The following is a 57,671-nucleotide window of genomic DNA, read 5'->3' as shown; positions in this document are numbered from 1 at the left end:
GCCCTATGGCCAGCTGTTCGACATGCCGCTGTACCCGGAGATCGACGCGACCTACACCGCCCTGATCCAGGCCATCGGGCAGCGCGGCCTGGCGTATGTGCACCTGATGGACCAGTCCGGTTTCAAGGTCGGCCAGAAGTCGGTCGATGGCGCGGGCGATTCGGGCTTCAGTGGCCTGCTGCGCACGCTCAAGCCGCATCTGCCCGGGACCGCACTCATCCTCGCCGGCGGGATGACCCGCGAGCGCGCCGAGCAGTTGATCGCGGCAGGCATGATCGACCTGGCCGCGTTCGGCGCCGCCTTCATCAGCAATCCGGATCTGGTGGCGCGCCTGCAGCATGGCTGGCCGCTGGCGCCTGCCGATCGCGCCACCTTCTACGGTGGCGGCGCGACCGGCTACATCGACTACCCGGCGTACGTTCCCGCGCGCGGGCACGCGACATCGCAGGCCGCTTGATCGAACGGGGCCGGCAATGCCGGCCCTTTTCCTTATCCTTCCCAGCTCACGCCCTTGGGCGCACTGGAAAAACCCGCGGCACGCAGGGCATCCATCAAGGCGTCGCGCTTCACCACCGCGTCGTTGATCAGCTCCAGGGTGAAGGAACTGCGCCGGCCACGCCTGAGCGCACTGGCCAGTGCCTGCGAGGCCGCGCCAAGCGACGGATCATCCGCCTCGACATACACCTGCAGGTTGCGCCCCCCCTGGGCCAGATACATCAGCAGGCGCCCACCGCCGATCACCACGAACGCGCCAGCCCGCCGCATCGGACGCTGCCCCGTGCGATGCGCTGGCCACGGCAGCACCGTACCGAACGGATTGGCCGGGTCCACCGCGGACAGGCCGACCGCGATGTCGGCAGCCCCCGGCCGCAGCGCTTCGGCAATCCCGCGCAGGCGGTCCACCAGCAGGCGGTCAGCGAACTGCGCCCCGCCCAGCCCCTCCACGAAACGCCCGCGCAGCACGCGGCCGGTGTCCTCCATCCCACGATAGACCTGCTGCAACGCCGGGAAGCCGCCGGCAATCCCTTCCGCGACGGCCGCGCCACGGGTCACGATGCCGTGGCGATCCAGCAGGCCCTCGGCCAGGGCCACCGCACGCACGGTGTCACTCACCGCCTCCCGTTGCAGCAGCGACCAGCGACCGGCCAGCGTCGGCGCCGCGAAGCTGGCGGTGCCCGGCGGCGAACCTTCACTGACGGGGGGTATATCGTGCATCGGAATGCCGCGGAAACCGCGGCTGCGCCGCGACGTTCTGGCCACGCGGGGGCGCGGCGGGCGCGTGCCGGACAGCGCGCGCAGCGGCGCCCACAGGTCGGTGGTCACCTGGCCTGACCAGGCCAGGTCCCACAGGGCGCTCTGCAGCTGGTCCGGGGTGATCTCCGGGCTGGCCGTGCCGGCCTGCTCCCACTGGCTGCGCACGGCCGCGGCCAGTTGCCGTGCGAAGTACGCACCACCGTCGGCCAGCACCTGCAGGATGCCGGTCTGCAACGCGGAGAGCTCCGCGTTGGGCGGGAGTGCCGGCAGGGTCTCGGCGGCCAGTTCCTGCAGGTGCAGCGCGACCAGGCCGTCGTCCTCGCCGATGCGGCCATGGCCCGACCACAGCACCGTGCCGGTCGCGAGCAGTTCGTCCAGCAGTCCGGGCGCGTAGTCCACCACCCGCGCGGGCAATACCTGCTGCTCCCATACCGAGGCGGGCAGCGGCACGCCGGCCAGCAGTTCCACGACCCGTGCCACGCCGTCGATGCCCTCCAGCGCACTGCGGGCCGGGGTCTGCATGCCACGGGCGGCCTGGGCGGCATCGGCGATCAGGCCATGCCGTTCCAGCACCAGCAACGCGTAAGCCTCGCGGGGCACCGGCCGGGTAGCCTCGCGCGCGGCCTGCAGCGAGCGCACCCGCAACCGCCGGAACACGTCCTCGCTCACCCATTCGTGACGGGCCAATGGCACCGGTGACGGCATCGCGCCGGCACCCTCCGACTGCCACCGGACCACGCCGAACGTGCCCTTCAGCAGCTTGCCCTGCATCTCCAGCCGGGTCAGCGCGGCATCGGCCACGGCCACGCCCAGCCCGAACGCCGCTGCTGCGTCGGCGGTGGTGAACGGCGGATGGCTGCGGGCATAGCGCGCCAGCAACTCGCCCAACGGATCGGCAGCCGGCTGCAGGAATGCGTCGGGCAGGTCCGCCGCCACAGCGACACCGAGTGCGTCGCGCAGGCGTGCGGCATCTTCGATGGCGGCCCAGTGTTCGACACCGGCGATCGGAATCCGGATCGCGCGGCGCTCCTGCTCCAATGCCTGGAGCAGCGGCAGCGGCTCGGCGTCGATGAGGCGCGCGGCCAGCGCAGCCGCCGTGAGCGGGCCCAGCTCGCGCAGCAGATCGGCAACGCCCTCCTTGCCCTTGGCGCGGCGATCCGGCGCGCGCCGCTGCAGCGCCTCGCCCATCGCGTCGACCACGGTGGGATCGAGCAGTTCGCCCAGATCGACCTGGCCGAGCAGATCCCCCAGCAGGCTGCTGTCGAGCGAGAGCACCGACGCGCGGCGCTCGGCCAGCGGCACGTCGGTGCCGTACATGAACTCGGCGACATAGCCGAACAGCAGGTTCGCCGCGAACGGTGACGGCACCTCGGTGGTGACCTCGGCCATCGCCACGCGCCCATCGGCCAGCCGCTGCATCAACCCATCCAGTGCGTCCAGATCGTAGACGTCCTGCAGGCATTCGCGCGCGGTTTCGATCAGGATCGGAAATTCGGGGTAGCCCTGCGCGATCCCGAGCAGCTCGCCCGCGCGCAGGCGCTGCTGCCACAGCGGGGAGCGGCGGCCCGGCGTGCGCCGCGGCAACAACAGCGCGCGCGCCGCGCATTCGCGGAAGCGGGCGGCGAACAAGGCCGAGCCGCCCACCGCACGGGTCACCTCGCTGCGCAGCCGCTCCGGCTCGAACAGGAACAGCTCCGCCCCGGGCAGGCGGCCGGCTGCGTCGGGCAGCCGCGCGATGATGCCGTCATCACTGGCCACCACCGCGGGATCGATGCCCCAGCGCTCGCGGATGCGCGCGGCCATCGCCAGCGCCCACGGGTCATGCACGCGCCGGCCATACGGAGAATGCAGCATCAACCGCCAGTCGCCGGATTCGTCGCGGCAACGTTCCACCACCAGCGTGCGATCAGTGGGTAGCAGGCCGGTGGCCTCACGTTGTTCGCCCAGCAGGCCGACGATGTTGGCGACCGCGTTGTCGGCCAACCCATCGGCCTGCAGCCGCGCCCGCAGCGCGGGGGAAACGTCGCCCTCGCCGACCGCGCCTTCCAGCGCCCCGATGAAGGCACCGACCGCTTCGCCCAGCTCGGCGGGGCGCCCCACGCCTTCGCCCCGCCAGAACGGCAGCCGCGCCGAGCGGCCCGGTGCCGGGGTCACCACCACCTGGTCATGGGTGATCTGTTCGATGCGCCACGACGTCGCGCCGAGCGTGATCACGTCATTGACGCGCGACTCATGGACCATTTCCTCGTCCAGCTCGCCGACCCGGCGCGAGCCCGCGCGTTCCTCGCCCTCCGGCAGCATCACGCTGAACATGCCGCGGTCGGGAATGGTGCCGCCGCTGGTGACGGCCAACTGCTTCGATCCGGGCCGGGCGCTCAGCTCACCGGTGTCACGGTTCCAGACCAGCCGTGGGCGGAACCCGGCGAAATCATCGGACGGGTAGCGCCCGGCCAGCATGTCCAGCGTGGCATCGAAGGCGCTGCGCGGCAGCGACCGGTACGGCGCCGCGCGACGCACACAGGTAAACCACGCCTCCACCTGCAGCGTATCCATCGCCGCGGCGGCCACGGTCTGCTGGGCCAGCACGTCCAGCGGATTGCGCGGAGGGTCGATCGCCTCGATATCGCCGGCGAGCATGCGCTCCACCGCGACCGTCGCATCGATCAGATCGCGGCGGGTGCGTGGGTAGACCAGGCCGGTGGAGATGCCGCCCACCTGGTGGCTGGCGCGCCCGACCCGCTGCAGTGCACTGGCCACCGAAGGCGGCGCTGCGACCTGGATGACCAGATCGACCAGGCCCATGTCGATCCCCAGCTCCAGGCTGGAGGTGGCGACCACGCAGCGCAGCTCACCGGATTTGAGCGCCTGTTCGATCTCGCGGCGCTGCTCTTTGGACACCGAGCCATGGTGTGAACGTGCGATCAGCGGCTCTGCCCCGGCCGAGCGCGCGGCGGTGCCGCCAGTGAAGGAACCATGGTGCTCTGCCGCCGGAGCCTGCGTTGGCCGCTGCGCGAGGCGCTCGGCGTACAGCTCGTTGAGCCGCGCCGTCAGCTTCTCGGCCACCCCGCGCGCGTTGGCGAACACGATGGTGGAGCGCCGGGCCAGCACCTGGTCGAGAATGCTGGCCTCCACGTGCGGCCAGATCGACCCCAGCCGCCCGGAGGATGCAGCGCTGTCGGACGCGCCCGGATGTGGCGGCAGGTCGGCCATGTCCTCCACCGGCACGACGATGCGCACGTCCAGCGCCCGTTGCGACGGTGGATGGATTACGCTGACGGGGCGGTCGCCCCCGAGGAACCGCGCGACTTCTTCGACCGGCCGCACCGTGGCCGACAGCCCGATGCGCTGCGCGGGCACCGCCAGCAGGGACTCCAGCCGCTCCAGGCTCAGCGCCAGATGGGTGCCGCGCTTGCTGCCGGCCACCGCATGGATTTCATCGATGATCACGGTATGCACGTCGCGCAGCGTCTCGCGCGCCTGCGAGGTCAACATCAGGAACAACGATTCGGGCGTGGTGATCAGGATGTCGGGCGGGCGCCGGACCAGCCGCGCCCGCTCCGCGGCCGTGGTATCCCCGGTGCGGATCGCCACGGACAGGTTGACCGCCGGATCGCCGCGCCGCTCACGCTCGGCGCTGACCCCCTGCAAGGGAATCTGCAGGTTGCGCTGCACGTCGGCGCCGAGCGCCTTGATCGGCGAGAGGTACAGTACGCGGGTGCCGCGCTTCTTCGGCGGCGCTGGATCGGAGGGCGGAACGCTGGATGGCTCGCCGCTGCGGAACAACTGGTCGATCGCGTGCAGGAACGCCGCCAGCGTCTTGCCCGAACCGGTCGGCGCGATCACCAGCGTGTGCTCGCCGGCGCCGATCGCAGCCCAGGCATGCGCCTGCGCCGGCGTGGGCGCGGTGAACGCCGCGATGAACCAGGCGCGCGTGGCCGGGGTGAAGGTGGCCAGCGAACCGGTGGGGGAAGCGTTCGGGGTGGGCATGCAACAACGAGACCAGGCGAGCGCTCGTGGCGCATCCGCTCAAGAGGTTAACCGATCTCGAACACCACCTCTTTCACCGTGCCGGTAAACGGGAATGGTCCCTTGTACTGCGTCGACACGGCTTCGCCGAGATCACGACCGATGTCCATGGTCTCGGTGGCGCTGTAGCGGGCCGGCGGCACATGGGCGAATGGCAGGCTCGCCACCTCGTTGCCGTTGATCGCCAGGCGGCCGGTTCCGCCGCCGCCGTAGGCCTGGCTTTCATGGGTGTAATGGAAGGATACGGTCACTTCTCCAGCAGGAAGCCGGGTTCCGGCACGGATGAGGTCGCGCTCGCGGCCGAAGAAGTTGTTCTCGTACATCAGTTCGCCGTCCTTGACGAAGAACGCGTAGCCCGCGCTGCCGCCCGCCGCGACAATCACGCCTTCCGCGCCGCCCTGCGGAATGACCAGGGTGGCGGTGATGCTGTGGCTGCGCGCCTTCACGTCGGGGGCGGTGCCCTCGCTGATGCGCGTGGTGCCGCCGTAATATTTGAACCGCGCCCGGCCACGGGTCACGCTGGGGCGGTCGGGCACGTGCGCGCGCTCGGAGAAGCGATCATCCAGCGGGAACACGAAATTGGCGTCGGCCTCCTGGCGGAAGATCTCCAGCAGCTGCGCCAGCTTCTCCGGATGCGTGGCCGCAAGGTCATTGGCCTGGCTGAAGTCCTGGCTCAGGTCGTACAACTCCCAATGGTCGCGTTCGAAATGACCGTCGCGTCCCAGCAGCACCCACGGCACGCCATGGTGCGCCGAGGCGATCCAGCCGTCATGGTAGATCGCCCGGTTGCCTGCATTTTCGAAGTACTGGGTGAGATGGGTGGACGGCGCATCGGCATCGGCGAAGGTATGCAGGAAGCTGGCACCGTCGAGCTTCTGCTGCCGGACCCCATTGACCGCTTCGGGGAAGGCGATTCCGGCCGCTTCGTAGATGGTCGGCGCGATGTCGACCACGTGCTGGAACTGCGCGCGCAGTTCGCCACCGTTCTTGATCCTGGCCGGCCAGGTGATCGACACCCCGGTGCGGTTGCCACCGAAGTGACTGGCCACCTGTTTGGTCCACTGGAACGGGCAGTCCACCGCCCAGGCCCAGCCCACGGCGAAGTGGTTCTCGTGATGGGACTGTCCGATCTCATCGATGGCCGCCAGCATGGTCGGAACGTCATCGGGGAGCCCGTTCTGGGTCGCCATGTTGTTCAACGTCCCGAGCAGACCGCCCTCCGGGCTGCACCCGTTATCGCCCAGCACCGCGATGATCAGCGTGTTGTCGGCGTTGGGCAGCGCGTTGACCGCCTCGAGCAGGCGGCCGATGTGTTCATCCAGGTGGGTCAGGAAGCCGGCGAAGCACTCCATCTGCCGGGCGAACAGCCGCTTTTCGTCTGCACTGTAGGTGTCCCAGCCGGGTAACTCGGCCGGCCGCGGGGTGAGCTGCGCATCGGCGGGAATCGCACCGACGGCTTTCTGGTTCTCGAACAACTTGGCCCGGTAAGCGTCCCAGCCGAGATCGAACTGCCCCTTGAAGCGTTCGATGTACGGCTCGGGCACATGGTGGGGCGCATGCATCGCCCCGGGCGCCCAGTACAGGAACCACGGGCGGTCCGGGGTGATGGACTGGCGGGTGTGCAGCCACTGGATGGCCTGGGTCGTCAGGTCGTCGGTGAGGTGGTAGCCCTGCTCGGGGGTGGTCTCCGGCTCGACCGGCGTGGTGTTCCTGAACAATTGCGGGGTGAACTGGTTGGTCTCCCCGCCCATGAACCCGTAGAAGGTCTGGAAGCCCTTGCCGGTGGGCCAGCGATCGAAGGGCCCGACCGGGCTGGTTTCCCAATCAGGCGTGTTGTGCCACTTGCCGAACGCGGCCGTGCTGTAGCCGTTGTAGGCCAGCACCTGCGGAATGGCCGCATTGTCGTCGGCCCACATGCTGTTGTAGCCGGGGAAGCCCGTGGACGCCTCGGTGATCGAACCGTTGCCGGTGCGGTGGTGGTTGCGGCCGGACAACAGCGCCGCCCGGGTCGGCGAGCACAGCGCGCAATTATGGAAGTGGCTGTAGCGCAGGCCGTTGTGCGCCAGCGCATCGATGTTGGGGGTGGGGATCAGCCCGCCGAACATCGAGGTGCCCCCGTAGCCGAGATCATCGATCAGGATGACCAGCACATCCGGTGCGCCGGCCGGCGGCGCCACCGGCTGCGGAAAGTCGGCCGTGGCCTCCTTGTAGTTCTCGGTGATCGTCCCGGAGAACGCCGGCACCGGCAGGGGCAGATTGCTGACCTTTGTGTTCATGGGGCGTCCTGTGAATGAGGGGCAGTTGGAAGTCCGTCACTGAAGTCTGCGTTGCAGCCAGCCGCTCGGCGACCGCAGAACTACTGGCGGGCCCGGGTGAAAACTACTGGCCGCTGCCCCACGCCAGGCAGCTCGTCGGGCCGGACTACCGGCCGCCCCACACCGGCCGCCATTCGTCCCTTCACCCCCGGAATCCAGCCCCAGGCCAGTGCGGCTGGGCCTTGCCGGCATCACACTCATCGGCATCACGCACAGCGCCAACCGAAGGAACGACTTCCATGAAACGACGCGATTGCCTCAAAGCCGGGCTGACCCTGCCCCTGCTGCCCACGCTGCTCAAGGCCGGCCCCGCCTTCGCGGCGACCGGTGCGAGGGTGCGGCCGGGGAGCGCGGCCTGGCCGGCGGCGGCCGAGTGGGACCGGCTGTCGCGTGCGGTAGGCGGCCGGCTGTCGGTCCCCCAGTCGCCGTTCCTGGCCGACCCTGCCACCCGCGCGGCCGCCCTGGAGCAGTTGCAGAACCCCTTCTTCCTCGGTGACCAGCCCGCCCTGACCCAGACCAGTGGCTACTTCGGGGCGTGGCGCTCCGTACCGAGTGCCAAGGTGGTCTCGGCCGCCAACAGCGCCGACGTTGCCGCCGCGGTGAACTTCGCCCGTACCCACCGGCTGCGGCTGGTGGTCAAAGGCGGTGGGCACAGCTACCACGGCACGTCCTGCGCGCCGGATTCGCTGCTGGTCTGGACCCGCGCGATGAACCAGGTCGAGCTGCATGACGCCTTTGTGGCCCACAACGCGCGCCCGGGCACGGCGCCACAGCCAGCGGTGAGCGTTGGCGCCGGGGCCATGTGGATCGATGCCTACGATGCGGTCACCACCCGCGGTGGGCGCTATGTCCAGGGCGGCGGCTGCACCTCGGTGGGGGTGACCGGCCTGGTCACCGGCGGCGGCTTCGGCAGCTTCTCCAAGGCGCATGGCACGGCGGCGGCCAGCCTGCTCGAGGCCGAGATCGTCACCGCCGACGGCCAGATCCGCATCGTCAACGCCGACAACGACCCGGAACTGTTCTGGGCCCTCAAGGGCGGCTGTGCGGCGAGCTTCGGGATCGTGACCCGGATGACGCTGCGCACCCATGCCCTGCCCGACACGTTCGGCGGCGTCTCCTGCCAGATCCAGGCCAGCGACGACGCCAGCTGGCAGGCGCTGGCGGCGGAGATGCTGCGCTTCTACCGCGACACGCTGTGCAACGCGCACTGGGGCGAGCAGATCACCTTCACCGACACGCGCCGGCTCTCGGTCTCGATGGTGTTCCAGGGGCTGTCGCGCGACGCGGCCGAAGCCACCTGGTCGCCGTTCCTGGCATGGGTGCGTGCACGGCCGGCCTACACGATCACCGACCCCCTGCAGGCCCTGGCGATGCCGGCCCGCGATTTCTGGGATGCCGATTTCTTCCGACAGCATGCCCCCGGGTTCATCGCCGAGGACACCCGCGCGGGTGCCTCGCCGCGGCACATGCTGTGGAAGGGCGATCAGGGCCAGGTCGGCTGGTTCCTGCACGGCTACGCCTCGGCCTGGCTGCCGTCGGGCTTGCTGGATGATGCGCGGCGTGAGCAGGCGGCGGCCGCGATCTGCGCTGCGGCCGAGCACATGGATGTCGGCCTGCACTGCAACAAGGGCCTGTTCGGTGCCCCGGCCGCTGCGCTGGCGGCCAGCCGTGACACCGCCACCCATCCTGCGGTGCTGGATGCCTTCGCGCTGGCCATCATCGGCAATGCCGGCGGACCGATCTTCCCGGGCCTGGGCCTGAAGGTGGACGAGCCCCGTGCACGCCGGGGGGCCTTGAACGTAGCGCGCGCCTACCAGGCGCTGAGCGCGGTGGCCCCGTCCGCACCGGCGTACGTCTCCGAGAGCGACTACTTCCAGACAGACTGGCAGCAGGCATTCTGGGGACCGAACTACCCTCGCCTTCAGGCCGCCAAGCGCCGCTACGATCCGCAGGGGCTGTTCGTCATCCACCACGGGGTGGGCAGCGAGGACTGGAGCGCGGACGGCTTCGAGCGCATCCGCGGCTAGGCCAGCACGTGACCCAAGGCCTGCTGCGCGCGCCGGTTCTCCGCCGGCGTGCCGATGGTGATCCGCACCCAGGTGTCATACGGGGCGAACACCCGCGCGATGCGCACGCCCTGCTGCAGCAACCCGGCTGCGACGGCTGCATGCGGGCGCCCGGTGTCGACGAACACGAAATTGCCGGCGGCCTCGGTAGAACGCAGGCCCAGCCCGGTCAGCACCTGCTGCCAGCGCTGCCGCTCCAGCGCAACGCTGCGCCGGACCTGGGCCACGTGGACGGTATCGGCCAGCGCAGCCGCTGCCGCGGCGAGAGAGAGCTGGTTCTGCGCGTGCGCGCCCCCTACCCCGCGCTGACGCAGCGCTCCGGCCAGCCCGGTCGGGGCCAGCGCATAGCCGACCTGCAGACCCGCCAGCGCGTGGATCTTGCCCAGCGTGCGGAACACCACCACGTTCTGGCCCTGCCGCAGCAGGCGCACCGCGCTCAACGCGGCCGCATCCTCACGGTAGTCCAGGTAGGCCTCATCGACGATCACCAGCGTGCGCGCCTGCGCGGCGCTCACGAAACGATCGAAGTCCGCGCCTGGGCTGAGCGTGCCCGAGGGATTGTGCGGATTGACCACGAACAGCGCGCGGGTGTCCGGCGCGATCGTGGCCAGCAATGCGGGCAGGTCATTCTCCAGCCGCGCGTTCAACGGCACTTCCACCGCCCGCCCGCCAAAGGGCCTGGCCGCATCCACCAGCGCGCCATAGCCGGGCACCGAGTAGATGAAGCCACCGGCACCTTCGCTCAGCGCCAGGTGCTGGCCAAGTGCTTCCAGCACTTCACCGACGATGACCTGCTCCGGCGCGACCCCTTCCAGCGTGGCGATCTGCACCTGCAGGGCCTGCAACTGGGCGGCGCTCACGTAGCGCGGCGCTTCCACCAGCGCACGCTGCACGGCCGGCCCCACCTTCGGCGAGGGACCGTAGCTGCTTTCGTTGAGGTCCAGCCGCAGCACATCGATAGCGGTGTCGGCGGCGGCGGACGGTGCGGCCGCAGCGGCCGATCCGGCCACCGGCGCCAGCGCGGCTACCGCCGCCGTGGTCAGGCCGGCACGCAGCCAGTGCCGGCGCTGCGGGTCGGCAGGTAGCGTGCCTGTCATCGTGGGACGGGTCATTGGAAACGGGCCTCCAGGCGGGCGTAGTAATACGTGCCACTCCAGCCGAACGGCGACAGTTCGCTGTACGGGAACACGCCAAAGGTATCCGCACCGGAGACCTGCGGGGTGGTGGCGATGTTGCGGGTGGGATAGGTATTGAACAGATTGTTCGCGCCCACCACCAGCGTGACCGTGTCGGTGGCGCGGAACGCGATGTCCAGATCAGTGACCCAGCGCGCCTCCAGCGTCTGGATCACGTCGACATTGCCCGCCGTACCGGCTTCGGTCGGCAGCGTGCGGAAGCGGGTCGAGCCCTGCGCGAAGGCAGCGACGTTGGCCGCACTTTGGTTGGTCGCCGCCACCCCTTCGATCTCACCGTAGCGGTGCGTGCCCAGGTGCAGGCCCCAGCGGCCCACGTCCCAGCCCAGCGCGAGCGTCAGGTTGTCGCGCGGCTGGCCCTTCTCCACGCGGGTGCGCTCGGTGACATCGAACAACGGTGTGCGCACGCCGAGCGCGGTGAGCTGCGACGGGGTCGAGGCGACGTGGGTCAGCTCCGTCTTGTTGCGGTTGTAGGCGACGGTCGCGGTCAGCCGGCCATGATCGGCAAGGTCCCACAGGTAGCGTGCCGACGCATCCACGCCGGTGGTGCGGGTATCTGCGGCATTGCTGAAGTAGCGCACGCTGGTCACCCCCGGTGAACCCAGCGCCGCGAGGTAGTCGCGGATCGCGGTGGAGCCGGCTGCATCGACGAAGTTGCTGGAAAGGAAGATGCGGTCATCGATATCGATCCGGTACACATCCAGTGATGCGCTGAGCCCGCCGATGCCCCAGGTGAGGCCGGCGGTGAGATTGGTGGCCTGTTCCGGCTCCAGCGACCGCGCGCCCAGCGCGCGCGCTTCCACGGTATCCACTGGCGCGGTGCGCACCAGCACGTACTCCGCCACCCCGGTGACGGCATTGTTGAGGGTGCGGCTGCTGGTGGAACTGAAGTACTGCTGGGCCAGTGCGGGCGCATGGAAGCCGCTGCTGACCGAGGCGCGCAGCGCGACCCCGCCATCGAGCTGGTAGCGCAGTGCGAGCTTGCCGTTGGTGGTGCTGCCGAAATCGCTGTAGTCCTCCCAGCGCCCTGCCAGCGAGACCAGGAAGCGGTCGGTGACGTCAGTCTCGGCCTCGGCATAGGCCGAGATGTTGTGCCGATGGTGGTTGCCCGCATCGGCCGGCTGGATGCCGGCGAAGCCCTGCGAGCCGATGGTCGGCACGCTGCCGGCGGACGGACCATCGAGCACCCGTGCCGGCCCCCACACATACGAGTTCAGTTCGCCCGGCGAAATGCCGTAGGTATCGCGGCGGAACTCCGCGCCCAGCGCGAGTCGCAGCGGCGCATGCCAGCCCAGCTCGATACTGTTGTTGGCATCCAGGTTGGTGGTCCACTGCGAGGCCTCCAGCGCGCCGTTGTAGAACGCGGTCGGGCTGTCGGCACCCAGCGTGGCGTTGAGCGTGTTGCGGGTGCGGTAGACCAGCTTGTTGCGTCCGTAGACGCTGCTCAGGTCCCAGTGCCAGTCACCGAGCAGGCCTTTGATGCCCGCACCAAGCGACGCATTGGTGCTTTGGGTATCGACCCACGGCAGGAATCCGTCCGGGTAGATCGCACGCACGTTCTCGACCTGGCCGGCGCGGCGCAATGAGGCATTGGAGCTGCCTTCGCTCACCCCATAGCCGCCGAAGGCGTAGGCCTCCAGGCCCTCGGCCCAGGCCAGCGGCTTGCGCAGGTTGCCGAACACGGTTTTCTCGACGGTATCGGCCGAATCGGCGAAACGCCACAGCGCATCGCGATCGATGGTGGCCTCACGTGGATCGGCGACCGCACCGGCGGCCGCACCGCCGATCGGGGCCAGGCCGGTGCCGGAGCCGAAGGTGCTTGATGGTGCCACCGGTGCCCCGTTGCGGCCGATGCCGAAGTACTGCTGGCGGGTATCGGGCAGTGCGCGGTTGGCAGCCTTGCGGTCACGATAGTCCCAGGTCAGGTGCAGGCCACCGCCCTCGGCAAAGGCCACGCCGGTATCGAGCGCGACGGCCGTCGTACCACCGCCGCCATCGCGGGTGGTACCGCGGCTGACGCGACCTTCAAACCCGGCATCCTCGCGCAGCACGATGTTGATCACCCCGGCGATCGCATCGGACCCGTACTGGGCGGACGCCCCATCGCGCAGCACCTCCACCCGCTCGATCGCGCTGACCGGGATGGCATTCAGATCGGTGGAGACCGCGCCCTTGCCCACCGTACCGCCGGTGTTGACCCAGGCACTGGCATGCCGGCGCTTGCCGTTGACCAGCACCAGGGTCTGATCCGGCGACAGCCCGCGCAGCGTTGCCGAGCGGATATGGGTGTTGCCGTCCGGCGTGGTCGGGTGCGGGAAATTGAACGAGGGCAGCAGCGACTGCAGGATCTGGCTGATGTCGGTGTAGCCGCTGCTGCGGATGTCCTCGGCGCCGAGCACGTCGATCGGGACCGGGGACTCCAGCACGGTGCGTGCCTGGGTGCGGCTGCCGAGCACGGTGAGCTGGTCGAGCTGGGTGACCGCCGGGGCGTCGCCGGGTGATTGGGCGTGGACCGGCAGGGTGGAGAGCAGGCTGGCAAACACGGCGACGGACAGACGGCGACGTCGCAGCACGGTGGCGCGAGGATTCATGGCAACTTCCGCAGAGATCGGGCGAGGCCCGCAAAAGACGATGGAGCGCGGCGCAGGTGGCACGTCAACGGCGACATCGCCGTGGCAGATGGAAGGCAGGCAAGACAGGCTCCCCCGGGTGACCTGCGGCCCATGTTGCAAACTTGCTGCAGAGCGTCAATCCACCCCGCCGGGCGTACCCTCGCGCGCCCGGACGCCTCCGCCATCGCCCTCGCTCAAGTCACTGATTTCACTCGATGGCGGTGGCGGCGCAGCGACCAACGCCCTTACCCATGGGCATATCCACATAGCCGACGGTGTTTGCCGCCCGACGGCCAACGACCGCCCGATGCCGCCGCCTGCGCGGCCATGACGATCCGCAGATGCAGGCGCACACGCGCAGGCGTAGCCTTCGCGCAGCCTGCCCGCCAACGGAGATCGCCCCGTGTTTCCGATCACGCCCGCCCGCGTTGCCCCTGCCCTGCTTGCCTTCGCCATCGCTGGCGCGGTGGCCCTTCCTGTCCCGGAGGCGCGTGCACAGACGCCTGCGAACTCACGTGCCGTTGCCCCCGCCTCGTTCAACGCACTGCTCGATGCGCAGACGATGGCCGCGATCAACGCCGATCCCGAACTGCGCACGATGCTGGGCATCAGCGGCGACGCAGCGGGTGATCTGTCCGACCAGTTGACCGACGTCTCGCTGGCGCGGCGCGAGGTCAACCGCCGCGCGATGGCCGACAACCTCGCCCAGATCAAGGCCTGGCACGGCGCGCCACTGGATCCGCAGCAGCGTCTGAGCGACGGGCTCGCGCGCTGGTTCTACCAGGCCCAGATCGATCTGATGGAGGTGCCGTGGGCCGCAGCATGGTTGCCGGTTGGCGGCAGCACCTACGCGGTGGATCAACTGTTCAGCCTGCCGGTCAACCTGCCGCAGTTCATGGACAACCAGCACGCGGTGACCGATGACACCAGTGCACGCCACTACATCGCGCGCCTGCGGGCCATGGGGCCCAAGCTGAACCAGGTCCGGGCCAACATGGACATGCAGGCCCGCCAGGGTGTGGTGCCGCCTGAGGTGGCGCTGGAGGGGGCGGCCAACCAGTTCCGTACGCTGCTCGCGCCCGCACCGGAAAACAGCCTGTGGGTGCAGTCACTGCAGCGCAAAGTGGACAAGGTCCCCGCCATCGCCGCCCCGCGCCGGGCAGAGCTGATCGCCGAGGCGACCACCGCCGTGCGCGACGCCGTCAATCCGGGGTACCAGCGCCTGCTCGATGACGTGCAGGCCAAGCTGGCCACCCATCCCGGCAACAAGGGGGTGTGGGCCCTGCCCGAGGGCAAGGCGTATTACGACGCGGCACTGCGCTGGTACACCAGCACCGATCTGGATGCCGATGCGATCCACCAGATCGGCCTGCGCGAAGTCGCGCGCCTGGACAAGGCCATGGATGCACGCCTGAAGCAGCTGGGTCTGCGCGACGGCACGGTTGCCGCGCGGATCGAGACGCTACGCAAGGATCCGCGCTACCTGTATCCGGACAGCGATGCCGGCCGCCAGGCGCTGATCGGCGACATCCAGCAGCGGCTGAGCGACCTGGGCCCGATCCTGCCCACCTACTTCGGCCACCTGCCCGCGCAGAAACTGGTGGTGCAGCCAGTGCCCACGCACATGCAGGCCACCTCGCCGGGCGGTTACTACTACCCCCCGGCGATGGACGGCTCGCGGCCGGGCACGTTCTTCATCAACCTGGGCGATATCACCTCCAATACGCGCTGGAGCATTCCCACCCTCACCTATCACGAGGGCTCGCCCGGCCATCACTTCCAGATCTCGATCGGCCAGACCCTCACCGACCTGCCGATGCTGCGCCGCAGCCTCAACCCGAGTGCGTTCAGCGAGGGCTGGGCGCTGTATGCCGAACAGTTGATGGCCGAGGCCGGCGTGTATCGGGACGACCCCGCCGGTGACCTCGGTCGGCTGCAGGCCGAAATGTTCCGCTCGGTACGGCTGGTGGTGGATACCGGCCTGCACCGCAAGCAGTGGACGCCCGAACAGGCGATGGCCTACATGCAGGCCAAGACCGGGATGACGCCGGGCGATGTCCGCATCGAGGTCTATCGCTACCTGGTGCAGCCCGGCCAGGCGTCGTCCTACAAGATGGGCCAGCTGCGCCTGCTGGAACTGCGCGAGCACGCCCGCAGGCAACTGGGCGACCGCTTCGACATCCGCGCCTTCCACGACCTGATCCTGGGCAATGGGGCGATGCCGATGACGGTGGTCAGCCAGGCGGTCGAGGACTGGATCGCCGCCGGCGGGCCACCCTCCGCCCGCGCCCCCTGAGCGCACCGCGCAGGCGCCGGTGTGCGGCCGGCGACTGCGTATAAATACCTAGCGGCTTACCGTGTAACTCCGGTTGTCCGCGGCGTGGGCGGTCCGCAGAGTGTCAACAGGGCCGGCCGGTCGCGCGGCCCATCGACGACACTCTGGAGACCGTCATGCCGCGCACCCCGTCGCGCCTGCTGTTGGCCCTGGTCTTGGCCGGACCGCTGCTGTTGTCACCGCCGCCGCTTGCCGCGCAGACCGCGCCGGCGACGATCGATGCCGAGGCGATCCAGGCCCTGACCCGCATGGGCACCGCCCTGCGCGCCCTGCCGCACTTCTCACTCAGCGCCACGACCAGCACCGAGTATGTGCTCGATGATGGCCAGAAGATCGCGTTGCCTGGCACCGTCACGTATCGCGTGCTTGGACCGGACCACTTCTTCGCGGAAATCCAGAGCGACCAGCAGCACCGCCAGCTCTTCTACGACGGCAAGGCCCTGACGATCTACTCCCCGCGCCTGAAGTACTACGCCACGCTGGATGGATTGAACAAGAGCAGCCAGGCGCTGCTGGCCGAATCGGCCACCACCTATGGCATCGAACTGCCGCTGGCCGACCTGTTCCTGTGGGGCACGCCGGCGTTCCCGACCGATCAGTTCCAGTCGGCACTGCTGGTCGGCAGTGCCCGCATCGGCGGCGAGGCCACGCACCATTACGCCTTCCGGCAGCCCGGCGTGGATTGGCAGGTCTGGATCTCCGATGCCACCCATCTGCCGCGGCAACTGGCCATCACCAGCCACAGCGACCCGGCCCTGCCCACCTACCAGGCCACGTTGAACTGGGACACGCGGCGCACGGTGACCGCGAAGGAACTGGCCTTCGACCCCAAGGGGGCCACCAAGATCGTGTTCCTTCCGGTCGCGCTGGCCGCGCAGACCACGCCTGACGGGGAGAACTGAGCATGGACCGTTCCTCGACGCTTCGCGCCGCACTGGCGCCCGCCTTGATCACCCTGCTGCTGGGCAGCGCGTTGCTGCCGGCCGATGCCCAGGCACGGCCGGGCCTGCGCGGCTTTGCCCATCCTTCGATCGCCCATGCCGGCGGTTTCGGTGGCGGAGGCTTCGCGCACGGCGGTGGCGGCTTCGCGCCGCATCCGCCGGGGCCAGGCCCTTCGCCACATCCCGGTCCGGGGCCCCGCCCCGAGCCGGGTCCGCATCCTGGGCCGGGTCCCGGTCCCCACCCTGCTCCGGGGCCGGGACCCGGGCCGGGACCTCATCCGCCAGGCCCGGGCCCGGGTCCTGGCCCGCACCCGCCGGGTCCCGGGCCGTACCCGCCGCCGCCGCCGCCGTACTGGGACCACCCGTTCTGGGATGCCGCGGCATTCACCGCCGGCGTCGCGGTCACCTCGGCGGTGATCGGTTCGGTGGTGTACTCGCTGCCGGTGGACTGCAGCACCGTCATCGTCAACGGCCTGGGCTACCAGCGCTGTGACAATGCCTGGTACCAGCCGCGCTACTCCGGCACCACCGTGCAGTACGTGGTCGTGGATGCACCGCAATGATCTGCCGCCGCCCAGCGCTGTCCCGGCTGGCGCTGCTCGCCGGCATCGCCTGCGCGGCGCCACTGGCCGCGCAGGACGCGCCGGCCGGCCCGGCGTCCTCCGATGACATCGCCCGCAAGCTCGCCGACCCCGGGGCGGCCCTGATCTCGGTGCCGTTCCAGTACAACTACCAGGGCTCGGTCGGGCCGGGCGGCGACGTCCACAATCAGCAGTTGAAGATCCAGCCGGTGATTCCCTTCGTCGGTGAGAACGGCAAGTTCATCCTGCGCCCGATCCTGCCGTTGAGCTGGAATCAGTTCCCGGAAGACAAGCACGGGACCGGCGATCTGTTCGTGCAGGGGTACTACATCCCCAAGACCGCCTCCGAGGCACATGGCACCGAGGTCGGCTTCGGCTTCGCCGCGCTGCTCGATACCGCCTCGCACGACAGCCTGGGCACGGGCAAATACTCGCTCGGCCCGGCCTTCATCGTGGTGCACAAAACGCAGAAGTGGACCGTCGGTGCACTGGCCAACCATGTCTGGTCGGTGGGCGGTGACAGCGACCGCGAGGATGTCAGCAGCACCAGCGTGCAGCCCTTCCTCACCCGCAACCTGCCCCAGGGCTGGTCGCTGAGCTTCACCTCCGAGACCAACTACAACTGGAAGGCCGACAGCGGCGACGCATGGACGGTGCCGCTGGGAGCGACCGTGTCCAAGGTACTGCGGCTGGGCCACACGCCGGTGAGCATCGGAGTGGGCGGCTTCTACAACGTTGACCGCCCGCAGTACGCCAGCCGCTGGACCGCGCGGATGATGGTGACCCTGGTCTTCCCCGAATGATGCCGACGCGCGCCGCCTGGTGCGCGCACTGAAGAGGACATGATCATGCGACTGCTGCGCACCGCCACCGCCCTGGCGATCGCCGGGGCGATCCTCGCCCTGGTCGCCGCCTGCAGGCCGGCGCCATCGAGCCAGGCCACGACCGCACCGAGTGAGCCGCCCGCGGACGCCGCCGCCGATACGCGCGCGATCGCCCGCGATGCGTATGTGTACGGCGTCCCGATGCTGGGCGAGTACCAGACGATGCACACCTTCAGCATCGACACCGCCAACCCGCAGTACAAGGGGCCGTTCAACACCATCCTCAACATCGCCCGCGTGTTTACCCCGGCCGACACCGCCTTCGTGACGCCCAACTCGGACACCCCCTACTCGTTCGCCGGGCTGGACCTGCGCGCCGAGCCGGTGGTGATCACCGTGCCGAAAATGGAAGCGGAGCGCTACTTCGTGTTCCAGCTGATGGACCTGTACACCTACAACTTCGCCTACATCGGCAGCCGCACGACCGGCAATGAGGGCGGGCACTATCTGATCGCCGGCCCGGACTGGCAGGGCGCCGTTCCCGACGGCATCACCCAGGTGATCCGTTCGGAAACCCAGCTGGTCAGCCTGGTCGGGCGCACGCAGCTGTTCAACCCCGCCGACCTGGACAACGTCAAACGCATCCAGGCCGGGTACAAGGTGCAACCGTTGTCGGCGTACCTGGGCACACCTGCGCCGCCGGCGCCGGCCGCGGTGGACTGGCCCACGCCGTTGTCCGGCAGCGAGGCACGCACCTCGCCAGCCTTCTTTAGCCAACTGGCGTTCCTGCTGCAGTTCGCGCCGCCGCATCCCAGTGAAGTGGACCTGCGCGCGCGCTTTGCCCGGATCGGCATCGTGCCGGGGCAGCCCTTGGACGTGGCGGCGCTGCCGCCGCCGACGCTGCAGGCGTTGAAGGACGGGATGGCCGATGGGCAGCATGACATCGACGCGCGCCGCAGCGCGCTGGGCGGGAAGATGGACACGCTGTTCGGCACCCGCGAATTCCTCAAGAACGATTATGTCGCGCGCGCCACCGGCACCCAGATGGGCATCGGCGCCAACTCGCGCGACGAAGCGCTGTATCCCATCTACGAAAAGGATGCCGACGGCGCCCCGCTTGACGGCAGCCAGCACCGCTACGTGCTGCGCTTCGGCAAGGACGGCCTGCCGCCGGTGAACGCGTTCTGGTCGCTGACCATGTATGACCTGCCTGGCCAGCTGCTGGTGGCCAACCCGATCGACCGCTATCTGATCAATGCCGCGATGCTGCCGCAGCTCAAAAAAGACGCTGATGGTGGCGTCACGCTGTACCTGCAGCACGACTCGCCGGGGCCGGACAAACAGAGCAACTGGCTTCCGGCGCCCAACGGCCCGTTCATGGCCGCGATGCGCTACTACTGGCCCGAGCCTGCGCTGCTGCAGGGCCAGTGGACCTCGCCGCAGATCGAGCGGGTGCAGTGACCGCTGTTCCTTCCGGAGGTGCCGTGATGAAACTCTGCCTACCCGTGTTGGCGCTGGCCCTGGCCAGCGTTCTTGTTGTCGGCTGCACTTCCAGTGCACCCGCGCGCAGTGATGCGCCGCCATCAACGGAAAAACGCGAGGCGCAGAACCAGGCGCGCACCGCCACCGCCGCCGTGTTGTCGCGGCTGTACGCGGCCCAGCCCGGCGCCCGCCAGGCGGTGGAACAGGCCGCCGGGTATGCGGTGTTCCGCAGCTTCGGGGTCAAGGTGCTGATCGCCGGCGGCGGTGGTGGGCATGGCGTGGCCATCGACAACCGCAGTGGACAGGAAACCTTCATGCGCATGGTCGAGATCCAGGCAGGCCTGGGATTCGGCGCCAAGACCTTCGATCTGGTCTGGGTGTTCAGGACACCCGAGGCATACCAGGACTTCATCACCCGCGGCATCGAAATCGGCGGCCAGGCCACGTTGGCCGCAAAGGTCGACAAGGCCGGCGGCGGCCTCACCGGCGCCGTGCAGGTCTCCGACAACGTGTGGGTCTACCAGATGACCGAGAGCGGCCTGGCCGCGGAACTGACGGTCAAGGGCACCCGCTACTACCCCGATAAAGCCCTGAACTGAGCCGACAGGCCAAGGAGCTTCCATGCACGGCCATCCGCTGGTCTGGATCGTCAGTCTGTTCGTGCTGCCGCTGGTGGCCGCGCTGGTGCTGAGCCTGTTCGTCCGCCACCGCGGCCTCAGTGCCAATGCGGTGCTGGCCTGGTTCGTGATCGTGTGCTGGTGCGGCGCGCTCGGGGTGATCCTCTCGCAGGTGTGGTGAGCAGTGCCGGCCGCTGGCCGGCATCACAGTGACTGCCCGAGCTCGATGAACACCACGTTCTCGCCGCCCTCGCGGAAGCCCATGCCGAAGATCAACGGGCCGATCCACGAGTCGAAGCCGAGGAACACGCTGCCGTTCCAGACCCCGTCGCTCAAGGACATGTCGCTGCGGCGCTGCCAGGCGTTTCCGTACTCCAGCGTGCCACCCACCTGCGCCGAGCGGCCGAGCAGCTTGCCCAGCTCGTAGGTGTAGCCGGCAAAGCCGAGGGCGTAGTCCTGCCCGGTCAGCTGGTTGTGCTGGAAGCCGGCCAGCCGCCAGCGGCCGCCGAGCCGGTACAGGTTCTGCACCGGCGCCGTGCCGGAGGATGTCACGTGATAGCGCAGCCCCAGCTGCAGCGCGTGCCGGCCGAACGACCGGGCCGCCACCGCATCCAGATCCAGCTGGCCGAAACGCGCATCGGCACCCAGGCTGGGACTGGACTGGTACGTGCCGGCATTGACCAGGTAACCATCGCGCGGGAAGTAGACACTGTCGATGTCGTCCAGCGTTGCCTGCGCGATCCAGGCGCCCTCCTCGAAGTTCACGCGCGGAATGGCTGGGTCACCGACCTCCACCTCGGCGTTGCCGGTATAGCGCTCCACCCCGACCGACAGCGCAAGCACATTGGACACATTGCGCACCAGCGCCAGCGTGCCGCCGGTACGGCGCACCCGGTAGCGCGCGATCTTGTCACCTTCTTCGTCATACAGATTGAAGCTGCGGGTCTGGAAGCCGCCGCCGGCCTGGAAGGCGTAGCGGTTGTGCAGATCGAAAGGACGGTAGTACTGCCCGGTCAGCCCCGGCTCGCTGCCGATCTGCAGGGCGATGCGCGCCTCGGCACCATAGGGCGACAGCGGCGAGAACAGCAGTCCCGCGCGCAGGTTGCTTTCGTGGTTGCCCTCCAGATCGTTGCTCAGGCTCAACCCGGCCTCCAGGTAGATGGGGCCGTTCGGTTTGGGATAGGCCGATACGAACACACCCGTGCGGCCATCGCGCTCGCGCACGTCGTAGTTGATGCTGGCCAGGGTACCCATGCCGTAGGCGCGCAGGACACCGGCCTGCATGCCCTTGATGTCCAGCGGCTCGCCAATCTGGACCGGCAGGTAGCTCAGCAGCAGTGCATCGGCGTAGCCGGTGTGGTTCTCCACCTCGACGAACTCGATCCGGTCCGTGCCGACGGGACGTTCGCGCTGCACACGCTGCGCGGCCAGCTGCCCATATACCTGCGGGCTCTGCGCGAAGGCGCGCAGCGCCGGGGCGGCCTGTTCGGCAGCGAGCTGGCCGATCCGCAGCGCTTCGGGCGCCTTGTCGAAATCGCCGGTGGCAACCTTGCCGGTCAGGTCCGGCGAGATCAGCAGGTCCTGCGTGCCCAGGCTGTCCAGCTGGGTCTGGGCGCTGCGGGTGGTCAGGAAGCCGCTCAACTGGCTGATCACATCCACCAGGCTGGCATCGCGATCCAGCGGCTTGAGCGGCGTGCCCACGTCGACCGCGATCACCCGGTCGGCACCCATCGCGCGCACCACGTCGATCGGCACCTGGTTGGACAGTCCGCCATCGAGCAGCACGTGCCCGTCGATCACCACCGGGCGGAAGATGCCAGGCAGGGACATGCTCGCGCGCATCGCCATCGGCAGGTTGCCCTCGGACAGCACCACCGGCTGCCCGGTGTTGATATCGGTGGCGACTGCGCGGAACGGGATGGGAAGATCGTCGAAGCGGCCGCTGACCCGGCTGCCGCCGGTGGCACGCTCGAACAGCGCGATCAGCTTCTCGCCCTCGGACACGCCGCCGGCCAGCGCCACCGCCTTGCCTTCGCCGCCCAGTCCGATGCCGATCGGGGCCAGCTGTGCGTAGTCGTCTGCCTTGCGCCGCAGGGACCGCTCGCGGCGCGGCAGGGTATCGGTGAACAGGCTCAACCACTCGGTGCTCAGCACCACCTGCTCGATCTGCTCGGGCGTGGAGCCGGAGGCATACAACGCGCCGACCAGGGCGCCAGCGCTGGTGCCGGCGATGCAGTCCACCGGAATGTGCAGCGCTTCGAGCTGTTTGAGGATGCGTACATGCGCAATGCCGCGCGCGCCACCGCCGCCCAGCGCCAACCCGATGCGCGGACGGGTATCGCCGGGACCGCGTACGCCGCAGTGGCTGCCCTCGCCGGCCACCACGGCCGGCGCGACCGGCTCGGCGGCCTGCAGTGGTGCAGGTGCAGCGGCCGCACACGCCCCTGCAAGCAGCAGCGAGGCCGCACACGGCAATCGGTGGCGGTGGCCTATCAACGCCATGCGCTGCCGACCTGGATGTAGAACGTGTCGTCCTCCGGGCCCCACGCATAGTCCACGCCAACGTGCATCCCCAACTGGCGGGCGATCAGATAGCGCACGCCCGCGCCTTTGGAGACCTGGCTGGCGCCGTCGCTGAAATTGTTGTGCCGCCCCCAGGTGCGTCCCGCGCCGACGAACCCGATCAGTGCCCAGCGCTGGGTCATGTTCCAGCGCAGCTCGCTCTCCAGCACCGCCGCGCGCGTGTCCTGGTAACGGGCCGAGCCGATGCCGCGCAGGTCGATGTAGGGCAGCCGGTAAAACGGGATTTCACCGTTGGCCCAGCGCGCATCGGCGCGGCCGCCGAGCACGAAGTACCGGCCCATCGGCCAATAGCCGTAGGCGTGCCCGCGATAACTCTGGAAGGTGGCATCACTGCCGATGCCCGGCAGGTAGAAGTTGCCCTCGACCATGCCCAGCCAGCCCCTGGAGGGCGTGAACGAATTGTCGCGGGTGTCGTATTCCAGCGACAGGCCGAGGCCGGAGCTGCGCTTGGACAGCTCGTGCGGTTGGAACCGGTCACTGTCGGAGGCGACATCGAAGCCGATGTCCAGGTCCATGTAGACCCAGGCCAGGCCCAGGTACAGGTCGCGGTCGCCAAGGCGACGGAACCCCTGCTGGAACGACATGAGGCCATCCATGTTGTATTCGATCTTCTGCGCGGGCAGCAGCGTGCCCGGGGTGTAGAAGCCGAGGTTGAACGAGGTCTTGGCCACGCCGCCCCGGTAACGCCAGCGGTCATCGTCGAAATGCAGCGACGCGCCCACGCCGTAGGCTTCACTGCCGTTGGACGTGCGCATCGCCCCGCCGCCATAGATGTCCGGCGTCACCATCTTCGGTGCACCGCCCTCCCCTGGCGAGCCGGAAGCCGCAGGGCGATGGAAGAACGCCAGCGCCACACCGCCCCCGTTGCCGACCGCCGGGTCGGTCACGATGATCGGTACCGGCAGGAAGCCGCGGTGCTCGAGCAGCCAGCGCGACATGTCGAAATGGCCATCTTCGGCGTCACGGAACAACGAAGCCTTCGCGGTCGACGCCGGCGCGGGCACGCGGGTCTGGACCGGCGCCGCAACTGGCTGGGGCGCTGCCTGGGTGCCCTGCTGGGCAACGGCGCTCCAGGGCGCAAGGACGCCCAACAGCACTACCAGGCGTACGGCATGGCCGATCGACACGGGGCACCTCGAGGGATGGGAAGCAGGACGGCCCGTCAGTTCAAGTGCGTGGGCCCGTGCCGGTGGGAGGGGGACAGCCCGGCACGGGCCCGCGCGGTTGAACGCGTTTGCAACTTCGGCGCAGCACTCAGCGTGCGGCGGTCGCACCCGGCGGGAACGCAGCGAACAGTTTGTCCAGCCCTGCTTCCACCGCCGCATTGACCTTGTCCGGCGACGTCGGCACCGTGCCGCTGGCCGTACCACGCCACACGGCCTGTTTGGTGCGGGCATCGAACATGTCCACCACCAGGGTGCCCACGTCATACGTATGCACCGTGGTCGTGGCGTTGCCCATGGCCATGCCGCCGCCCCAGCCACCGCCGCGCCAGCCCCACCCGCCCATGCCGGTGCCGCTGTAGAAGGTGTCCAGGGTCTGCTTCTGGCTGTTGGCGATGTGCGCGGCCAGCGCGATGTCGCCGTTGGGGGCTTCGCGCAGTCCCTTGGCCTGCAGCCGGGCGTTGATGCCGTCGATGATGCGTTGCTGCACCAGCGGCGAGCTTGCCTCGGGCTTCATCGCCCAGGTGTAGGTCTTGTAGGAGCTGAAGCTGGCCGACGGATCGTAGTCGGTCTTGACGGTCGGGGTGGAGGCGCAGGCGACCAGGGAGGTGGCCAGGACGGCGATGGCAAAAGCTTTCATGACGCGAGTCTCCAGGGGCAGGATGGAAAGACGCGCTGCGGGTGCAGCCGTCCTGTGGGCTGGCAGAACGACGAGGCGCGTTCAGCGCGGCGGGTTGATCACCACGTACTGCACGGTGGTGCCGGCATAGCGCGGCTCGTACCAGACATTGCCGCACTGCTGGTAGGCCATGCCGTTGATCACGGTGGTCACGCAGCTGGGCGGCACCGAGGTGACGATCGAGCCGATCACCGCCGAGGTCACCGCCACACCGGCGGTCACCGCTGCAGCGGTCGCGAACGGATGGTCGTCCCAGTGGTTCCAGTGATCGTCGTGGTAATCCACGTTGACGTTGACGTTGCGATCGACATTCCGGTTGACGTTGCGATTGACGTTGCGGTTTGCATCGATGTTGCGATTGATGTTGCCGCCACCGCCGCGATTGATGTTGCCGCCCTGCGGGCGCTGCACGGGCCGATTGATGCTGGTGTGGGCACTGGCGCGTGCGCCACCGCCATGTCCACCACCACCATGGAAGCCGCCGCCGCGCTGGGCACTGGCTGGCGCGGATACCGTCAGCAGGAGTACCAGGAGCAGGCCGGCGGCCAGGGAGGACGCCACGAAGAAACGATTGATCACGGTCCGCATGTCAGTTCTCCTGCCCGGCAGCGTCGATCACCACCGCGACCGGGACCAGCTTGATCCGCGCCGCATCGGCCGGCGGCGTGAACTGGAATGCAGTAGCCGCGACCGGCGTGCGGGTATCCCAGCGCAGCTGGGCGCGGTACTGCGGCAGCGCCGGATCATCCAGCGAGGTGATCACCAGCTTCCTGGGCAACGAAGTCGCCTTGCTGACCCACAGCTGCCAGTCCACCGCGTCCTGCTTGAACGCGTACTGCTCGATGGCCTCGCCATCGAGGGTGCCGCCGCCGATATGCAGCGCGCCGCGGATGGCGGTTTTCGGGGCTTTGTCGGTGCCCCAAAGGAACATGTCGGCCAGCGGCATGTCGATGCCGTAGCGGCTGGCGGCGACTTCGACGAGCTCGCCGAGCGTGGCGCTCACCCCATCCACCTGGGCGTAGTACTTCAGGCGTGGGGAGTACAGCGACAGCGACTTGCCGTCGTAGAACAACTGGCGAAGCTGGCGATCGCTGCGCAGTTCCAGGAACAGCTGGTTCGGCGTCCTGACCTTGTAGGTAACCACGCCGTCCAGCTCGACCTTCTGGCCGTCATCCAGGACGATCTCCGTACTGGCCTGGGAGGTCAGCGAGAACTGTTTGAGAGCGCGCAGCGCCGCGCCCATGCGATCCAGCGCGGCCAGCGCCTCTGGATCGCGTTCAGGGCGGTCGGCCGGCGCAGTCGCCGGGGGGGCAGCCGCGGCGACGCGGGTGGCCGCGGCTGCCGCAGGCGCCAGCGTGGCCAGCAGCAGGCACGCCGACCAGGCAACGGGGGGAATGGCAGAGGGCATGACCGTTACTCCACAGGACGGAAGACAGGCGGCCGCGCTGGCGCGGCCGGGATCAGAAGCCACCGCTGATCGAGAGGCTCCAGGGATCGCCCTCGAACCGGTTCTTGACGCTGAATTCGCCGACATAGCGGAACGAAACATCCAGATGCTCGCCGCCGGACCACTTCCTGCCGTAGGTCAGCACCGGGCCGAGGCCGAACGAGCGCCCCTTGAATCCATCCAGGCGGTCTGCGGTGTCGCCCTTGTCATCCTGCAGCTGCTGGATCCAGCCGCCGGCCGCGCCGAAGCCCCAGCCGCTGGCGGTGCGCTTGACCAGCAGCAGGTCCGCACGGGCGACCACGCCGTTCTTGTAGTCGGTGTCGTCGTTGCGGGTGTACCAGTCGGTGGCGCCGAGCACGCTGAATTCCAGCGTGCCCTTCTGGAACAGATGCGTGTAGCCCACGCTGGGCGAGAACGTCCAGATGTTCATGCCCGGGTTGGCCAACCGGTTGGGATCGTACTTGGCGGTGGGTGCATACACATACACGCCGAAGGACAGATGCTCCACCTCACTGATGTGGTACCCGGCGATCACCGGGGCGAAGTACACATCGAACAGGTTGGACGCGTGATCCTTGGCCTGGAAGCGGTTGCCCAGCGGCCCCGCGAGGTTGGCGGTGACGTCGGCGTCGATGTAGGGCACGGTCAGCATCGAGGCGAAGTTCCAGCGCCCGGCCTTGGTCGGCCAGACATACACGCCGGTGGCGGCAGTCAGGCTGACGTCGGCTTCCAGGCCCAAGGAGATCTGGCCGGCGATCGGTGCCGGGCGGTTGCCGCTGATCTTGCCGTTGTACTGGATGTAGCTCAGCGACCACTGCATGCCCGGCTCGGGCGGGATGACGCCGGCGTAGGAGGTGATCTGCATGCCGGTGATCGAGCGACCCAGCGCGCCTTCAGTGGCTGCGACGGGAGCGCTGCCCAGCGCCAGCAGTCCGCCCAGGCACAGGGCCAGCGGGCCGCGCGGCCGGCGCCGGGGCGTGGTGGGTGCAGGGGTGTTCATGGCATCGGCCTCCGGGGCGGAAGGGGAATCGCAGTGCGCGGGATCAGGACGGGTCCGGCGTGGGCCGCGGTGCGTGCTGCCGCTCGCGCACCTCCTCGATGTCGCGCTCCAGGAAATAGTTCAGGAAGGTCCGTATCACCGCGATCGCGGCCAGTTGACCGATCGCGTCCCAGTCGGTGTAGATCGAGGATTCGATGATGTCCGCCGCCAGCTGCATGGTCAGCCCGGCCACCAGCCAGCGGCCATACGCCAGCCACACCGCGCGCCGCTCCACATTGGTCGGGTGTCCGCGCAGTGCCAGCCGCAGCGCCTGCACGAACACCACCGCCGTGGCCAGCGCGATCAGCACCAGCGCCATCGCATCGATGATGACCACGACCGGCTCGGTGACGGCGATCAGCCATGCCTTCAGAGGCGTCATGCGGGATGCTCCGGTATCGCACCTGGCGGTGGCAGAGGCGGCTCATCCGCGCTCCACGCAACGGAAGCCAAGGTGGCAGGTGGAGGTGTCGATCGGCTGCGCCATCCGGGCCGCCGGCCGGTAGCGCCGGCAGTAGTTGGGCGCACACAGGTGCGAGCCGCCCTTCATGACCCGGCGCGGGATCGCACTGCGGTCGCGCGGGTCGTGGCTGCCTTCGCGCGCGCCGCCACGGGGGTTGTCGATCGCGCAGCACGGCCTGCTCTGCAGCTGGTCGTGCTGCTGGTACCAGTCGCCGGTCCATTCCCAGACATTGCCGATCATGTCGTACAGGCCGTAGCCGTTGGGCGGAAAGCTGCCCACCGGTGAGGTCCAGCGGTACCCGTCTTCGTCCAGGCTGTGCCACGGGAATTCACCCTGCCAGGTATTGGCCTGATGGCGGCCCCCCGGAACCAGGCTGTCGCCCCAGGCGAACTCGCCGCTCTCCTGCCCGCCGCGCGCGGCGAACTCCCATTCGGCTTCGGTGGGCAGGTCCTTGTCCGCCCAGCGCGCATACACCAGTGCATCGGCGACATTCACGTGCACCACCGGGTGATCTTCCAGGCCCTGCAGCGACGAGCCCGGGCCACGGGGATGCCGCCAGTCCGCGCCGGCCACGTAATGCCACCAGTTGTGCGTATTGGACAGATCGACCGCGTGCGCGGGCTGCACGAACACCACCGAAGACGGCACCAGCAGTGCCGGGTCCGCACCGGGGTAATCGGCCGGGTCCGCCGGGCGCTCGGCAGCCGTCACGTAGCCCGTTTCGCGGATGAACCGTGCGAACTCCCGGTTGGTCACCGGGTAACGGTCGATCCGGAACGGTGCCACCCGCGCCTTGTGCGCCGGCCGTTCCTCGGGATAGTGATCGTTGGATCCCATCACGAAGACGCCGCCGGCGATATCGATCATGGTGTCGGCGACGACGCTCATCATTGATTGCCCGCGCAGGCTTCGCTGAGCTTGGCCAGCGCATCATCGATGGTGAAGGTGTTCGGCTTCTGGACCCGCGGGAAATGCTTGAAGGTGGCCGCGAACCTGTCGGCGATCGCATAGGCCCCGAACAGGATGTAGTCGTGGTGCAGGAACCAGTCGTAGTACGTATTCGAGGTGATGTCAGCGAACTCGTACGGGTCGGTCCTGAGGTTGTAGACCTTGGGCAGGCGCAACCGGATCAGCGGCTCGGACCAGACCTGCAGCGTGCCCTTGCAGCGCTGCTCCATGAACGAGACTTTCCAGTTGTCGTAGCGGATCGCCATCACATCACCGTCGTCGCTGAAATAGACGAACAGCTTGCGCGGGCTCTCCTTCTCCTTCCCGGTCAGGTAGCCGGTCAGGTTGACCCCGTCGATGTGGTTCTTGTAGGTCCGCCCGATCGCCTTGTAGCCCTTCTTGAGTTTCTCGCTGACATCCGGGTCGCCGGCCATCGCCAGGAAGGTCGGCAGCCAGTCGTGATGCTGCACGATCCCGTTGGCAATGGTGCCCGCGGGAATGTGGCCAGGCCAGCGCACCACCATCGGAATGCGGAACGCGCCTTCCCAGTTGGTGTCCTTCTCGCTGCGGAACGGCGTGGTGCCACCGTCCGGCCAGGAGTTGCGGTGCGGGCCGTTGTCGGTGGAGTACATCACGAAGGTGTCCTCGGCGATGCCCAGCTCGTCGAGATAGTCCAGCAGTTCACCGACGTTCCTGTCGTGGTCGATCATGGTGTCGTGGTACGGCGACTGCCAGCGCCCGGCCTGGCCGAGGCTTTCCTTCTTGGTGTGGGTGAACAGGTGCATGTGGGTGAAGTTCACCCAGACGAAGAACGGCGTGTCGGCGTCATGCTGGCGCTTGATGAAGTCCTTGGCGGTGGCCGCGAAATCCTCGTCGCAGGTTTCCATCCGCTCCGGCGTCAGCGGCCCGGTGTCTTCGATCTTCTGCTTGCCGATCCTGCCCCAGCGTTCCTGTTCGGTGGCATCGTCCTTGTCTGTCGCCCAGCTGTGGATGACCCCGCGCGGGCCCATGGTTTTCCGGAAGTTCGGGAAGTCCTCCTCCGGGAAGTAGTCGTACATGTCCGGCTCTTCCTCGGCATTGAGGTGGTACAGGTTGCCGTAGAACTCATCGAAGCCGTGGTTGGTCGGCAGCATGTGGTTCAGATCGCCGAGGTGGTTCTTGCCGAACTGCCCGGTGGCATAGCCCTGGTTCTTGAGCAGCGCGGCAATGGTCACCAGCTTCTCGTTCATGCCGGTCGGTGCGCCGGGAATGCCGACCTTGGACAGACCGGTGCGGTACACGCTCTGGCCGGTGATGAACGACGAGCGGCCGGCAGTGCAGGACTGCTCGCCGTAGGAATCGGTGAACAGCGTGCCTTCGTTGGCGATGCGGTCGATATTGGGCGTCCGGTAGCCCATCAGGCCCTGGCTGTAGCAGCTCAGGTTGCTGATGCCGATGTCGTCGCCCCAGATCACCAGGATGTTCGGCCGCTTGCCGTTCTTGCCGGCCTTCGTGGTTGCGGACGCTTTGGGGGATGCTGCCGCTTTTGCTGTTGCCATGACACTCTCCAGGGGGATGCGTGTTGGGTTCCGGCGTCGTGCCGGCATGCGGGAACGGCCGTCAGGCGAATGGCGAGACGTTGAAGGTCATGCTGACGATCGCCAGCAGGCCGAGCAGCCACAGCAGCCCGGCGGTGATCAGGGTGAGGGAGACGGGATAGTGGCTTTCGCCATGGACCAGGCCTTCGCCGATCATGATCCGGCGTTCTGCGCGCAGGCCCTGCATGTAACGCACGTGATAGACGATGCCCAGGGTCAGCAGCACCAGCCCGAGCCCCACCAGGGCGATGCCGAAGTTGCGCGGCGCATGCGGACGCAGCGCGGTGCCGGTCTCGAGCATGTGCCCGAAGAACTGATAGATGGTGAAGCCGAAGCCGATCAACGACAGCGCCGTGCGGATGATCGACATCAGCGTACGGTCCGCGCTCATGCGGGTCCGCTGGAACGACATCCCGGTCCGCCGCGAAGACAGCTCGATGGACGCCTCGTCGCTGCCGCCCAGCAGTTCCTTGGCGCGCGCGATGCTCAGGGCACGGTCGCTGAGTCGTTTGGTCGGGTCGGTGTCGTTCATGGAGGGCTCGTGGCGTGGAAGGATCGGGAGTCAGTGACGGCGGCGCAGCCAGTGCGATGCGATGCGGGCGATCGGTCCACGCAGGACCAGGTACGGCAGGAAGCCGAGCACCACCGCGATCACGAACGCTTCCAGCGGGTACTTGAAACCGCCGAACATGCGGAACTGGTAGATCACGTCCATGCCGACGCCCAGCAGCAGGATCCGCGTCGTGGCGGTGACGCCCTGCCGCCAGGCGACCTTGCGCTCGCCGGCCGAGCTGTGGGTCAGAAGCCACGCGTAAGGGGTCCTGCCCGCCTTGGCGTCCTTGATGCCGTCGATCAGGGCGGTGATCAGCGCCATCGTCGGCTGCAGGAAGAAGCGGAAGGTCATGGGACCGTCGGCGCGATCGATCATGTCCGTCCAGAAGCGCGTAAGGAAATCGATCACCAGGAGCATGGCGGGATCCTTGGGTCAGGGCTCCAGCTTGGGCGGACGGCGCAGGCCGCACAATCGAGTTAGTACTGCATGCACCACAGTATTTTTACTGCGCCCGCGGCCCACGGTGGCGGCGGTATGCTCGTTGCCAGCGCGCTGCGACGCTGTGCGCCCCCCTCCTCCACTGCCCGGTCAGCCATCCGATGCGCAAGGACCAGGACCCCTATTCGCTGATGCGCGGTGGGCTGGTGCACCGGCTGCTGCATGCCAGCGGCGCGCTGCACGGCACCTCGCGGCTGTCGCTGTGGATCGCGCTGGGCATCGTCGTGGTCACGTTCGGGCCGATGCTGCTGCTGGCCGCCCGTGCCGGTACGCTGTGGCCCGCGCCGCCGTCGATGTCGCTGCTGGGCGACTACGCCACGCTGGCCCGCCTGCTGCTTGCCGTGCCATTGCTGGTGCTCGCCGCGCCCCGATCGGATGCACTGCTGCGCAATGCCCTGCGCCAGCTGACCCACGCCAGCCTGGTCCACCCGCGTCACCCACAATCGCTCGACGGGCTCTTGGCCAGGGTGCGGCGCTGGCGCGACAGTTGGCTGCCCGAAGCGCTGTGCGTGGCGATCGCCTGGGCGCCGCTGCTGTTCGGCAGCGATACGGTTAGCCTGCTTCCCGGCATCGCCGACTGGCGGCTGGACCAGGGCAGCCTGACCGCCGCCGGGCGCTGGTACGAATGGGTCGGTGTGCCGCTGTTCCGCCTGGTGGCACTGCTGTGGCTGTGGCGCTTCGTGCTGTGGACCTGCCTGCTGTGGCGGCTGCCACGCGCCGGCCTGGTGTTGCATGCCGAGCATCCGGACGGCGCGGGCGGGCTGGGGTTCCTGGGCATGGCACAGGAGCGCTTCGCCATTCTTGCGCTGGCCGGCGGCGTGCTGCTGGCCGGCGCCTGCTTCAACCACATGCAGTATCTGGGCGGGAGCCTGTATGGCCTGCGTCATCTGCTGGCCGGGTATGTGATCGGCGCGACCCTCCTCCTGGCCGCGCCGCTGCTGCTGTTGATGCCGATGATGCTGCGCGCCAAACGCCACGCGCTGTATCGCTTCGATGCGCTGGGCAACCGGGCCGCGGCGGTCTTCGATCAGCGCTGGCAGCGCACGGTGCAGGACGCCACCGCCGCCGACACCCTGCTCGACCATGGCGATGCCTCGGCCTTCGCCGATTTCAGCGGTGTCTACAAAGGGCTGAGCAGCATGTCGGTGCTGCCGTTGACGCGCTGGAACCTGCTCTGGATCGCGCTGCATGCCATCGTGCCGCTGCTGCCGCTGGTGCTGCTGGCCATGTCCGTGGACGAGCTGGCACAGAAGCTGATCGGCATCCTGGTGTGATTCCCGGCCGAACTCAGCGGCCGTCCCTGCGCAGGCCGCGCAGGGAGCGCGAGACGAACCGATCGCCCTTCAGCGCAGCGCCCACCGCCGACAGCAGGTCGTCACCTGCGTCGGATTTGAGCACATAGCTGCAGGGTCCCAGCGCCATCGCGCGGGTCACCATCTGCGGATCGGCATGCACGGTAATGAAGACCACGCCCAGTACCGGGCGCTGCAGGCGCAGACGACGGACCGCCTCCAGCCCATCCATCTCGGGCATGGCGATATCGGTCACCACGACATCAGGCAGCATGCTCTGCGCGGCCTGGACCAGCGAAGCCCCGTCCTGCACCAGGCCGATCACCTGGTATTGCTGGGACAGCAGCCCACGAAGCTGGCGCCCCATGGCACACCCGTCTTCGGCCAGCAACACACGAACCGGATTCATCGCACTCGCCCGTTGGACGCCTGTGCCATGGTGCGGGGGGTGTTGCGCGGGCGACAAGGGGAAAACAACCGTGGCCGGGCAAGTAAAACTACTTGCCCGACCACGCCCGCGTGTTCCTAGTGACGGATGAGGCCTTCCTGCTCGGCCTTGCGCACCAGCTCGAGCGTGCCATGGACGCCCAGCTCCTGCATGATCGCGTACTTGTGCGACTCGATCGTGCGCACCGAGACGCCCAGCTCATAGGCGATCTGCTTGGAACGCAGGCCCCGCGCGACGTACTCCAGGATCCGCAGCTGTTTTTCGGTCAGCACATACTGGCACCGCCCGGCGCACAGGACCGCGCTGGCCGCCAGCGTGGGGGTCACGTAGGTCTGCCCGTCCATGACCCCATTGATGGCCCGCACCAGCTCATCGCCGGCCGAGCTTTTCAGGATGTACCCCTGTGCGCCGGCACGAATCGCCTCGGCCGCCATGCTCGATTCATCGTGCATGGTCAGGAACACGAACGGCGTCCTGCAGCCCTCGCTTCGCACCTGGCGCATTACGTCGATGCCACTGAGCCCGGGCATGCTGATGTCCGACACAACGACATCGGGTGCTTCGCGGTGCAGCGAGTCCAGCAGCTCTTCGCCGGAGGACACCAGTTCGATCGACGCGAAGCACTCCATGAGCAGGCGTTCTATGCCCTGCGCGACCAGCATGTGGTCGTCGGCAACCACGACCTTCCGGAACGGAACCTCCATCAACTGCGCACACGAAATGCCCATTGCATTTTCTCCGTTGACTTCAATCTTCCCCTGATTGAACTGCCGGTGAGGCCGCCTCACTGCTGACTCCATGGCCGGATCGCGTTGATCACGCGATCAGCTTCCCCTGCAGCGCGTTGAAAATGCGAGACGCCTTGTGATGGCATCGTGACGCGAACAAGTCTGAATCCGTCATGTTCGGCCATGCAGTGCGGCGTTTGCGCCGGCACCGCGATTCAGCCGCGCAGCGTGTCCTTGGGACATTCCCCGAAGACATGCCGGTACAGGATCGAGAACCGGCCGAGGTGGGAAAACCCGAAGCGCAATGCGATGTCGGTCACCGTGCCGCGCTCGTCAGCGTGCAGCAGCGCCGTCCGCGCGCGATTCAGGCGTGCCAGCTGATGCCAGTGGCAGGGACCGTGCCCATATGCGTCACGAAACAACCGCTCGATCTGGCGTTCCCCTACCCCCAGCGCCAATGCCAGGGCACGGCTGTCGAAGGGGCGCTCCAGGTGGGCCTTGAGGTAGTCCTCCGCGCGCCGTACCAGCGCATCGCGATGGCGGGCCGATCCCCAACCATCCAGCCGCCGGGCCGGGCCCGCATCGCCGGCACTGACCGCCTCCACGAACGCCCCCAGCAACAGCGATGCCTGCGCGGCCATCTGCGCCGGCGTGATCACGCCTTCCCAGGCGGCCGCTGCTTCCAGTGCCTTGAACACCGCATGGCGCACTCCCTCAGCCGCTGGCGGCGGTGCGGGCCGCGTATGCCAGCCCGTGCGGGGCAACCGCAGTTCCCGCCCGACCCGCAGCACCGCCTCACGCTGCAGGACCTCGCGCGGGATCAGCAGCACTGCCCATTGCCAGCCGCCAGGACTGGGGCGGACGTTAAGCTCGCTGTCTTCGGCAAACACCATGACCTGCCCGACCTCGACCAATCGCCCGTTGGCCCACATCGGTCGCTCGCAGGAGATCGCCAGGGCCAGCGCGATCATGCCCTGCGCGAAGCTGCCGCTGGCGAAAATCGGCAGCGTGTACGCGCCGCTGTCCAGGCTGAATTCCGGAAACACCAGCCGCTGCAGGCACGCGCGGAAATGCCCCGCCGCCAGCAGACGCTGCTCGAAGCGGGTATCGCGCACCACGCCAAGCAGCGCATCGGCGTCGAAGCCGTCGACCACGAAGCGGGTGTAAGGGGCCATCGGTTCGTCCATGCCAGCTCCCTCGGAACACGTCGGAATTCGGATAGCGCGCGAGTGGACAACCTGCTTACATCGGCGCGATTGTGGGGTGGAAGCGACACATCGACAAGCGGTGATCGCTCAGGGGGCCCACAAGCGTGAAATGCATCACATCGAGGCCGGCGCACGTGTGCCACCGCCGCGCGGCGGTGCCAGCGAGGCCAACGAACCGAAGCCTGCTCACGCCTACCCGAGGTACCCGTGCCAGCGATTTCGAGCGTGAAACAACCCGTGTACGTGTACCACGACTCCGGCATCCCACCGGACGATCCTACCCGCACCTCGCCCTCCACGCCCCCGTCACGCGATCTTCGCGCATCGCTCACCCAGGTGCTGCCGCTGGCACTGGGTTGCCTGCTGGGGCAGCTGTTGCCGACGCTGGCTCAGATGCCGGGTTTCCGGTTGCATGTCCTCTGGATTCCCTGCCCGCTGCTGCTGGGCTGGTTGCTGTTCACCCCTCGCGCGGCGTGGCGGACCTGTGTGTTGTCGGCCTTCGCCGGTACCGTGCTGGCGTTTGTTCTGGTGCCGTTCGTGGTCTTGCCACGGCTGCTTGCCAGCGCGGCCGAATTCGCCTCGGTGGTTGCCGTGGCGTGGCTGCTGCTGCGCTGGCGGGGCGCGCGGGCACCGCTGGAAGGCTATCGGGAGATCGGCCTGTTCGTGTTGCTGGGCTGTGTGCTGCTGCCGATCGCCTGTGCATGGTGGCAGGCGCTGCTGTTCGCCGGCGGGCCGCAGGGCATGGCGCCGGGTGCGCTGCTCACCCTGGTGTTGTGCAGCAGTGTCAGCTATCTGTTGATCGTGCCCCCCATCGTCAATCTGGCGCGCATCGTGCAGCGCCCGGAGCGCCGGCATGGGTGGCAGTGGCAGCCGGTGATCATCGCCATCACCCTGCTCGGCGGGCTCGGCATTGTCTGGGGCGTGAACTGGTCCGATGGCGTGATCACGCCGCTGCTGGTACTGGCACCCATCCCGCTGCTGGTCTGGGCGTTGATCGTGTTTGGCGTTGCCGGTGCCAGCATCGGCATGCTGATCGTGGCGCTGCTCGGCATGCAGCTGAGCATGGAAGGCGTGGGTCCGTTCGCGTACTGGACACCGGACCGCGACCTCATCACCGCACAGGTGTGGACGCTGTGCACCGGGTGCGCACTGTTGTTCCTGGGCGCGTTGTCCGAACAGAAGCTCTCCAACCACCTCAACCTGCAGCAGGCCTATCGACGCCTGGGCGAGCTGACCGGACGGATGCTGGTGGTGCAGGAGGAAGAGCGCACCCGCATCGCGCGCGACCTGCACGACGACGTCAACCAGTCGCTGGCCGCGATTTCGATCTGCCTGAGCGCGCTGCGCAATCAGATTCCAGAGGCAGAACGCCACGCCGTGGTCGAACTGCAGGAGCAGCTGCTGATCGTCTCCAACGACATCCGATCGATCTCCCATGAGCTGCACCCGAGCATCCTGCGTTTCACCGGCCTGGCCAGCGCACTGGATGCGTTCTGCATCAAGCGCAACGCGCGCGGCGCCCTGCGGGTGCGATGCCGCATCGAGAATCCTCCGCGTCTCAGCGATGACCACGAACTGAGCCTGTTCCGGATCGTGCAGGAGGCGGTCAACAACGTGGACAAGCATGCGCACGCGGCCAACGCGCATGTACTTGTCGGCATCCGCGGCGGCCAGATGGTGTTGCAGGTGGACGACGATGGCGTCGGCATGGCGGGCCAGACGGTGCCATCCCCCTCCCCCGGCCTGGGCATGATCAGCATGGAAGAGCGGGCGCGCCTGCTGGGTGGCAGCCTGAAGGTCGGCCCGAGCCCACTCGGCGGTACCCGCATCGAGGTCCGCTTCCCGATGGGTGACGCCGCGCAGGACATCGCGGCGGCACACGCCGGGCGCCCGTAGAACTACTGGCCGTGCGCGCGTAGAAAGGCGGTTGTGCCTTGCACGGCCGCCGTACACAGTGGCGCGACAGCCCCTGCGGAGAACGACATGCACAGGAAGGCCATACTCCACCCGCGCCGTCAGGTCGTGTCCTTGTTGGTCCTGGCGTCGCTGCTGACCGCCTGCAGCTCGGCGCCGCCGCTGTCCACTGCGCCTTCACCGCCCCCTGCACCCGCCAGCGTCGTCGCGCCCGCGCCCGCGCCGGTGCCGGAACTGCGCCCCGGCGTGCCAGCGGGCTATCTGGGCCGGTCGCTGCCCGACAGCCTTGCCCTGCTGCCACCGCCCCCGGCCAAGGGCTCGGCCGCCTTCGCGCAGGACCAGGCGATCCACCGCGCCGCGCAACAACTGCGTTCGAGCCCGCGCTATGCCTTGGCAACCACCGATTCGGACCTGCGCTTTCCGCAGGTCGCCAATACCTTCTCCTGCGCACTCGGGGTACCGGTCAGCCAGCGGGCGACGCCGACGCTGTACCTGCTGCTGCAGCGGACCCTGGTGGACGCCGGGCTGGCGACCTATGCGGCCAAGGATCACTACAAGCGGGTGCGGCCGTTCGTCTTCCACAAGGAAGGCACCTGCGCACCGGCCGACGAGGCTGCGCTGCGCGGCGACGGCTCCTACCCGTCCGGACATACCGCGATCAGCTGGACCTGGGCACTGCTGCTGACCGAGCTCAGCCCGGACCAGGCCGATGCGCTGCTCGCGCGCGGCCGTGCCTTTGGCGAGAACCGGCTGATCTGCAATGCGCACTGGCAGAGCGACGTGCTGGAAGGCCGTGCCATCGCCGCCGGTGCACTGGCCAAGCTGCACGCCAACGCCGACTTCAGCCGCGACATGGCACTGGCCCGCACGGAGATCCAGTCGCTTCGTGGCCACGGTGTGCAGCCCACGGGCTGTGAGGCCGAGAAGGCCGCGCTGGCCATCCGGATACCCGGGGTGCTGTAGGCCCCGACGAGGGCCACGCAGACGCGGCGACCGCAAGCTTTGCCAGCGTCGCCTGGCCAGCCGCATCGCATGGGCTGCACACGCCCGTCACGCCACGCTCATGCCTGCAAAAAAGATGTCGTGGACTGCATCCGCCCCGCCACTCCCGCCGTACCTGATGGTGCGTCACACCGGCGCATCCATTTGGGAGTTTGGTCATGAAGATCCAGTTCGCAGGCCTCGTACTGATCGGTTGTCTCGCTGCCACGTCTCCGCTCGTCTTCGCGCAGGCACCGGCCGCGCCCATGGCGGCACACAGCAATCCGATGGTGGGCGGCGCGGCGATGTATGCCAACAAGGACATCATCGACAACGCCGTCAATTCCAAGGACCACACCACCCTGGTGGCAGCGGTCAAAGCGGCAGGCCTGGTGGATACGCTGAAAGGCGCTGGCCCGTTCACCGTGTTCGCCCCGACCAACGCGGCATTCTCGGCGCTGCCCAAGGGCACCGTGGAGGGGCTGCTCAAGCCCGAGAAGAAGGCAGACCTGACCCGGATCCTGACGTACCACGTGGTCCCGGGCGCGGTCACCAGCACCGACCTGATGGCCAGGATCAAACAGGGCGGCGGCAAGGCCAGCCTGACCACGGTTGAAGGCGAGGCACTGACGGCCCGCGTGGTCGGCAAGGGCATCACCGTGACCGACAGCAAGGGCCAGGTGGCCCATGTCACCATTGCTGACGTCAAGCAGAGCAATGGCGTGATCCACGTGATCGACAAGGTGCTGATGCCGTAACCGGACAAGGCGGCCGCAGTTCGCCTGCGGCCGCCCCGGGTGGCTGGAAGAGATGACCTGGCGCGGCGTCTTCAGAACGATGACGGGGGAGACATCACGCTGCGCGGACGGCGCGCCAGGTCAAGACGGTCCCTCACCGGCGCATGCGTGCGCCGGCGGGGTATGCGATGCAGCGCGATGCGACCCCGGCTGCTCAGCGTGGTAACGCTTTGCCGGACAGCTCGACGCGCCGGTTGGGCGCCAGGCACACGATCAGCGCCTTGCGCTGCGCCTGCGCGCACTGAACGAGTGGATCGGCCTTGCCCCGCCCTTCGGCGATGATCGCGCCCGCCGGCACCCCGCCGGCAATCAGGGCATCGCGCACCGCCTCGGCGCGCCGCTGGGACAACACCAGGTTGTAGCGATCACTGCCGATCCGGTCCGTGTAGCCGATCACCTGGATGGTCTGCACCCGGCTGGCATCGCGGACCTGCTGCAGGAGGGTATCGACGTTGCGGCGCCCTTCGGGTGTGAGCATGGCGCTGTCGAAGGCGAACATCGCATCGGCGGCCAGCCGCAGCGGTTCGCTCGGCATCGGCGCAGGCGCAGGTGCCGGCGGTGCCGGCGGACGCGGCGGATCAAGCACGGCCGCACAGGCTTGGGGCTTCCAGTGCGCCGCCTGGGCGATGCCCTTGCCGTCGAAGTCGACCTTGAACTGGCAGGTGAAGTAGTCGCCCCCCGGTGTACTGCGGAAGTTGAACAGGTAGTTCCATTCGTGCACGCCCCACATGCCTTCGCCGAAGTGCGGGGTGCCGAGCAGTGCGTAGAGCTGACGTTTGCTCATGCCACGGGCGAACAGGCGCAGGTTGTCGACGTCCACGAACAGACCCTCCTTCAGCGTGGCTTTGCGGGGATCGGGAAAGTTCGTCGCCTCGGCGTCGGCGACGCTGTCCGGTGGCGTGGCGCGTTGCCCGCCGTGGCTGGCGCAGGCACCCAACAGCAGCGCTGCCAGGCTCAGGCCCAGCGAGCGCAGCAGCGGCACCTGGGTAATGGATGTGGGCTGCATGGACATGGTGTTCCCCCTGTATGCGTTGTGTGCGGGCCGATGGCCCGGTGCCGGTCGATGACCGGCACCGGACGCGGTCACCACTGGATGCCGGCACCTACCGCGACACCACCATCGCCGCGGCTGTTGGTCGAACCGCTGAACTTGTAGATCCAGCGGCCGCCCTCGGAGACCCCCGAGATGCCCACGGCCACGCCGGATTCACCGTTGAAGCTGCCTGCGGCCAGCGAGGCCATGCTGCGGCCGGCCTCATACGGCTGCGGCAGCGCCGCCACCGCCATCGCCGAGGCCACACCGGCCGAGGCACGGTTGTCGGTCTTCTGCAGATTGCGGTCGAACGAGTCCATGCGCTCGTCGGTATAGGCCTTGGACCAGTCCAGGGTCTGGGCCATGCCGCTGCGCAGCTGGTCCACGTTGACCGCGTCGGTCCCGGCGGTACCGGCGGCGACATTGCGCACCGTGGTCGGTCCGGTGGCGGTGCTGCCCAGGGTCACGCTGTTGAGGTTGGTGGTGCCGTTGACGTTGGAGTCGTAACGGATCGTGCCCTGCTGCGAGGCCTGCAGCTGGCGGACATTGACCGCGTCGGTGGCGTCGCTGCCGTCGGCGACGTTGGCGATCTGGCGCTCCGCCCCGCTGCTGCCCACCGAGACCGTGTTGGCACGGTTGGCCACCGAGCCGGCACCCAGGGCGACACTGTTGCTGCCCTGCGCACTGGCCCCGTTGCCCAGCGCGGTGGCGTTGTCGCCCGCGGCAGCGGCGCCGGCACCACCGGCCACGGCGTTGTCGCCGGAGGCCGAGGGCGCAGCCAGGTTCTGCGTATTGTTGACCTGGAACATGCCGGAGGTGCCGTTGTTGATGTTGTTGATCTGCGTATCCGTGTAGGCCTTGGACTCGTTGATCGCGTAGTTCACGCCGTTCTGCAGCTGGCCGACATTGACCGCGTCGTAGCGCTCGGAACCATCGGCCACATGGGTGACCTTGCGCTCGGCCCCGGTACTGCCGACGGCCACTTCGCCCACCGAACTGCTCGCCCCGGTCTGGCCGTAGGCACCGGTGTACCCCGTCTGTGCCCCCACGCTGGCGACCGAGCCGGCGCCGAGCGCAACGCTGTTGTCCGCACTGGCGCTGGCGCCGTCACCGATGGCCGCACTGCCGCTTCCAGCGGCGCTGGCCAGCGGCCCGATCGCGATGCTGTCGGCACCGCCCGCAGTGGCCGGGCCCTTGGTCGAGTTCACCTGCACGTACTGGCTGTTGCCACCCGGCTGGATCTGGTCGATGCGGGTATTGAGGTTGGTCAGCGAGGCATCCACCGCCGAGAAGGCCACGGTGACGTCGCTGTAATCGTTGGCGATGACACTGCCGTCGGTGGCGATGGAGGAGATGCGGAAGGTCGGCGCCGTCCAGATCCCGGTGTTGCCGTCGAAGTTGGTGGTGCCGCCGAAGTACCCCACCAGCGCATTGTTGGTCTGGAACAGCTGGTTGCCATTGACCGCATCCAGGCTGCCGGCCAGCACGCGACCCTCGGCCAGGTTGGTCAGTGCGACCGCCGCGCCACTGCCATCGCCGGCCAGGGTGATCGTGTTGGTGGCATTGCCGCTGGCATCGGCGTCGTACTTCACCGCCAGGCGGTCCACGGTGTCGGTCTGGTCGGCGACGTTGGCCAGCGAGGTGCTGACCGCATCGAAGGCACTGCCGACGTTGTCATAGCTGCCGGCGGTGACCTGGCCATCGCTGGCGACGTTGTTGATCGTGTAGGTCGGCGCGCTGACCATGCCGGTGGCGTCCAGCGCCGCCCCACCGCCGAGGTGGGTGGCCACGGCCTGGTTGGCGGCGAACAGCTGGGCCCCGTTGATCGCCTCGCTGCTGCCGGCCGTGACGCTGCCAGCGGCGAGGTTGCTCAGCGTGGTCGCACCGCCGCCGTTGCCCAGCGTGGCGCTGGCGTAGTTCACGCTGCCATCCGGGTTGAGGTCGTAGCGCAGCGCGCCCTGTTCGGAGGCTTCCAGCTGGCCAAGATTGACGGCATCGGTGGCCTGGGTACCGGCCGCCACGTTCACCACCTGGCGCTCCGCGCCGGCTGCACCGACGGAGACCGTGTCCGCGCGGTCGGCCACCGCACCGGCACCCACGGCGATGCTGTTGGCCGCCGTGGCCGAGGCCCCCATACCGACGGCGATGCTGTCCAGACCGGCGGCGGCCGCCTCTGCACCGGTGGAATTGATCTTCAGGTAGCGGCTGCCGACCCCGTTGCGGATGTCGGTGATCTGCGTGTTGAGATTGACCAGCGAGCCATCGACGGCGGAGAAGGCGTCGCTGGCGTTGTCGTACACGCCCTGAGCCACTGCGCCGTCGCTGGAGATCGTGGAGATCTGGAAGCTCGGTGCGGTCCACGCACCGGTGGCGGGATCGAAGGCAGTGACGCCGCCGAAGTAGTCCACGATCGCACTGTTGGTGTCGAACAGCTGGGCGCCATTGACCGCCTCGGTGCTGGTCGCGTTCACCGCGCCATCGGCGAGGTTGGCAATGGTGCTGGTGCCGGTGCCGGCGCCCAGTGTCACGCGGCGGTAGTTGGCACCGCCTGCACCATCATCGTCGTAGGTCACCGCCAGCGTGCCGACCGCATCGATCTGCGAGATCGCGCCCTGCAGCTGGGCGACGTTGACCGCATCGGTGGCGGCACTGCCGGCGGCCACGTTGCTGATCTGGCGCTCGCCACCGGCGAAGCCAACCGAGACTTCACCAGCCGATACCTGCGGCGCGCTCAGCCCGTAGGCACTGTAGCTGGCCTGCGCACCGCGGTTGGCCGCGGAGCGGTAGCCCAGCGCAACGCTGTTGGCCTGGGTGGAGGTGGCCTCCGCACCGAGGATGGTCTGGCCGTTGGCCGTGCCCTTCGCGCTGTCGCCGACGACCACCGAGTGGCCCATGCGCGCGGCGTAGTCGGCGGTCGGTACGCCGGTGGGGTCGGTCGGATCGTTGAGCCCGGCGCCCGGGAACGCGATGTTGGCGTCCTGCCGCGGCAGCTCATGACGTGCGTTGGCGCCGATCACCACTTCCTTGGAGCCATTGGCAAACGCCCCATCGCCAACCAGCACCTGGTAATCCTGCGCGGCGTTGACCGCCCAGCAGTCCACGCTGGCCACCAGCAGGTTGAGGCACTTGTTCGACCATGCCGGCGACCCGTCCGGCAACACCAGGCCGAGCAGGCCATTGGGATCGCCGTTGTTGATGTTGTAGATGTAGCTGTCGGAGGTGACGCCGCCGATCAGGGTCAGGTGCGAGCTGCCACCGGTGCTGGCGTTGCCCAGCCCATCGAGCAGCGTGCCGACCGGGCTCAGGTTGACCACCGGCAGGCCCAGCACGTTGGTGACCGAGTAGGTCTGCATCACGTTGGCGCTGCTCACCGCCAGGTTGCCATTGCGCACGTAGCCGTCGCCACCCAGCAGACCCTGCGCGGTGGGCCCGACCAGCTGCGAGAGCGAGCCGACCAGGCCACCGGTACCGATGATCAGGCCAGCGTTCGGATCGGCCGGGGCCGGTCCTTTCGGACTGCCCGGCGGCAGCGACGTCGGTGCCGGGAACACGGTGCCCAATATCGGCGTGGTGACCGCGCCAACCGCGCCGAGCACGGGCGTCGTGATCGCACCCACTGTCGTGCCGACGCCATCAAGGAGGCCGCCGACCGCACCACCGACACCGTTCAACAACCCTCCCAGTGCGTTGCCCAGCCCGTTCGGCGCCAGCGCCATCGAACTGGTCTGCACGGCGCTGACGCCGGCATCGACCAGCTTGGGATTGCGATCGGCCGCATCGACCACGTGGCCCAGTGCATCCACGCGCACACCACCGGCGACATTGCTGGCCAGCGACGCCTGGACCGCATCCGGGGCATCGGGCGTGACCGTGGCCTCGGCGATCAATGCCGCCTTGGCCTGCACCTCGGCGGCCGCAAGGCGCGCCTGGGCAGCCGCATCGACCTTGGTTTCCAGCGCCGCCTTGAGCGGGGCCGGCGCAGCGGCAACGGCCACGTTCGCTGTCGCGTTCGCATCGGCCCTCACGGCCAACCTGCCATCGGCGGTGGCAGCCAGTCGCGCATCCGCCTTGACCGGCGCCTGCACCGCTGCTGCCGACGGTGCCTGCGTGGCCACGGCGTCGACGGCGGCGTGTGCGTTCAGTGCTGCTCCGTTGCCGGTGCCGCCTGCAAGACCCAGGTCGGCCAACGCCGCCACCTGTGCGGTTGGTGCAGCGACGCGCCGGGGCAGCTCCGCACTCAACTGTGCGGCGGTCTGCACCTGCAGTGCCGGCCGACCGTGGGCCGCCTGTGCACCCAGGTTGAGGTTGACGTTGGTATCCACGCTCAACAGTGGCGTGGTGCCACGATCACGTGCGGCCGCCGCCAGCGCCACTTCTGCATCGAGCTTCACCGGCAACGGCGCGGTGTACTTGGCAGCCAGTGCCTGCAGGTCGTTGAGTGTCTGGTTCTCGCCTGCCCATGCACTGCCCGTGCACAGCGCCAGCGACAGACCCAGCGAGAGCACCGACATCGGCACCTTCAGGTGCACCACCACCGGCCCGGCGGCCAGGCTGCCGCGCGCAGTGGCGATTTCGGACACGACCACCAGGGCATTCAGCCGGTGGCTCCACACCAATCGAAAGATACGGTTCATCAGGTATTCCCCCGTGTACGGACGCGTTGAACATCACCGGTGCCTGACGGCACGTGGATGTCATTACAGTCGAGGGGTCAAACCGCGAGCACTTCATTCCGGCAGCGCAAGCGTGCGTTCCGGCAAGAAGACGGGGAAAACCGGCAGCGGCATGGACAATTTCGGCAGCTTGCCGAATATGTGCAGGGCAGACGGACGGATCGCGTCTCCAGTCAGGCCGGGCTGCCCATCTGCGCCGGTGCGCGCATCAGCGTATCGCGGGGGAGCTCGCCGAATACCCGGCGATAATTATCGGCAAACCGCGACAGGTCCCATAGCCCGCAACTCAATGCGATCGCCTTGACCGACTTGCGGCTGGCATCGGCCATCGACAGGCCGCGGCAGGCCGCGCACAGGCGCAGCATCGAGAGATAACGGTTGGGCGAGGTACCGAAAAGGTCTTCGAAGGCATACCGCAACGCGCGCTCGCTGACCCCGGCCGCGTCACAGATTTCATTCATATAGATATAACGACGCAGATTGAGCCGCATGAAATTCTCGGCGCGCTGGGCGATCAGATAATGCGTGCGTCGGCCCCGGCTGCAGGTGGGATGGTCATCGCTGCCGGCGCCCAGCAGCGCCTGGATATGGTCGTGCAGCAAGGTGTCCACGGCGTCGGCCGGCAGCGCCCCGCCCTGTCCAAGAAGTGTTTGCTGGACCTCACCGTAGCGTTGCACCAGTCGCGCTGCGTTGCTGCCCGCGCCGGCCTGGAACAGGGAAAGGGCCTGGCCCGAGGGCAAGGTGCTGCGCAGGCTCAGCTCGGTCAGCTTGCGCTGCACGCGCTGCATCGGCGCGAGCAGCAACGTCAGGTGGGTGCCGGCACTGAGCGTGAACTCGCTGATGCCCTCCGGCAGCACGGTCAACGCCATCCCGGCGGCCAGCGGCATGCCATGGCACCAGCTGACGTTCTCATCGGTGGCGTGGATCAAGCCGAGCAGGCACCAGTCCTGGGGCAGCATGAAACGACCGCGGAAATGAAACCCGCTCACCGCGGTGCAGAACAATGCCTCGTCGTGCACCTGCGATTCGATCGCAGCACGCGGGCCGTTGCCATCGAGCAGCACCATCTCCAGATCGCACACGCGCAGCACACCGCTGAGCGAGGCCAGGTCGAATGCCCGCAGCCCGCTGTCGATCTGGTCTTCCACCACACCATCTACCATGACAGTGATGCCCCCTTTGGCCTGGTTACCCGGTGCCTGCGCCGCATGGCCACCGGGTGCACACTCCTGCGTTTGCTGCTGCGCATTCTGTTACGGCCAACCCGCCGTGGCGATGCCCGCCAGCCCGCCCAACCCATCGTTCGTGACTGCAGCTAAATCGTTCACTGATCGCAGCTAAATCATTCAGCCGATGCGGCAGCGATTGTCGGCGAAGCTTTCGATGCGCATTTTTGGCAAGTATGCCCGAACTGGACGCCAGGTAAACAGAATCATAATCGCCGTCACAAATGTGTCCGGATCCGTTGAAACCCAACGTTGAAGCGCGCTCGCATGCTGTCAAACAATTGACATCACATCGCCCTCACATAATCTCTACCCGCACTTCACTTTGCCGCCATTACATCAGGCTCATGCACGGCGGTCATGCGGTGCGAAGTTTCTAAAGTTGAAACCGCGCCTGCCGATTTTGTGTATTGGATCCCACGTGATTCGTCGAGCATCGTATTCAGGACGCGCGGCGATACCGTCGCGGCGATTGAAAGACAAGGGGAACGCCATGGACAGCAATCTTCGTACGCACTGCCCTCATTGCCGATGCCGCGCTTCGGCGGCAATGACCGCACTGTCCAGCGCGATCCGCCTCCAATGACGTTGCCGGGCTTGGCCCGGTCGATAGCGCAGGCCTGCAAGGGCCGCACCGCGCAGGACGCGCGGTCGGGATGGAGGTCCTGGCGGAGCCAGGCAACACCATCGGTACCAGGGGCTGTATCCGCCCGTTCGGGCTCTGATTGGGAAATGGAGAAACCGTCATGAATGCATCCGTTCGCAAGTTCCTCGTTGAAGAAGATGGCGTGACCGCGCTCGAGTACGGCCTGCTGGCTGCCGTGATCGCGGGCATCCTGGTGGCGGTGGGTAAGGACCAGATCACCGGATTCTTCGAGAATCTGTTCACCAAGCTGGGTGAAGTGGTCGACGACGCAACCGCAGCGGCGGCCTGATCGACTGTCGTTGACTGCCTGCGCTGTCGCCCGGCTCTCCCCGCGGCGACGGCATGGCACGCAAGTGTGTCGTACGACCGATTCGGGGGACATAACGCATATGGAACTCCTTCCCCTGGTGGCATTGCTGCTGGGCGTACAGGTCGCCATCCATGACCTGTACGCCCGACGGGTGTCCAATCGCGGGTTGCTGTTGGCCACGGGCGTGGCGCTGGTCGCGCTCGCGTGGCAGTGGTGGATGGCCGGCCGCGGATTTCCGGGCACGCACCTGCTCGGCTTCGTATTGGGATTGCTGTCGCTGCTGCCGTTCTATGCCATCGGCTGGATGGGTGCCGGTGATGTGAAGTATTTCGCCGTGCTCGGCCTGCTGCTTGGCGCGGCGCCATTGCTTCCGATCTGGATCATCGCCAGCCTGCTCGCCGGTGCACATGCCACATGCGTGATCGTCGCGCGGCGCATCGCGCCTGCGTTGTCCCATTCCGGTCCGCGTCCCGAGACGGACAATGCGGTCTCGCGTCGCCTGCAGCCGGTGATCGCGCAGTGTCGGCAGGCGCGCCAGGGCCGGGTCGGCATTCCCTATGCGGCCTACCTGGCCTTCGCCAGTATGTGGTGGGTCCTGCAACAGCCATCCGGAGGTGCCGCATGAGCATCACCGCCGGCCACCGCGGCCGCCCGAGGCGCCAACGCGGCATCGCGACCCTCGAATTCGCGCTCATGCTGCTGTTCGGCCTGTTGCCGCTGCTGCTGGTCACCTATTCGGGCGTGATGATCATGGCCGCGCAGCAGACGCTGTCGGCAGCGTCTGCGGAAGGCGCACGTGCTGCGTTCCGCCATGCCACCCCGACCGAACGCCGTACCGCCGCCTGCGTGGCCGCGCGACGCTCCATGCAGTGGCTGCTGACGTACGCCAGGCAGACGCCCGATTGCGCCGCGGCTGGCGCGCCCCCGATCACCGTCTCCACGCCCGCGCCCTGCGCCGACCTGCCGGCCGCACAATGCATCCGCGTGGAGGTGAGCTACGACTACCGCGCCCACCCCTTCCTGCCCGGCACGGGGCGCGTGTACGGCTGGGTAATGCCAAGGGCGCTGCGCAGCACCGCGGTCGCCCAACTCGACCTCGGCGGCAACTGATGACCCTCCGGAGAACCGCATGCTCAAGTTGACCCGCATCGCCGCGATCCTGTTGATCGGCCTGGCGGTGATCCTGGCCATTGTCGCCTTCAGCGTGAGCCGCCGCGCCAGCGAGGCGCCGCCGGGCACGCCGGCGACCGCCACTGCTCCCGCACAACCTGCCACCTGGCCGGTGGTCGAGGCGGCCGGCGCCTTGCCGGCCGGGCGACCGATCACGGCCGAGGACCTGCGCATCGCCGGCCATCCGCAACGCCCGGTGGGCGCCTACACCTCGATCAACGCCCTGGTCGGCGCGGTACCGACCCAGGACATCCCGGCCGGCACCCAGATCCAGACCGCGCAGATCGCACAGGGCTTTTCGCTGCGCCTGAATCCCGGCGAGCGCGCACTCGCGGTGCCGGTGGACGAACTGGTGGCTGCAGGCAATCGCATCCAGCCGGGCGATTTCGTCGATGTGTTCCTCAACCTGCGCGCGTCGGGCGGGTTGCGCGACGACGGTGACGCGCAGACACGGCTGCTGTTGTCGCGGCTGCGCGTGCTCAGTTATGGCGCCGATGATCTGCAGAGCGTGGCCAGCGTACCCGCCGATGGCAGCGCGCCTGCGCCCGCCGACAGCCGCGCACAGGACATCACTGGCGCAAACGCGTCGGCCGGCGCATCACGCAATGATGGAACCACGCCACCGGCACGCAGCGCGGTGCTGGCGGTGCCGGTCGCCGAGGCGAACCGGCTGCTGCTCGGCGCCCAACAGGGGAAGCTGTTCCTGGCGTTGCGCAACCCGGCCGACATCGCGCTGCCGGACCAGGCCTTGTTCCCCACGCCCGGCCGCGTGCTCAGCCCGCGCCGCGAGCTGTCCGCCGAGGAGCGCCTCGCCCTGCAGCGCCCGGAAAACGATGCCTACGCCGGCATCGACACCGACGCCCTGGCCGGACGCGGGCGCAGTTCCACCGCGGCACTGCCCGTTCCCGGCAGCGCACCGCGGCGCGCGGCACCGCGCCCGGACCGCGGGATTGAAATCATCCGTGGCGACATTTCCTCCCACAGCGGGTCGCGTTAAGCCCATGCCGAGACAGCCCATGACCGAACGCCCCACCCTCACGCGCCGCCTTTGCCACGCCCTGTCACGCTGCCTGCTGGCCGGCGTGCTGATCGGCAGCCCGTTGCTGGCCAGTGCCGACGCAGAGCTGGTACTGCAGACGCGTGAGCAGCGACCGTGGTCGTTGCCGGCCAACCTGGAACGGGTCGCCATCGCCGACCCCAGCGTAGCCGACGTGGTGATGCTGCGTGGCCGCGAGGCACTGCTGGTCGGCAAGGCACCCGGCAACACAACGCTGCTGCTGTGGCGCAACGGCAATCGCGAGCCGGAACGGCTGCAGGTGGAGGTGCGCAGTGCCGTGCAGGGTGCGTTGACCGCCCAGGGCGGTGGCACCGGGCTGGTCGTGCAGGACGGCCAGGGCCTGCTGCAGGGCCTGAGCCCTTCGTTGCTGGACCACCAGAACAGTATCAAGGCCGCGGCGATGGCCGTGGGCAAAGAGGGCCAGCTGGCCGATATCTCCACCATCGCCACGGGTGGCGTGGTCCAGGTCGAGGTGAAGATCGTCGAGTTCAACAAGTCGGTGCTCCGCCAGATCGGCATGAGCTTCGGCAACAAGAACTTCAACCGCAACAACGGCTTCTATTACGGCATCACGCGCCCCGGCGCGACCCTGCCCGGCGTGCTGCCGGCGGGCGAATCGGCGGGGCCCGACGACGTCATCATCACCAACCCGCTGTCGTCGGCCTTCGGGCTGGTGTTCAAATCCCTCACCCATGGCTGGGACGCCAACATCGACCTGCTGCAGAGCAACGGCATGGCCCGCGTCCTGGCCGAACCGACCCTGGTTGCGTTGTCCGGACAGAGCGCCAGCTTCCTGGCCGGCGGTGAGCTGCCGATCCTGGAACCACAGGGGCTGGGCACCACGACGGTCACCTTCAAGCCGTTCGGCATCGGCCTGACCGTCACCCCCACCGTGCTCGGCCCGAACCGCATCGCACTCAAGGTGGCGCCGGAAGCGAGCGACCTGAACTACGCCGCCGGCATCACCTACAACGATGTGCAGGTGCCGTCGATCACCACCCGCCGCGCCGACACCACGGTCGAGCTGGGTGACGGGGAAACCTTCGTGATCGGCGGGCTGGTCAGCAACAACGTCAGCTCCAACGTGGACAAGGTGCCCCTGCTCGGCGATCTGCCGATCATCGGGTCGTTCTTCCGCACCCTCAATTACAAGAAGGAAGAAAAGGAGCTGGTCATCATCGTCACCCCGCGGCTGGTGCAGCCGTTGGCCCAGGGCACCGAGGTGCCGCTGCCGGGCCAGCGCGAGGCATCGCCGAACCTGCCGGTCTGGGGCGCCTGGCTGTTGAGCCCGGCATCGTCGGACCAACTGCCCGGATTCTCGCGCTGAGCCCAATGCCAGGAACCTTCCCGCCATGTCCGCCACCCTGCAGCTGGTCCAACCACGGGATGCTTCAATGAAGCTCGTGCTGTTTGCGCCGGACCGCGAACTGGCCACCCTGCTGTCGGCCTTGTTGCCGTCGCTGGGCACGGTGCAGTGGCTGGACAGCGCAGCGCCGGCCTCGGCGCTGGAACCGCTGCGCGACACCGGCTGCGTGGTGCTGCTGGACTACCGGCACGAGAACGCCGCCTTCTCCGCGGCCCTGACCCGGCAGCTGCAGGCCCAGGCCCCGGAGCTGCCGCTGGTGGCGATCGGCTCCACCCACGTCGATCACATGGACGGCGTGGTCGCCGCGTTGCGCGCCGGCCTGCGCGATCTGCTCGACCTGGACAGCGCACCACAGGACATGGAAGCAGTGCTCCGTCGCGCTGCCGCGCTCGCCGCGCAGGGCCGCAGCAGCGTTGCGGTGGCGCCGCCGGCGCGCGCACGCATGGTGCTGCTGCTGGGCGTCCGCCCCGGCGTGGGCAGCAGTACCCTGGCCGCGCATCTGGGCGTCCTCGCCGGCCAGGCCGCGCTGTCCAACCCGTCAGCGGCCGGCGATGCGGCACCGGCCGATGCCGGTACGCTGCTGCTGGACCTGGGCCAACCCACCGGCGACCTGTCGCTCTACCTCAACGTCGACCCCAGCTTCCATTTCGACGATGCGCTGCGCAATGCCGCACGCATCGATGCCACGCTGGCGCGCACCGCGATGGCCCACCATCCAGCCGGCGTCACCCTGCTCGGCCAGCCACCCGGCATGGAAGGCACCGCATTGCCCGACCCTGGCATGTTGATGCAGCGCCTGCGCAGCGTCTTCCACACCGTCCTGTGCGACCTGGGCGGCGTGCCGCTGCGCCAATTGCCGGTGTCCCTGCTCAACAGTGCCGACGAACTCTGGCTGATCGCCGATCAGTCCATCGGCACCCTGGTCTCGCTGGACCAGATGCTTCGCCACCTGGCCCAGGTGGGCGCCCGCGATGCCCGGCTGCAGCTGATCATCAACCGCCATGACGATGCCAGCGGCCTGAGCCCGGCGCAGATCGCGGCACGCTTCGAACTGCCCCTGTTGGCAGTGCTGCCCGATCGGCCCACACTGCGTTCCAGTGCCAGCCATGGCCGCCTGCTGCTGCAGGACGCGCCGCGTGATCCGTATGTGCGTGCCCTTGCCCCGCTGTTGTCGCACCTGGATCCGACGGCCCCCGCGCCGGCCAGGGGCTGGCGGGAACACCTCGCCCTTCGCCTGAGTGGTTCCCCATGGAAGACAAAGTGACTCCGTTTCCGTCCACCACCGCCCGCGCCGAACCCGCTGCCGACGCCGAGCACGGCGTGCAGCCGTTCGAGCAGACCGAGCAGTACCAGAAGGTGCTGATCGCCGCGCACGAGCACCTGCTCAACAGCATCGAGGACGAGCGCATCGATATCGACGCGTGGGCACCGGACACCGTGTCGCGCTACGTGCACGCGCAGACCGCCGGCTTCGTGCACGAGTGGCGGATTCCGATCAACGAGGCCGAGAAGGACATCGTCGCCAATGCACTGGTGAAAGAGCTGACCGGCTTCGGTCCACTTGACGATCTGCTGCATGACCCGGAGATCGAGGACATCCTGATCAACGGCTACAAGGACATCCACGTCTCCCAGGGCGGCATGCTCAAGCGGGCGCCGCAGCGCTTCAGCGATGACAGCCATCTGCTGCGCATCCTGCGCCGGATCCTGGCCCCGCTCGGCCGCCGCCTGGATGAATCCAACCCGATGGTGGATGCGCGGCTGCCCAACGGCGGCCGCCTCAACGCCATCATCTCGCCGTTGGCCGTGGATGGGCCGATGGTCTCGATCCGGAAGTTCCGCAAGGATCCGTTCACCCCGGACGAGCTGCTGCGCATGGGCACGTTCGATCGGCCGATGCAGGCGCTGCTGCATGCGATGGTGCTGGGCCGCTGCAACATCCTGGTCTCCGGGGGCACCAGCTCGGGCAAGACTTCGCTGCTCAATGCCCTGGCCAACTACATTCCCGCCAACGAGCGCGTGATCACCGTCGAAGACACCGCCGAGCTCTCGCTCAACCACCCGCATGTCGTGCGTCTGGAAAGCCGTATCGGCGGTGCGGACGGCAACGGCGCGATCAGCATCCGCGACCTGGTCCGCAACAGCCTGCGCATGCGCCCGGACCGCATCGTGGTTGGCGAAGTACGTGGCGCCGAAGTGCTGGAAATGCTGCAGGCGATGAACACCGGCCATGACGGCTCGATGGCCACCATCCACGCCAACTCGCCGCGCGATTGCCTGTACCGCATCGAGATGCTGGCAGGTTTTGCCGGGTTCCAGGGCAGCGAAGACAGCCTGCGCCGGCAGATTGCGAGCGCCATCGACTTCATCGTGCAGATCTCGCGGCTGGGCAGCGGCCGTCGCGTGCTGGTCTCGATCACGGAAATCACCGGCGTCACCGACAACATGATCGCCACCCAGGAGATGTTCCGCCACGAGGTGCAGATCGATGGCGACGGCAAGGAGTACGACCGCTGGGTCGGGCTCGGCTTCCAGCCCCATTCGCACAAGCTCGAGCCGTTCCGGCGGCAGCTGCGCGAAGCACTGGGCGGAGGCTTCTGAGGATGGCCTTCGTCCTGCTCCTGTGCAGTGCGGCGCTGATACTGGTGGCGCTGGCCGTAGAGCTGTGGGGCGGCGCGGCCGCGCGCGAGCAGCGCCGGCTGTCACTGCAGCACGCCGAACAGCGGCTGGCGCGACCGGACACCGCCCCGCGCCTGGCCGGCATCAGCGACGCCCCGCCCCCGACGATGCCGGTCACCAGCACCCCGGCCGGCCGGCCCTGGGACGCGCTGATGCGGCGCGCCGCGCTTCCCACCGGCTGGCGGGTGCCACTGCTGATCGTCGCCGCTGCGGCACTGCTGGCCTGGATCGCCAGTGCGCGGCTTGGCACGGTGTGGGCCGCGCCGATCGTACTGGTGCTCAGTGCGCTGGCGGCCTGGTTCTGGGTATCACGGCGGATCACCCGGCTGCAGGCCAAGCTGCTGCGCCAGCTGCCGGACTTCCTCGACAATCTGGTGCGCCTGGCCGGCCTCGGCAACAGCCTGCAGATGGCCTTCCAGACCTCGGCCGCGCAGATGCCGATGCCGCTGCGCGGCCTGCTCGACGCCACCGTGTCCTACACCCGCAGCGGCCTGGACCTGGACCGCGCCCTGGCACAGGCCGCCCAGCCCTATCGGCTGGAAGCCCTGAACGTGCTGTCGGTGGTACTAGGCGTGAGTGTCCGCATCGGCGGCCGCGCCGACCAGATCCTGCAGCGCATGGCCGACTTCATGCGCGACCTGGACCAGGCGCAGCAGGAGCTGATGGCCACCACCTCCGAGACCCGCATGTCGGCCTGGGTGCTCGGCCTGCTGCCGCCGATCAGCGCGGTGCTGATGGCGATCACCAGCCCGGACTTCTTCCAGCCGATCATCCAGGAGCCGCTCGGCCACAAGCTGCTGCTGTGGGCGCTGGGGCTGGAACTGATCGGTGGCTTCCTGCTGTACCGGCTGGCCAAGTCGATATGAGCGCCCGCCCTTCTTCCACCGGGAGTCTGCATGAGCACTAACGGCTGGTGGATCGCCACGTTGTTGGTCCTCGCCGCCGGCGTGGGCCTGCTCGGGCTGCGCGGCTGGGTGCTGAGCGGCCGCGAGCAACGCCACCAGGACGCCCTGCAGGCCGCCCTGCGGCCGCGCGATGCCGCCGGCGCCCCTGCCCCGGCACAGCAGCCGCCGGTCAGCCTGCGCCAGCGCTGGCTCGCTGCGGTCGCCGCGCTCGGCCAGCGTTTCAACGGCGGCCGCATCGAAGCCGCCCTGCTGGCACCGGAAGACCGGTTGCTGCTCGACCAGGCCGGCTGGAACACCAACGCCGGCACCGCGATCTTCCTTGCCCTTCGGCTGCTGATCGCCGTGGCCACGCTGGTCCTGGTGCTGGCCTTCAACCACAGCACCGGCTTCAGCCGCGCGATGGTGATCTTCGGCGCGCTGGCCTTCGGCATCCTGTTGCCGAAGTTCGCCCTGCGTGCGTGGGCGATGCGCCTGCGCAAGCAGGTCTCGGCGGAATTGCCGCTGCTGATCGACCTGCTGCGCCTGCTGCAGGGCGTCGGCTTCAGCATGGACCAGAGCCTGCAGACCCTCGGCGACAAACTGCGCAACGCGATCCCGGTCCTCGGCCGCGAGATCCACCAGGCCAACATCGCCTACATGCACGGGCGCAGCCGCGAGCAGTCGCTGCGCCGGCTGGGCGAGTCGTTCGACGACGAAGACCTGCGCAGCCTGGTGCAGCTGATCCTGCAGGTCCACGCACATGGCGGAGCGGTGCAGGAGCCGCTGCGCCAGTTCAGCATCCGCCTGCGCGAACAGCGCCGTTCCACCCTCAAGGAGAAGGTCGGCAAGCTCTCGGTAAAGATGACCGTGGTGATGATGTTGACGTTGTTGCCGGCGCTGATGCTGGTGCTGGCCGGCCCGGCCATCATCGCCCTCGCCTCCGCCCTGACCAAACTGGATTGAACGCCATGCACCACGCCGTGCTTTCCCGCCTTTGCCTGCTGCTCGCCGCGACTGCCCTCTGCGCGGCCTGTTCGAACGTGCGCAACGGTTACCGACAGGATCCGATGGCACTGGCCTCGCCCGAGGTGGCCCCGCAGGACGACAAACAGCTCTACCTCGAGCTGATCTCCAAGATGCAGCAGCAGGGCGCTTACTACGCCTCGCTGGCGCACGTGGAGGCGTATCGCCAACGCTATGGCGACAGTCCCCAACTGCGCCTGTTGAATGCCGATGCACTGCGCGAAACCGGCCAGCGCGAGGCGGCACTGGCCATGTACGGCAGCCTGACCAGCGGCCCGCAGGCGGCTGCGGCGTGGCACGGACTCGGCCTGATCGCCGCCCGCGACGGCGACGCGGCACGCGCCGAGCAGGCATTGGCGAAGGCCGTGCAGTTGCAGCCGTTGAACACCGGCTACCTCGGCGATCTGGGCTTCGCCCGGTTGCGCGCCGGCGACTGGACCCGCGCGCAGGAACCGCTGGCCAAGGCCGCCGAACTATCGCCCGGCAGTGCCAAGGCCAACGCCAACCTGGCGGTCTGGGCGCTGCTGCGCGGCCAGAACGACATGGCCGACACCATCATGCGCAACGCGCGCCTGACCGACAGCGCGCAGGCCGAAGTCCGCCGGCTGGCGGACCAGCTGCGCCAGCAGGCGGCCCCGGCGCCGTCGGTGCAGCGTGCACCCGCCAGCATCGCCACGGCGGCCGCCGCGCCCGGCAGCGGCGCCACGCCTGCACCACGCGCCGCTGCCGGGCGCCCGGCGCAGCGCAGGGTCGCCATCGATACCGATCACCGCACGCGTGCCGATGCGCGCCTGGCGCCGTCGATGCTCGAACGCTTCAGCACGCCCACTCCTGCCAGCGAGACCACGCCATGAACCAGTTGCGTCGCCTGCCCGTTACGTTCCTGCACGTTGGCCTGCCGTGGCTGCTGATGGTGGTAGCGCTGCCCGTGATGGCGCAGCAGGCACCGCTCACCGGGCAGATGCTTGGCGGACAGCAGGCCCCGCCGGTCGCCACTACGACGCTGCCGGCGCCAGAGACCCCGGCACCGGTACCGACCTACGTCGATCGCGCGCCGGCTTACACCGACGCCGCGCCCGGGCGCTACATGCCTCCCGCACCCGCGCCGCGCAGCGAGATAGGCCAGACCACCCGCGATCTGCTGCGGATGCAGGCCCAGGGAACCCACGCGGGGGCGCGCCTGCCGATCCTGGGTGACCAGGCCGCGGCCAGCTATGCGCGCTACCTCAAGAGCTTCGAGCACGAGATTCCCGAGTTCCTCAAGACCAGTGTGAAAAAGGACGTAGGCGGTTCCAACGACGGAGGTTGATGCCATGCACCAGTCCAGCGTTCGTGCGCCCCGGCCGTTCCGGCGGCGGCTGCGCGGCGGGATGTCGGTCACCATGATGCTGGTCCTGCTCGGTCTGGTCGGGATGCTCGGCCTGGTCGAAGTGGGCTATCTGTACTGGGCCAAGCGCGATGCGCAGAAGGTGGTCGACCTGGCCGCCGTCGCCGGCGCGCAGCGCCTGGACCTGTGCCGCGCGGACCTCAAGGACAACGGGGCTGCCCGCAGCAATGCAGAGCGGGACAACGGCTTTTCCGGCGCCCTGGTGATCCACTGCGGCAACTGGAATCCTGCACGCGGCGCGGGGGATCATTTCAGCGTGACGCCCGACGCGGCCAACCCGCTCAATGCGGTCAAAGTGGTCGCCACCCGTTCGGTGGTGCCGTTCTTCGGCCAGAACACGCGCCTGCCCACGATCCGTGCGCAGGCGGTGGCCACGCGTGCGCCGCCGATCGCGGTGTTCTCGGTGGGCTCGCAGTTGCTGCGGGTCAATGGCAATACGCCGCTGGGCAACGTGCTCAACCTGGTGGGCGTCAACCTGGACCGCACCACCCTGCTTGGCTATGACGGCCTGGCCCAGGCGAAGGTCACCCCGGGCGGCCTGCTGCAGGCGCTGGGCATTCCGGTCCAGGCCAACATCGGCATCGCCGAGTTCAACGCCCTGCTGGCCGCCAACCGGGTCTCGCTTGGCCAGCTGCTCGATGCGACGGCCACGGTGCTGACCAACAGCGGTGTCGCCCATGTGGATCTGACGGCACTGCGCAATGCGCTCGCGGCAAAGGTCGATCTGAACCAGCTCAACGTGCAGCTCGGCAGCACCGACACCACCGGCGGGCTGTTCGCACGCATCGTCGCGCCCGAAGGCCCCGCTTCGCCAGCGCTGCAGGCCGACATCAGCGCGTTGGACCTGATCACCACCAGCATCAGCATCGCCAGCGGCGGCAACGGCGTGGCGGTCAACAACCTCAACATCTTGGGCCTGGTGCAGACCCGCGCGGCGATCATCGAGCCGCCCTCGATCGCGATCGGCGGCGTCGGCACCCGTGCCTACAACGCGCAGGTGCGGCTGAAGATCAACATCGACACCGGCGGGCTGGCGCTGCTCGGGCCCGTGCTCAGCGGGCTGGGGATCCGCCTCAACCTGCCGATCTATGCCGATGTGACCAACGCGATGGGCACACTGGACGCGCTCAACTGCGGCGCGACCCCGCCAACCGCCACGGTGCGGGTGCAGTCCTCGCTGCTGCGCGCCTGCGTCGGCCGCGTGGCTGCCGCCAACGAATTTTCGCAGCGCAATGTGTGCGATGCCGGGCTGCAGAACGAGCAGTTGCTGACCCTGCTGGGCGCACCGCTGGTCACCGACAAGATTTCCCTCAATGCGCTGACCCGCGATGAGAGCGTCACCCTGGCGGCCGGAGAGACCGCCTCCACTTACTTCAACCAGGCCCAGGTCGGCACAGCCGTCTCCGGCCTGGTGAGCGAACTGCTGCGCGTGCTGAGCAACGTGGTCACCCCGGGCAAGCAGGGCAGCACCGATGCCGCCACCGCCAATCGTTTGGCGGATCAGTATCTGAAAGCCGCCAATCCGGGCAACGTTTTCTACGACGCCGAGAAGACCATTGCCCTGCTGCGACTCGGTGACCCGGCACGCGGCATCGGCGCCCTCGGCGACTGGGACGTCGTGGGCGGCGTACCGCACGCGTGTGGCGCGCTGAA

General features: G+C 68.3%; 46 protein-coding genes (2 of these 46 running past the window's edge). 25 read left to right on the top strand and 21 right to left on the bottom strand.

Going from position 1 to position 57,671, the window contains the following annotated elements:
- A protein-coding gene (locus POS15_RS06185) for an alkene reductase (protein WP_284129215.1) crosses the window boundary here: on the top strand, window positions 1–457 show its end. 701 nt of this gene lie to the left of the window's left edge; 457 of the gene's 1,158 nt are visible here — the last part of the coding sequence; its start codon lies off the left edge, out of view; the stop codon is at window positions 455–457.
- A gap of 32 nt (window positions 458–489) precedes the next feature.
- Here the strand turns inward: POS15_RS06185 and POS15_RS06180 are convergent, their stop codons facing one another.
- Together POS15_RS06180 and POS15_RS06175 are read right to left on the bottom strand one after the other, a co-directional pair.
- Window positions 490–5,241 (bottom strand): ATP-dependent helicase, encoded by a 4,752-nt coding sequence (locus POS15_RS06180; RefSeq protein ID WP_046273570.1) that lies wholly within the window; start codon window positions 5,239–5,241, stop codon window positions 490–492.
- Window positions 5,242–5,288: 47 nt separating this feature from the next.
- The gene (locus POS15_RS06175; protein ID WP_046273569.1) at window positions 5,289–7,556 is read right to left on the bottom strand and encodes an arylsulfatase; all 2,268 of its coding nucleotides are present in this window, start codon (window positions 7,554–7,556) and stop codon (window positions 5,289–5,291) included.
- A 278-nt stretch (window positions 7,557–7,834) separates the two neighbouring features.
- On the opposite strand from POS15_RS06175, the gene POS15_RS06170 reads away from it, so the two are divergent.
- Window positions 7,835–9,622, top strand: a complete 1,788-nt coding sequence (locus POS15_RS06170; RefSeq protein WP_284129214.1) for an FAD-binding protein — start codon at window positions 7,835–7,837, stop codon at window positions 9,620–9,622.
- On the opposite strand, the gene POS15_RS06165 is transcribed toward POS15_RS06170, so the two are convergent.
- The gene (locus POS15_RS06165; protein ID WP_284129213.1) at window positions 9,619–10,773 is read right to left on the bottom strand and encodes a histidinol-phosphate transaminase; all 1,155 of its coding nucleotides are present in this window, start codon (window positions 10,771–10,773) and stop codon (window positions 9,619–9,621) included. The genes POS15_RS06170 and POS15_RS06165 overlap by 4 nt on opposite strands.
- Complete coding sequence (locus POS15_RS06160; RefSeq protein ID WP_284129212.1) at window positions 10,770–13,445, bottom strand: TonB-dependent receptor; 2,676 nt, start codon at window positions 13,443–13,445, stop codon at window positions 10,770–10,772. Before POS15_RS06160 ends, POS15_RS06165 begins: the two co-directional genes overlap by 4 nt.
- Window positions 13,446–13,869: 424 nt before the next feature.
- On the opposite strand from POS15_RS06160, the gene POS15_RS06155 reads away from it, so the two are divergent.
- The 7 genes from POS15_RS06155 to POS15_RS06125 all read left to right on the top strand — a co-directional run bounded on the left by POS15_RS06155 (window position 13,870) and on the right by POS15_RS06125 (window position 20,427).
- A complete protein-coding gene (locus POS15_RS06155; protein WP_284129211.1) occupies window positions 13,870–15,762 on the top strand; it encodes a DUF885 domain-containing protein in 1,893 nt (630 codons plus the stop codon).
- 155 nt (window positions 15,763–15,917) lie between these two features.
- Window positions 15,918–16,703: a DUF2092 domain-containing protein gene (locus tag POS15_RS06150; protein WP_284129210.1), complete on the top strand. Its 786-nt coding sequence runs from the start codon at window positions 15,918–15,920 to the stop codon at window positions 16,701–16,703.
- A 2-nt stretch (window positions 16,704–16,705) separates the two neighbouring features.
- Window positions 16,706–17,305, top strand: a complete 600-nt coding sequence (locus POS15_RS06145) for a hypothetical protein (RefSeq protein WP_284129209.1) — start codon at window positions 16,706–16,708, stop codon at window positions 17,303–17,305.
- Window positions 17,302–18,126 (top strand): hypothetical protein, encoded by an 825-nt coding sequence (locus tag POS15_RS06140; RefSeq protein ID WP_019184667.1) that lies wholly within the window; start codon window positions 17,302–17,304, stop codon window positions 18,124–18,126. The genes POS15_RS06145 and POS15_RS06140 overlap by 4 nt, the downstream gene beginning before the upstream one ends.
- A 39-nt stretch (window positions 18,127–18,165) precedes the next feature.
- Window positions 18,166–19,608 carry a DUF1254 domain-containing protein gene (locus POS15_RS06135; RefSeq protein WP_284129208.1) on the top strand — a complete coding sequence of 481 codons (1,443 nt, stop codon included), beginning with the start codon at window positions 18,166–18,168 and terminating at the stop codon, window positions 19,606–19,608.
- Window positions 19,609–19,634: 26 nt separating this feature from the next.
- Complete coding sequence (locus tag POS15_RS06130; RefSeq protein WP_037553558.1) at window positions 19,635–20,228, top strand: YSC84-related protein; 594 nt, start codon at window positions 19,635–19,637, stop codon at window positions 20,226–20,228.
- Window positions 20,229–20,250: 22 nt separating this feature from the next.
- Entirely contained in the window at window positions 20,251–20,427 is a 177-nt protein-coding gene (locus POS15_RS06125) for a hypothetical protein (RefSeq protein WP_019184670.1), read from the top strand.
- 23 nt (window positions 20,428–20,450) lie between these two features.
- Here POS15_RS06125 and POS15_RS06120 read toward each other — a convergent pair whose 3' ends face one another.
- The 11 genes from POS15_RS06120 to POS15_RS06070 all read right to left on the bottom strand — a co-directional run bounded on the left by POS15_RS06120 (window position 20,451) and on the right by POS15_RS06070 (window position 31,115).
- Window positions 20,451–22,748, bottom strand: coding sequence for a patatin-like phospholipase family protein (locus POS15_RS06120; RefSeq protein ID WP_051010523.1), 2,298 nt, complete (start codon window positions 22,746–22,748; stop codon window positions 20,451–20,453).
- The gene (locus tag POS15_RS06115) at window positions 22,739–23,956 is read right to left on the bottom strand and encodes a BamA/TamA family outer membrane protein (protein ID WP_284129207.1); all 1,218 of its coding nucleotides are present in this window, start codon (window positions 23,954–23,956) and stop codon (window positions 22,739–22,741) included. Before POS15_RS06115 ends, POS15_RS06120 begins: the two co-directional genes overlap by 10 nt.
- A gap of 127 nt (window positions 23,957–24,083) precedes the next feature.
- Window positions 24,084–24,632 carry a DUF4136 domain-containing protein gene (locus tag POS15_RS06110; RefSeq protein WP_019184673.1) on the bottom strand — a complete coding sequence of 183 codons (549 nt, stop codon included), beginning with the start codon at window positions 24,630–24,632 and terminating at the stop codon, window positions 24,084–24,086.
- A gap of 81 nt (window positions 24,633–24,713) precedes the next feature.
- A complete protein-coding gene (locus POS15_RS06105) occupies window positions 24,714–25,259 on the bottom strand; it encodes a hypothetical protein (RefSeq protein ID WP_046273561.1) in 546 nt (181 codons plus the stop codon).
- Between the two features lies 1 nt (window position 25,260).
- Complete coding sequence (locus POS15_RS06100) at window positions 25,261–26,079, bottom strand: DUF2092 domain-containing protein (RefSeq protein WP_019184676.1); 819 nt, start codon at window positions 26,077–26,079, stop codon at window positions 25,261–25,263.
- Window positions 26,080–26,131: 52 nt separating this feature from the next.
- Complete coding sequence (locus tag POS15_RS06095) at window positions 26,132–27,118, bottom strand: transporter (protein ID WP_019184677.1); 987 nt, start codon at window positions 27,116–27,118, stop codon at window positions 26,132–26,134.
- A 43-nt stretch (window positions 27,119–27,161) separates the two neighbouring features.
- On the bottom strand, window positions 27,162–27,539 hold the full coding sequence (locus POS15_RS06090) for a DUF1622 domain-containing protein (protein ID WP_019184678.1): 378 nt from the start codon (window positions 27,537–27,539) through the stop codon (window positions 27,162–27,164).
- 42 nt (window positions 27,540–27,581) lie between these two features.
- Window positions 27,582–28,508, bottom strand: coding sequence for a formylglycine-generating enzyme family protein (locus POS15_RS06085; RefSeq protein ID WP_284129206.1), 927 nt, complete (start codon window positions 28,506–28,508; stop codon window positions 27,582–27,584).
- Window positions 28,508–30,106, bottom strand: a complete 1,599-nt coding sequence (locus POS15_RS06080; protein WP_284129205.1) for an arylsulfatase — start codon at window positions 30,104–30,106, stop codon at window positions 28,508–28,510. Before POS15_RS06080 ends, POS15_RS06085 begins: the two co-directional genes overlap by 1 nt.
- A 61-nt stretch (window positions 30,107–30,167) precedes the next feature.
- Window positions 30,168–30,677 carry a DUF202 domain-containing protein gene (locus POS15_RS06075; RefSeq protein WP_080341545.1) on the bottom strand — a complete coding sequence of 170 codons (510 nt, stop codon included), beginning with the start codon at window positions 30,675–30,677 and terminating at the stop codon, window positions 30,168–30,170.
- Between the two features lie 30 nt (window positions 30,678–30,707).
- Window positions 30,708–31,115, bottom strand: a complete 408-nt coding sequence (locus tag POS15_RS06070) for a hypothetical protein (RefSeq protein WP_070425277.1) — start codon at window positions 31,113–31,115, stop codon at window positions 30,708–30,710.
- Between the two features lie 182 nt (window positions 31,116–31,297).
- Between POS15_RS06070 and POS15_RS06065 the strand changes: the two genes are divergently transcribed.
- Window positions 31,298–32,470, top strand: coding sequence for a hypothetical protein (locus POS15_RS06065; protein WP_046273554.1), 1,173 nt, complete (start codon window positions 31,298–31,300; stop codon window positions 32,468–32,470).
- A gap of 13 nt (window positions 32,471–32,483) precedes the next feature.
- Here the strand turns inward: POS15_RS06065 and POS15_RS06060 are convergent, their stop codons facing one another.
- The 3 genes from POS15_RS06060 to POS15_RS06050 all read right to left on the bottom strand — a co-directional run bounded on the left by POS15_RS06060 (window position 32,484) and on the right by POS15_RS06050 (window position 34,851).
- Window positions 32,484–32,897 (bottom strand): response regulator transcription factor, encoded by a 414-nt coding sequence (locus POS15_RS06060; RefSeq protein WP_019184684.1) that lies wholly within the window; start codon window positions 32,895–32,897, stop codon window positions 32,484–32,486.
- Between the two features lie 116 nt (window positions 32,898–33,013).
- Window positions 33,014–33,664: a response regulator transcription factor gene (locus tag POS15_RS06055; RefSeq protein WP_284129204.1), complete on the bottom strand. Its 651-nt coding sequence runs from the start codon at window positions 33,662–33,664 to the stop codon at window positions 33,014–33,016.
- 215 nt (window positions 33,665–33,879) lie between these two features.
- Window positions 33,880–34,851: an AraC family transcriptional regulator gene (locus tag POS15_RS06050; RefSeq protein ID WP_019184686.1), complete on the bottom strand. Its 972-nt coding sequence runs from the start codon at window positions 34,849–34,851 to the stop codon at window positions 33,880–33,882.
- 246 nt (window positions 34,852–35,097) lie between these two features.
- Between POS15_RS06050 and POS15_RS06045 the strand changes: the two genes are divergently transcribed.
- From POS15_RS06045 to POS15_RS06035, 3 genes are all read left to right on the top strand, one after another.
- Window positions 35,098–36,768 carry an MASE1 domain-containing protein gene (locus tag POS15_RS06045; protein ID WP_284129203.1) on the top strand — a complete coding sequence of 557 codons (1,671 nt, stop codon included), beginning with the start codon at window positions 35,098–35,100 and terminating at the stop codon, window positions 36,766–36,768.
- A 126-nt stretch (window positions 36,769–36,894) separates the two neighbouring features.
- A complete protein-coding gene (locus POS15_RS06040) occupies window positions 36,895–37,749 on the top strand; it encodes a phosphatase PAP2 family protein (protein ID WP_284129202.1) in 855 nt (284 codons plus the stop codon).
- A gap of 197 nt (window positions 37,750–37,946) precedes the next feature.
- Window positions 37,947–38,525, top strand: a complete 579-nt coding sequence (locus POS15_RS06035; RefSeq protein WP_019184689.1) for a fasciclin domain-containing protein — start codon at window positions 37,947–37,949, stop codon at window positions 38,523–38,525.
- Window positions 38,526–38,718: 193 nt separating this feature from the next.
- Here the strand turns inward: POS15_RS06035 and POS15_RS06030 are convergent, their stop codons facing one another.
- The 3 genes from POS15_RS06030 to POS15_RS06020 form a co-directional block, all read right to left on the bottom strand.
- The gene (locus tag POS15_RS06030) at window positions 38,719–39,570 is read right to left on the bottom strand and encodes an OmpA family protein (protein ID WP_284129624.1); all 852 of its coding nucleotides are present in this window, start codon (window positions 39,568–39,570) and stop codon (window positions 38,719–38,721) included.
- Between the two features lie 77 nt (window positions 39,571–39,647).
- On the bottom strand, window positions 39,648–44,231 hold the full coding sequence (locus tag POS15_RS06025; RefSeq protein WP_284129201.1) for a YadA-like family protein: 4,584 nt from the start codon (window positions 44,229–44,231) through the stop codon (window positions 39,648–39,650).
- Between the two features lie 212 nt (window positions 44,232–44,443).
- Window positions 44,444–45,433 (bottom strand): helix-turn-helix domain-containing protein, encoded by a 990-nt coding sequence (locus POS15_RS06020; RefSeq protein WP_070470709.1) that lies wholly within the window; start codon window positions 45,431–45,433, stop codon window positions 44,444–44,446.
- An 809-nt stretch (window positions 45,434–46,242) separates the two neighbouring features.
- Here POS15_RS06020 and POS15_RS06015 point away from each other — a divergent pair.
- From POS15_RS06015 to POS15_RS05960, 12 genes are all read left to right on the top strand, one after another.
- Complete coding sequence (locus POS15_RS06015) at window positions 46,243–46,431, top strand: Flp family type IVb pilin (protein ID WP_019184693.1); 189 nt, start codon at window positions 46,243–46,245, stop codon at window positions 46,429–46,431.
- Window positions 46,432–46,531: 100 nt separating this feature from the next.
- On the top strand, window positions 46,532–47,077 hold the full coding sequence (locus POS15_RS06010; RefSeq protein WP_284129200.1) for an A24 family peptidase: 546 nt from the start codon (window positions 46,532–46,534) through the stop codon (window positions 47,075–47,077).
- A complete protein-coding gene (locus POS15_RS06005; protein ID WP_284129199.1) occupies window positions 47,074–47,562 on the top strand; it encodes a pilus assembly protein in 489 nt (162 codons plus the stop codon). Before POS15_RS06010 ends, POS15_RS06005 begins: the two co-directional genes overlap by 4 nt.
- Before the next feature lie 19 nt (window positions 47,563–47,581).
- The gene (gene cpaB, locus POS15_RS06000) at window positions 47,582–48,619 is read left to right on the top strand and encodes a Flp pilus assembly protein CpaB (RefSeq protein ID WP_046273549.1); all 1,038 of its coding nucleotides are present in this window, start codon (window positions 47,582–47,584) and stop codon (window positions 48,617–48,619) included.
- A gap of 19 nt (window positions 48,620–48,638) precedes the next feature.
- Entirely contained in the window at window positions 48,639–50,006 is a 1,368-nt protein-coding gene (locus tag POS15_RS05995; RefSeq protein ID WP_019184697.1) for a type II and III secretion system protein family protein, read from the top strand.
- Window positions 50,007–50,031: 25 nt separating this feature from the next.
- Window positions 50,032–51,309 carry a fimbrial protein gene (locus tag POS15_RS05990; RefSeq protein ID WP_284129198.1) on the top strand — a complete coding sequence of 426 codons (1,278 nt, stop codon included), beginning with the start codon at window positions 50,032–50,034 and terminating at the stop codon, window positions 51,307–51,309.
- On the top strand, window positions 51,294–52,646 hold the full coding sequence (locus tag POS15_RS05985) for a CpaF family protein (RefSeq protein WP_019184699.1): 1,353 nt from the start codon (window positions 51,294–51,296) through the stop codon (window positions 52,644–52,646). The genes POS15_RS05990 and POS15_RS05985 overlap by 16 nt, the downstream gene beginning before the upstream one ends.
- 2 nt (window positions 52,647–52,648) lie before the next feature.
- On the top strand, window positions 52,649–53,590 hold the full coding sequence (locus POS15_RS05980; protein WP_284129197.1) for a type II secretion system F family protein: 942 nt from the start codon (window positions 52,649–52,651) through the stop codon (window positions 53,588–53,590).
- 30 nt (window positions 53,591–53,620) lie between these two features.
- Window positions 53,621–54,571 (top strand): type II secretion system F family protein, encoded by a 951-nt coding sequence (locus tag POS15_RS05975; RefSeq protein ID WP_019184701.1) that lies wholly within the window; start codon window positions 53,621–53,623, stop codon window positions 54,569–54,571.
- A 5-nt stretch (window positions 54,572–54,576) separates the two neighbouring features.
- A complete protein-coding gene (locus POS15_RS05970) occupies window positions 54,577–55,485 on the top strand; it encodes a Flp pilus assembly protein TadD (RefSeq protein ID WP_284129196.1) in 909 nt (302 codons plus the stop codon).
- Window positions 55,482–55,940, top strand: a complete 459-nt coding sequence (locus tag POS15_RS05965) for a DUF3613 domain-containing protein (RefSeq protein WP_284129195.1) — start codon at window positions 55,482–55,484, stop codon at window positions 55,938–55,940. Before POS15_RS05970 ends, POS15_RS05965 begins: the two co-directional genes overlap by 4 nt.
- A gap of 4 nt (window positions 55,941–55,944) precedes the next feature.
- Window positions 55,945–57,671: the 5' portion of a TadG family pilus assembly protein gene (locus POS15_RS05960; RefSeq protein WP_284129194.1), read on the top strand. Its footprint extends 445 nt past the window's final position; only the first 1,727 of its 2,172 coding nucleotides appear in the window; it begins with the start codon at window positions 55,945–55,947; the stop codon falls past the right edge of the window.

Source organism: Stenotrophomonas sp. BIO128-Bstrain (genome assembly GCF_030128875.1).
GTDB lineage: Bacteria > Pseudomonadota > Gammaproteobacteria > Xanthomonadales > Xanthomonadaceae > Stenotrophomonas > Stenotrophomonas bentonitica_A.
The sequence above is the reverse complement of the archived record's forward strand: the minus strand, read 5'-3'. Positions and strand labels throughout refer to the sequence as shown.

Bases quoted from the DNA above. Each gene is read 5' to 3' on its own strand.
- POS15_RS06180 (WP_046273570.1), bottom strand. From the start codon at position 5,241: ATGCCCACCCCGAACGCTTCCCCCACCGGTTCGCTGGCCACCTTCACC.
- POS15_RS06175 (WP_046273569.1), bottom strand. From the start codon at position 7,556: ATGAACACAAAGGTCAGCAATCTGCCCCTGCCGGTGCCGGCGTTCTCC.
- POS15_RS06170 (WP_284129214.1), top strand. From the start codon at position 7,835: ATGAAACGACGCGATTGCCTCAAAGCCGGGCTGACCCTGCCCCTGCTG.
- POS15_RS06165 (WP_284129213.1), bottom strand. From the start codon at position 10,773: ATGACCCGTCCCACGATGACAGGCACGCTACCTGCCGACCCGCAGCGC.
- POS15_RS06160 (WP_284129212.1), bottom strand. From the start codon at position 13,445: ATGAATCCTCGCGCCACCGTGCTGCGACGTCGCCGTCTGTCCGTCGCC.
- POS15_RS06150 (WP_284129210.1), top strand. From the start codon at position 15,918: ATGCCGCGCACCCCGTCGCGCCTGCTGTTGGCCCTGGTCTTGGCCGGA.
- POS15_RS06145 (WP_284129209.1), top strand. From the start codon at position 16,706: ATGGACCGTTCCTCGACGCTTCGCGCCGCACTGGCGCCCGCCTTGATC.
- POS15_RS06140 (WP_019184667.1), top strand. From the start codon at position 17,302: ATGATCTGCCGCCGCCCAGCGCTGTCCCGGCTGGCGCTGCTCGCCGGC.
- POS15_RS06135 (WP_284129208.1), top strand. From the start codon at position 18,166: ATGATCATGCGACTGCTGCGCACCGCCACCGCCCTGGCGATCGCCGGG.
- POS15_RS06130 (WP_037553558.1), top strand. From the start codon at position 19,635: ATGAAACTCTGCCTACCCGTGTTGGCGCTGGCCCTGGCCAGCGTTCTT.
- POS15_RS06125 (WP_019184670.1), top strand. From the start codon at position 20,251: ATGCACGGCCATCCGCTGGTCTGGATCGTCAGTCTGTTCGTGCTGCCG.
- POS15_RS06120 (WP_051010523.1), bottom strand. From the start codon at position 22,748: ATGGCGTTGATAGGCCACCGCCACCGATTGCCGTGTGCGGCCTCGCTG.
- POS15_RS06110 (WP_019184673.1), bottom strand. From the start codon at position 24,632: ATGAAAGCTTTTGCCATCGCCGTCCTGGCCACCTCCCTGGTCGCCTGC.
- POS15_RS06105 (WP_046273561.1), bottom strand. From the start codon at position 25,259: ATGCGGACCGTGATCAATCGTTTCTTCGTGGCGTCCTCCCTGGCCGCC.
- POS15_RS06100 (WP_019184676.1), bottom strand. From the start codon at position 26,079: ATGCCCTCTGCCATTCCCCCCGTTGCCTGGTCGGCGTGCCTGCTGCTG.
- POS15_RS06095 (WP_019184677.1), bottom strand. From the start codon at position 27,118: ATGAACACCCCTGCACCCACCACGCCCCGGCGCCGGCCGCGCGGCCCG.
- POS15_RS06090 (WP_019184678.1), bottom strand. From the start codon at position 27,539: ATGACGCCTCTGAAGGCATGGCTGATCGCCGTCACCGAGCCGGTCGTG.
- POS15_RS06085 (WP_284129206.1), bottom strand. From the start codon at position 28,508: ATGAGCGTCGTCGCCGACACCATGATCGATATCGCCGGCGGCGTCTTC.
- POS15_RS06080 (WP_284129205.1), bottom strand. From the start codon at position 30,106: ATGGCAACAGCAAAAGCGGCAGCATCCCCCAAAGCGTCCGCAACCACG.
- POS15_RS06075 (WP_080341545.1), bottom strand. From the start codon at position 30,677: ATGAACGACACCGACCCGACCAAACGACTCAGCGACCGTGCCCTGAGC.
- POS15_RS06070 (WP_070425277.1), bottom strand. From the start codon at position 31,115: ATGCTCCTGGTGATCGATTTCCTTACGCGCTTCTGGACGGACATGATC.
- POS15_RS06065 (WP_046273554.1), top strand. From the start codon at position 31,298: ATGCGCAAGGACCAGGACCCCTATTCGCTGATGCGCGGTGGGCTGGTG.
- POS15_RS06060 (WP_019184684.1), bottom strand. From the start codon at position 32,897: ATGAATCCGGTTCGTGTGTTGCTGGCCGAAGACGGGTGTGCCATGGGG.
- POS15_RS06055 (WP_284129204.1), bottom strand. From the start codon at position 33,664: ATGGGCATTTCGTGTGCGCAGTTGATGGAGGTTCCGTTCCGGAAGGTC.
- POS15_RS06050 (WP_019184686.1), bottom strand. From the start codon at position 34,851: ATGGACGAACCGATGGCCCCTTACACCCGCTTCGTGGTCGACGGCTTC.
- POS15_RS06035 (WP_019184689.1), top strand. From the start codon at position 37,947: ATGAAGATCCAGTTCGCAGGCCTCGTACTGATCGGTTGTCTCGCTGCC.
- POS15_RS06030 (WP_284129624.1), bottom strand. From the start codon at position 39,570: ATGCAGCCCACATCCATTACCCAGGTGCCGCTGCTGCGCTCGCTGGGC.
- POS15_RS06025 (WP_284129201.1), bottom strand. From the start codon at position 44,231: ATGAACCGTATCTTTCGATTGGTGTGGAGCCACCGGCTGAATGCCCTG.
- POS15_RS06020 (WP_070470709.1), bottom strand. From the start codon at position 45,433: ATGGTAGATGGTGTGGTGGAAGACCAGATCGACAGCGGGCTGCGGGCA.
- POS15_RS06015 (WP_019184693.1), top strand. From the start codon at position 46,243: ATGAATGCATCCGTTCGCAAGTTCCTCGTTGAAGAAGATGGCGTGACC.
- POS15_RS06010 (WP_284129200.1), top strand. From the start codon at position 46,532: ATGGAACTCCTTCCCCTGGTGGCATTGCTGCTGGGCGTACAGGTCGCC.
- POS15_RS06005 (WP_284129199.1), top strand. From the start codon at position 47,074: ATGAGCATCACCGCCGGCCACCGCGGCCGCCCGAGGCGCCAACGCGGC.
- cpaB (WP_046273549.1), top strand. From the start codon at position 47,582: ATGCTCAAGTTGACCCGCATCGCCGCGATCCTGTTGATCGGCCTGGCG.
- POS15_RS05995 (WP_019184697.1), top strand. From the start codon at position 48,639: ATGACCGAACGCCCCACCCTCACGCGCCGCCTTTGCCACGCCCTGTCA.
- POS15_RS05990 (WP_284129198.1), top strand. From the start codon at position 50,032: ATGTCCGCCACCCTGCAGCTGGTCCAACCACGGGATGCTTCAATGAAG.
- POS15_RS05985 (WP_019184699.1), top strand. From the start codon at position 51,294: ATGGAAGACAAAGTGACTCCGTTTCCGTCCACCACCGCCCGCGCCGAA.
- POS15_RS05980 (WP_284129197.1), top strand. From the start codon at position 52,649: ATGGCCTTCGTCCTGCTCCTGTGCAGTGCGGCGCTGATACTGGTGGCG.
- POS15_RS05975 (WP_019184701.1), top strand. From the start codon at position 53,621: ATGAGCACTAACGGCTGGTGGATCGCCACGTTGTTGGTCCTCGCCGCC.
- POS15_RS05970 (WP_284129196.1), top strand. From the start codon at position 54,577: ATGCACCACGCCGTGCTTTCCCGCCTTTGCCTGCTGCTCGCCGCGACT.
- POS15_RS05965 (WP_284129195.1), top strand. From the start codon at position 55,482: ATGAACCAGTTGCGTCGCCTGCCCGTTACGTTCCTGCACGTTGGCCTG.